Source organism: Brevundimonas sp. (assembly GCF_044336875.1).
Classification (GTDB): domain Bacteria; phylum Pseudomonadota; class Alphaproteobacteria; order Caulobacterales; family Caulobacteraceae; genus Brevundimonas.
On record NZ_JBIIOP010000002.1, the window covers coordinates 222128 to 277551 of the forward strand.

At 66.1% G+C, this 55424-nt stretch carries 54 protein-coding genes and 2 pseudogenes (2 of these 56 running past the window's edge); 22 read left to right on the forward strand and 34 right to left on the reverse strand.

Features of this window, described 5'->3' with window-relative positions; all coding sequences use genetic code 11:
• The 13 genes from virB10 to ACIQ1T_RS04500 form a co-directional block, all read right to left on the reverse strand.
• Positions 1-1020, reverse strand: the 5' portion of a protein-coding gene (gene virB10 / locus ACIQ1T_RS04440) for a type IV secretion system protein VirB10 (protein ID WP_395943324.1). 144 nt of this gene lie to the left of the window's left edge; the window shows 1020 of its 1164 coding nt (coding positions 1-1020); its start codon is at positions 1018-1020; the stop codon falls past the left edge of the window.
• Complete coding sequence (locus ACIQ1T_RS04445; protein ID WP_395943325.1) at positions 1017-1850, reverse strand: TrbG/VirB9 family P-type conjugative transfer protein; 834 nt, start codon at positions 1848-1850, stop codon at positions 1017-1019. Before ACIQ1T_RS04445 ends, virB10 begins: the two co-directional genes overlap by 4 nt.
• The gene (locus ACIQ1T_RS04450) at positions 1847-2530 is read right to left on the reverse strand and encodes a virB8 family protein (protein WP_395943326.1); all 684 of its coding nucleotides are present in this window, start codon (positions 2528-2530) and stop codon (positions 1847-1849) included. The genes ACIQ1T_RS04445 and ACIQ1T_RS04450 overlap by 4 nt, the downstream gene beginning before the upstream one ends.
• 241 nt (positions 2531-2771) lie before the next feature.
• The gene (locus ACIQ1T_RS04455; RefSeq protein WP_395943327.1) at positions 2772-3695 is read right to left on the reverse strand and encodes a type IV secretion system protein; all 924 of its coding nucleotides are present in this window, start codon (positions 3693-3695) and stop codon (positions 2772-2774) included.
• 9 nt (positions 3696-3704) lie between these two features.
• Positions 3705-3920 (reverse strand): hypothetical protein, encoded by a 216-nt coding sequence (locus ACIQ1T_RS04460; RefSeq protein WP_395943328.1) that lies wholly within the window; start codon positions 3918-3920, stop codon positions 3705-3707.
• Positions 3917-4621 (reverse strand): type IV secretion system protein, encoded by a 705-nt coding sequence (locus ACIQ1T_RS04465; protein ID WP_395943329.1) that lies wholly within the window; start codon positions 4619-4621, stop codon positions 3917-3919. Before ACIQ1T_RS04465 ends, ACIQ1T_RS04460 begins: the two co-directional genes overlap by 4 nt.
• On the reverse strand, positions 4618-6993 hold the full coding sequence (locus tag ACIQ1T_RS04470) for a VirB4 family type IV secretion/conjugal transfer ATPase (RefSeq protein WP_395943330.1): 2376 nt from the start codon (positions 6991-6993) through the stop codon (positions 4618-4620). Before ACIQ1T_RS04470 ends, ACIQ1T_RS04465 begins: the two co-directional genes overlap by 4 nt.
• Positions 6986-7321, reverse strand: a complete 336-nt coding sequence (locus tag ACIQ1T_RS04475; protein WP_395943331.1) for a type IV secretion system protein VirB3 — start codon at positions 7319-7321, stop codon at positions 6986-6988. Before ACIQ1T_RS04475 ends, ACIQ1T_RS04470 begins: the two co-directional genes overlap by 8 nt.
• Complete coding sequence (locus ACIQ1T_RS04480) at positions 7314-7493, reverse strand: hypothetical protein (RefSeq protein ID WP_395943332.1); 180 nt, start codon at positions 7491-7493, stop codon at positions 7314-7316. Before ACIQ1T_RS04480 ends, ACIQ1T_RS04475 begins: the two co-directional genes overlap by 8 nt.
• The gene (locus tag ACIQ1T_RS04485; RefSeq protein ID WP_395943333.1) at positions 7493-7792 is read right to left on the reverse strand and encodes a TrbC/VirB2 family protein; all 300 of its coding nucleotides are present in this window, start codon (positions 7790-7792) and stop codon (positions 7493-7495) included. The genes ACIQ1T_RS04480 and ACIQ1T_RS04485 overlap by 1 nt, the downstream gene beginning before the upstream one ends.
• Entirely contained in the window at positions 7789-8424 is a 636-nt protein-coding gene (locus tag ACIQ1T_RS04490; RefSeq protein WP_395943334.1) for a lytic transglycosylase domain-containing protein, read from the reverse strand. Before ACIQ1T_RS04490 ends, ACIQ1T_RS04485 begins: the two co-directional genes overlap by 4 nt.
• 79 nt (positions 8425-8503) lie before the next feature.
• Positions 8504-8773, reverse strand: a complete 270-nt coding sequence (locus ACIQ1T_RS04495; protein WP_395943335.1) for a LuxR C-terminal-related transcriptional regulator — start codon at positions 8771-8773, stop codon at positions 8504-8506.
• Positions 8774-8856: 83 nt separating this feature from the next.
• A complete protein-coding gene (locus tag ACIQ1T_RS04500; RefSeq protein WP_395943336.1) occupies positions 8857-9339 on the reverse strand; it encodes a helix-turn-helix domain-containing protein in 483 nt (160 codons plus the stop codon).
• 241 nt (positions 9340-9580) lie between these two features.
• Here ACIQ1T_RS04500 and ACIQ1T_RS04505 point away from each other — a divergent pair, with 241 nt between their 5' ends.
• The 5 genes from ACIQ1T_RS04505 (at position 9581) to ACIQ1T_RS04525 (ending at position 13183) form a co-directional block, all read left to right on the forward strand.
• On the forward strand, positions 9581-10201 hold the full coding sequence (locus ACIQ1T_RS04505) for a GntR family transcriptional regulator (protein WP_395943337.1): 621 nt from the start codon (positions 9581-9583) through the stop codon (positions 10199-10201).
• Between the two features lie 88 nt (positions 10202-10289).
• Positions 10290-10532, forward strand: coding sequence for a hypothetical protein (locus ACIQ1T_RS04510; protein ID WP_395943338.1), 243 nt, complete (start codon positions 10290-10292; stop codon positions 10530-10532).
• A 55-nt stretch (positions 10533-10587) separates the two neighbouring features.
• Positions 10588-10725, forward strand: coding sequence for a hypothetical protein (locus ACIQ1T_RS04515; RefSeq protein ID WP_395943339.1), 138 nt, complete (start codon positions 10588-10590; stop codon positions 10723-10725).
• A gap of 56 nt (positions 10726-10781) precedes the next feature.
• On the forward strand, positions 10782-11426 hold the full coding sequence (locus ACIQ1T_RS04520) for a lasso peptide biosynthesis B2 protein (protein ID WP_395943340.1): 645 nt from the start codon (positions 10782-10784) through the stop codon (positions 11424-11426).
• Positions 11423-13183 (forward strand): asparagine synthase-related protein, encoded by a 1761-nt coding sequence (locus ACIQ1T_RS04525; RefSeq protein ID WP_395943341.1) that lies wholly within the window; start codon positions 11423-11425, stop codon positions 13181-13183. The genes ACIQ1T_RS04520 and ACIQ1T_RS04525 overlap by 4 nt, the downstream gene beginning before the upstream one ends.
• 24 nt (positions 13184-13207) lie before the next feature.
• Here ACIQ1T_RS04525 and ACIQ1T_RS04530 read toward each other — a convergent pair.
• From ACIQ1T_RS04530 to ACIQ1T_RS04545, 4 genes and pseudogenes are all read right to left on the reverse strand, one after another.
• A pseudogene (locus tag ACIQ1T_RS04530) lies at positions 13208-15544 on the reverse strand (S9 family peptidase); the annotation flags it as partial.
• Positions 15544-18504: a TonB-dependent receptor gene (locus ACIQ1T_RS04535; RefSeq protein ID WP_395943342.1), complete on the reverse strand. Its 2961-nt coding sequence runs from the start codon at positions 18502-18504 to the stop codon at positions 15544-15546. The pseudogene ACIQ1T_RS04530 and the gene ACIQ1T_RS04535, both read right to left, overlap by 1 nt.
• A gap of 70 nt (positions 18505-18574) precedes the next feature.
• The gene (locus ACIQ1T_RS04540; protein WP_395943343.1) at positions 18575-19570 is read right to left on the reverse strand and encodes a FecR family protein; all 996 of its coding nucleotides are present in this window, start codon (positions 19568-19570) and stop codon (positions 18575-18577) included.
• Between the two features lie 10 nt (positions 19571-19580).
• Positions 19581-20159 (reverse strand): RNA polymerase sigma factor, encoded by a 579-nt coding sequence (locus ACIQ1T_RS04545; protein ID WP_395943457.1) that lies wholly within the window; start codon positions 20157-20159, stop codon positions 19581-19583.
• 422 nt (positions 20160-20581) lie between these two features.
• Here ACIQ1T_RS04545 and ACIQ1T_RS04550 point away from each other — a divergent pair, with 422 nt between their 5' ends.
• Both ACIQ1T_RS04550 and ACIQ1T_RS04555 read left to right on the forward strand, forming a co-directional pair.
• Positions 20582-20821 (forward strand): response regulator transcription factor, encoded by a 240-nt coding sequence (locus ACIQ1T_RS04550; RefSeq protein ID WP_395943344.1) that lies wholly within the window; start codon positions 20582-20584, stop codon positions 20819-20821.
• 70 nt (positions 20822-20891) lie between these two features.
• Entirely contained in the window at positions 20892-21299 is a 408-nt protein-coding gene (locus ACIQ1T_RS04555) for a nuclear transport factor 2 family protein (protein ID WP_395943345.1), read from the forward strand.
• Positions 21300-21487: 188 nt separating this feature from the next.
• Here ACIQ1T_RS04555 and ACIQ1T_RS04560 read toward each other — a convergent pair whose 3' ends face one another.
• From ACIQ1T_RS04560 to ACIQ1T_RS04575, 4 genes are all read right to left on the reverse strand, one after another.
• Positions 21488-21703 (reverse strand): DUF1289 domain-containing protein, encoded by a 216-nt coding sequence (locus ACIQ1T_RS04560; protein ID WP_395943346.1) that lies wholly within the window; start codon positions 21701-21703, stop codon positions 21488-21490.
• Complete coding sequence (locus ACIQ1T_RS04565) at positions 21703-22443, reverse strand: nickel/cobalt efflux transporter (RefSeq protein ID WP_395943347.1); 741 nt, start codon at positions 22441-22443, stop codon at positions 21703-21705. The genes ACIQ1T_RS04560 and ACIQ1T_RS04565 overlap by 1 nt, the downstream gene beginning before the upstream one ends.
• A gap of 159 nt (positions 22444-22602) precedes the next feature.
• A complete protein-coding gene (locus ACIQ1T_RS04570; RefSeq protein WP_395943348.1) occupies positions 22603-22848 on the reverse strand; it encodes a hypothetical protein in 246 nt (81 codons plus the stop codon).
• A 75-nt stretch (positions 22849-22923) separates the two neighbouring features.
• Positions 22924-23373: a response regulator gene (locus tag ACIQ1T_RS04575; RefSeq protein ID WP_395943349.1), complete on the reverse strand. Its 450-nt coding sequence runs from the start codon at positions 23371-23373 to the stop codon at positions 22924-22926.
• Between the two features lie 154 nt (positions 23374-23527).
• Here ACIQ1T_RS04575 and ACIQ1T_RS04580 point away from each other — a divergent pair, with 154 nt between their 5' ends.
• On the forward strand, positions 23528-24505 hold the full coding sequence (locus tag ACIQ1T_RS04580) for a PAS domain S-box protein (RefSeq protein ID WP_395943458.1): 978 nt from the start codon (positions 23528-23530) through the stop codon (positions 24503-24505).
• A gap of 353 nt (positions 24506-24858) precedes the next feature.
• Here ACIQ1T_RS04580 and ACIQ1T_RS04585 read toward each other — a convergent pair whose 3' ends face one another.
• Both ACIQ1T_RS04585 and ACIQ1T_RS04590 read right to left on the reverse strand, forming a co-directional pair.
• Entirely contained in the window at positions 24859-25041 is a 183-nt protein-coding gene (locus tag ACIQ1T_RS04585) for a hypothetical protein (protein WP_395943350.1), read from the reverse strand.
• A gap of 432 nt (positions 25042-25473) precedes the next feature.
• Positions 25474-26868: a serine hydrolase gene (locus ACIQ1T_RS04590; RefSeq protein ID WP_395943351.1), complete on the reverse strand. Its 1395-nt coding sequence runs from the start codon at positions 26866-26868 to the stop codon at positions 25474-25476.
• A 956-nt stretch (positions 26869-27824) separates the two neighbouring features.
• Between ACIQ1T_RS04590 and ACIQ1T_RS04595 the strand changes: the two are divergent.
• Positions 27825-28210, forward strand: a pseudogene (locus ACIQ1T_RS04595) (ATP-binding protein); the annotation flags it as partial.
• A gap of 176 nt (positions 28211-28386) precedes the next feature.
• On the opposite strand, the gene ACIQ1T_RS04600 reads toward ACIQ1T_RS04595, so the two are convergent.
• The 3 genes from ACIQ1T_RS04600 to ACIQ1T_RS04610 all read right to left on the reverse strand — a co-directional run bounded on the left by ACIQ1T_RS04600 (position 28387) and on the right by ACIQ1T_RS04610 (position 34733).
• Positions 28387-29967 carry a carboxylesterase/lipase family protein gene (locus ACIQ1T_RS04600; RefSeq protein WP_395943352.1) on the reverse strand — a complete coding sequence of 527 codons (1581 nt, stop codon included), beginning with the start codon at positions 29965-29967 and terminating at the stop codon, positions 28387-28389.
• A 378-nt stretch (positions 29968-30345) separates the two neighbouring features.
• Positions 30346-31548, reverse strand: a complete 1203-nt coding sequence (locus ACIQ1T_RS04605; RefSeq protein ID WP_395943353.1) for a DUF418 domain-containing protein — start codon at positions 31546-31548, stop codon at positions 30346-30348.
• Positions 31549-32912: 1364 nt separating this feature from the next.
• The gene (locus tag ACIQ1T_RS04610) at positions 32913-34733 is read right to left on the reverse strand and encodes an ATP-binding protein (protein WP_395943354.1); all 1821 of its coding nucleotides are present in this window, start codon (positions 34731-34733) and stop codon (positions 32913-32915) included.
• A 363-nt stretch (positions 34734-35096) separates the two neighbouring features.
• Between ACIQ1T_RS04610 and ACIQ1T_RS04615 the strand changes: the two genes are divergently transcribed.
• A complete protein-coding gene (locus tag ACIQ1T_RS04615) occupies positions 35097-35294 on the forward strand; it encodes a hypothetical protein (protein ID WP_395943355.1) in 198 nt (65 codons plus the stop codon).
• Between the two features lie 128 nt (positions 35295-35422).
• On the opposite strand, the gene ACIQ1T_RS04620 is transcribed toward ACIQ1T_RS04615, so the two are convergent.
• Entirely contained in the window at positions 35423-35953 is a 531-nt protein-coding gene (locus ACIQ1T_RS04620) for a hypothetical protein (protein ID WP_395943356.1), read from the reverse strand.
• A 290-nt stretch (positions 35954-36243) separates the two neighbouring features.
• On the opposite strand from ACIQ1T_RS04620, the gene ACIQ1T_RS04625 reads away from it, so the two are divergent.
• Positions 36244-37488, forward strand: coding sequence for a hypothetical protein (locus ACIQ1T_RS04625; protein ID WP_395943357.1), 1245 nt, complete (start codon positions 36244-36246; stop codon positions 37486-37488).
• A gap of 459 nt (positions 37489-37947) precedes the next feature.
• The gene (locus ACIQ1T_RS04630) at positions 37948-38364 is read left to right on the forward strand and encodes a hypothetical protein (protein WP_395943358.1); all 417 of its coding nucleotides are present in this window, start codon (positions 37948-37950) and stop codon (positions 38362-38364) included.
• 223 nt (positions 38365-38587) lie between these two features.
• Here the strand turns inward: ACIQ1T_RS04630 and ACIQ1T_RS04635 are convergent, their stop codons facing one another.
• A complete protein-coding gene (locus ACIQ1T_RS04635) occupies positions 38588-39682 on the reverse strand; it encodes a dipeptidase (protein ID WP_395943359.1) in 1095 nt (364 codons plus the stop codon).
• A gap of 325 nt (positions 39683-40007) precedes the next feature.
• On the opposite strand from ACIQ1T_RS04635, the gene ACIQ1T_RS04640 reads away from it, so the two are divergent.
• Both ACIQ1T_RS04640 and ACIQ1T_RS04645 read left to right on the forward strand, forming a co-directional pair.
• On the forward strand, positions 40008-40610 hold the full coding sequence (locus tag ACIQ1T_RS04640) for a hypothetical protein (protein WP_395943360.1): 603 nt from the start codon (positions 40008-40010) through the stop codon (positions 40608-40610).
• Positions 40611-41113: 503 nt separating this feature from the next.
• A complete protein-coding gene (locus ACIQ1T_RS04645; RefSeq protein ID WP_395943361.1) occupies positions 41114-42580 on the forward strand; it encodes an alpha/beta fold hydrolase in 1467 nt (488 codons plus the stop codon).
• A 367-nt stretch (positions 42581-42947) separates the two neighbouring features.
• Here the strand turns inward: ACIQ1T_RS04645 and ACIQ1T_RS04650 are convergent, their stop codons facing one another.
• Positions 42948-43709, reverse strand: coding sequence for an SDR family oxidoreductase (locus tag ACIQ1T_RS04650; RefSeq protein WP_395943362.1), 762 nt, complete (start codon positions 43707-43709; stop codon positions 42948-42950).
• 101 nt (positions 43710-43810) lie between these two features.
• Here ACIQ1T_RS04650 and ACIQ1T_RS04655 point away from each other — a divergent pair, with 101 nt between their 5' ends.
• A complete protein-coding gene (locus ACIQ1T_RS04655; RefSeq protein ID WP_395943363.1) occupies positions 43811-44707 on the forward strand; it encodes a LysR family transcriptional regulator in 897 nt (298 codons plus the stop codon).
• 134 nt (positions 44708-44841) lie between these two features.
• On the opposite strand, the gene ACIQ1T_RS04660 is transcribed toward ACIQ1T_RS04655, so the two are convergent.
• The gene (locus tag ACIQ1T_RS04660) at positions 44842-45891 is read right to left on the reverse strand and encodes an alpha/beta fold hydrolase (RefSeq protein ID WP_395943364.1); all 1050 of its coding nucleotides are present in this window, start codon (positions 45889-45891) and stop codon (positions 44842-44844) included.
• A 289-nt stretch (positions 45892-46180) separates the two neighbouring features.
• On the reverse strand, positions 46181-47239 hold the full coding sequence (locus ACIQ1T_RS04665) for an SDR family oxidoreductase (protein WP_395943365.1): 1059 nt from the start codon (positions 47237-47239) through the stop codon (positions 46181-46183).
• Between the two features lie 98 nt (positions 47240-47337).
• On the opposite strand from ACIQ1T_RS04665, the gene ACIQ1T_RS04670 reads away from it, so the two are divergent.
• Positions 47338-48288: a LysR family transcriptional regulator gene (locus tag ACIQ1T_RS04670; RefSeq protein WP_395943366.1), complete on the forward strand. Its 951-nt coding sequence runs from the start codon at positions 47338-47340 to the stop codon at positions 48286-48288.
• 28 nt (positions 48289-48316) lie between these two features.
• Here the strand turns inward: ACIQ1T_RS04670 and ACIQ1T_RS04675 are convergent, their stop codons facing one another.
• A complete protein-coding gene (locus ACIQ1T_RS04675) occupies positions 48317-49510 on the reverse strand; it encodes an MFS transporter (protein WP_395943367.1) in 1194 nt (397 codons plus the stop codon).
• Between the two features lie 162 nt (positions 49511-49672).
• Positions 49673-50686 carry a zinc-binding alcohol dehydrogenase family protein gene (locus ACIQ1T_RS04680; RefSeq protein ID WP_395943368.1) on the reverse strand — a complete coding sequence of 338 codons (1014 nt, stop codon included), beginning with the start codon at positions 50684-50686 and terminating at the stop codon, positions 49673-49675.
• A 175-nt stretch (positions 50687-50861) separates the two neighbouring features.
• Between ACIQ1T_RS04680 and ACIQ1T_RS04685 the strand changes: the two genes are divergently transcribed.
• The 6 genes from ACIQ1T_RS04685 to ACIQ1T_RS04710 all read left to right on the forward strand — a co-directional run bounded on the left by ACIQ1T_RS04685 (position 50862) and on the right by ACIQ1T_RS04710 (position 54615).
• Entirely contained in the window at positions 50862-51653 is a 792-nt protein-coding gene (locus tag ACIQ1T_RS04685; RefSeq protein WP_395943369.1) for a DODA-type extradiol aromatic ring-opening family dioxygenase, read from the forward strand.
• The gene (locus tag ACIQ1T_RS04690; RefSeq protein WP_395943370.1) at positions 51650-52264 is read left to right on the forward strand and encodes a hypothetical protein; all 615 of its coding nucleotides are present in this window, start codon (positions 51650-51652) and stop codon (positions 52262-52264) included. Before ACIQ1T_RS04685 ends, ACIQ1T_RS04690 begins: the two co-directional genes overlap by 4 nt.
• A gap of 5 nt (positions 52265-52269) precedes the next feature.
• Positions 52270-52677 (forward strand): DoxX family protein, encoded by a 408-nt coding sequence (locus tag ACIQ1T_RS04695; RefSeq protein ID WP_395943371.1) that lies wholly within the window; start codon positions 52270-52272, stop codon positions 52675-52677.
• A complete protein-coding gene (locus ACIQ1T_RS04700; protein ID WP_395943372.1) occupies positions 52677-53612 on the forward strand; it encodes a LysR family transcriptional regulator in 936 nt (311 codons plus the stop codon). Before ACIQ1T_RS04695 ends, ACIQ1T_RS04700 begins: the two co-directional genes overlap by 1 nt.
• Positions 53609-54175 (forward strand): NADPH-dependent FMN reductase, encoded by a 567-nt coding sequence (locus ACIQ1T_RS04705; protein WP_395943373.1) that lies wholly within the window; start codon positions 53609-53611, stop codon positions 54173-54175. The genes ACIQ1T_RS04700 and ACIQ1T_RS04705 overlap by 4 nt, the downstream gene beginning before the upstream one ends.
• An 86-nt stretch (positions 54176-54261) precedes the next feature.
• Positions 54262-54615, forward strand: a complete 354-nt coding sequence (locus tag ACIQ1T_RS04710; protein WP_395943374.1) for a hypothetical protein — start codon at positions 54262-54264, stop codon at positions 54613-54615.
• Positions 54616-54727: 112 nt separating this feature from the next.
• Here the strand turns inward: ACIQ1T_RS04710 and ACIQ1T_RS04715 are convergent, their stop codons facing one another.
• Positions 54728-55424, reverse strand: partial view of a putative bifunctional diguanylate cyclase/phosphodiesterase gene (locus ACIQ1T_RS04715; RefSeq protein ID WP_395943375.1) — the end only. 1457 nt of this gene lie beyond the right edge of the window; only the last 697 of its 2154 coding nucleotides appear in the window; its start codon lies beyond the right edge, outside the window; it ends in the stop codon at positions 54728-54730.

Below are 55424 nucleotides of genomic sequence, written 5' to 3' on the forward strand. Positions count from 1 at the left end.
CCGCGCGGTGTCCCGAACGGCGCTATCGCGTCCGACCGCCGCGTACAGGCCGTCGTCGACCAGCGACAACAGGAGCGCGCCTCCGAACCGGTCCCAGAAGTGCGTGTCGATCCGGCCGTCGAAACCGGCCCTGCCGAGAGCGTCGGCGGCGGGCGACGCGAGCCCGACTGTGACCCCGGCTGGCGTGACGGCCCGGGTCCACAGGACGAACAGCCGGCTTCGACCTTGCTGCAGGCCGCCCTGATATTCCCCGAGCACCCGGGTGCCGCGTTCCATCAGCACTACGGCGCCGTTCTCGGAATAGATGTCGCGTGGCAGGATGCAGCTGACGAAGCCCGGCGTCGCGCTGTCCATGGCGGTCTGCAGGATGCACGGGATCGACGCCCCGGCAGTCAGGAGGAGGTTGCGATCGCTGAGGACGCCGGCGCGGGCCTCGCCGATCACCGAGCCCTGTCGAAGGCTGTCCAGCGCCGTCACCCGGGCCTGCACAGGGGCGCTGACCACCTTCGGATCCGCTGTCGTCCGCAGAAGATCCGAGGATGCCTCGCCTCTGGCGCCCTGGCGGCTGTAAGCGAGCACCGGCGCGCGCCGCGCCTCATCCAGGAGCGCGCGGTGCCGCTCGGCCGCAGACGGGCCGCCCGTCGCCTCGGTCGAACGCGCTTCGATCGCCGGCACCCGTTCACCGGTCGAGGTCAGCGTCGGGGCGTCCGGGCTCTGGGAGGCGTCGGTGAGAGTCGGCGGAGCTGTGTCGCGGCGGGCGGGCTCGAACGGAACCAGCTGACGCGCAGGCTCGGTTCCATCCCGCGCGCCTTGATCGACGCCATCTCCGCGGTCCCAGGTGGCGAAGAGAAAGACGGCGCAGCCGAGACCGAGAGCGGCGAGGGTCACGACCTTGGATCCTCGGCCGCCGAAGCGCCCGGCGATCGGCGAGATGCCTCGATCGAGAGGCTGGGATTGCTCAGCACGTTCGGTCCGCGGTTCATCGACGGCGGAATCGCCGGGTTCCACAGAGTGGGTCATCGCGGGGCTCCTCCCACCACGGTTCGATCGACGGATGGCGAGGCCGTGCCCGTCCCCGTAGCGACGCCGCGTGGCTCATAGGCGTCGTTGAAGATGCAGAGGACGGCGCCGCCCCGGCGCAGGCGAAGCCCTGAACTGACCGCATGCACCACGACGAATTCGCCCCTGACGTCGAAGGGCACGAGGCTTTCGACGCCTTCAGACGAGACGGCGTAAATGGCCGGGATGGGCTGGTTCGCGGGAAAGCGCAGAACCGTGAAGCGGCCGTTGTCGGTCACTTCGCTGGGCTGGAGGTCCGGGGCGCCCTGGACGCTGTAGGCGAGATTGCGCGGACCCGCGAGCGCCGCTTGATCGAGGGTCAGATCGACGAGGCGCGCCTCGATCGCCCGGGTCGCCGCGTCCAGAGAGGCCACCGTCGCCGCCTGGACATCGGCGGGATAGCGAAAGCGGATTTGGTAGGCGATCGCCGCCCGGTCGCGAGAGTCCCGGGCGGCGAGCTCGAAGGCGTAGTGCCGGGTCGAGCCGGCGCGTTCCGTGACGACCAGCAGATTGGTGGCCTGCAGCCGTTCCCGGGGTTTGAGAAACAGGACGGAGCCTTCGGCGGCGACTTCCCAGCTGACGCTGTCGCCGATTGCGACGTGTCGGATGACCTCGTCGGGGCTGAAGACGATCTGGGTCGCGGTCCTGAAGGCGCCCGCGATCCGGTAGACCGCGCCCGGCGCGTAATCGACCTCGACCATTCTGGCGTCGCGAGTGCCATGGTCGGCCAGCGCCGGCGAAGCCGACAGGAAGACGAGGCCGGCGGCGAGGGTCATGAGGAGACGTCTCATCGCACGACCTCCGGATCGGCGCGGTAGGACATCACCTGAAAGCCGAGCGGATTGCGCAGGCGGTCAGGCTCCGACATCGGGGCGCGGGTGTAGGTAAAGGCTATGGTGGCGATCCAGTCGCTTTTGATGACCTGCTGCGCCTGGCGGACCGTCCGGTGAAACCGGACGTTGGCCACGCCGTCGTTGATGAAGCCGATCGCACGGATCGAGATGACCGCTTCGGCGCCGGGGCCGTAAAGGTTCTGGGGACTGTCGGGATTCGAGCCGCGATAGATGTCAGCCCAGCGCCGCTGTTCTGCGCTCCCGGACAGGATGGACACGAGGGCGAAGCTCTCTTCGGCGGCGGGGTCGAGATAACCTTCACGAGCGCGGACGTATTGGGCAAGGAAGTATTTGCTGATGGCCTCGTCATAGGTGGCCGGACCCTCGGCCGCGGACAGGCCCCGAACCACGTCGACGGCGCCGGTCGATTGATCGACCCGCACGACGAATGGCTCCGTCGTCTTCAGCGGGGTGAGCACCGCCACCGCCGTCACCGCAACGAGCGTCAAACCGGAGGCCGCCGCCGCTACGGTCCAGGCGAGGCGGCGCGACCGGATCGCCGCTCCGAGACGGTCCTGGTCCCACCGACGCGCCTCGGCGAAATAGGTCTTCAGATCGGAGGACGGGACGCCGGTCATGCGCAGCCTCCCATCGCTGAGGACTGCGGAGGAGTGATATCGGGCGCAGCTGGCAAGGGCGGAGACGCCTCGCCCACAGGCGTCGGCGCAGGAACCAGGATCGAGCCGTATGGGTTGGCGGGCCGGCGGTTCCGGCCGTCGCAGATCGGGGGTTCCCCGTCTGCAAGCGCCGCGCAACCTGCAACAGCCTGCAGCGCCAGCAGGGCCGATAGAAATTTCGATGCGGTTCGGAGTTTAGACATCAGCGCGCTCCTGAGGGACGAATGGACCCGCCGCCGCGCGGCGGTTGACGACTGGCTTCGAGCGGACCACGGGCCGCGCCGCTCGGGCTGGAACCCAGGGCGGCGGCGTTGGCGAAGTCGGCCAGGCCTGCGCTGGCGCCGCCCGCGATCCCGGCGGCGATGGCCGGGGTCTGGAGGAAGAAGATCGCGCCCAGCAGGCACAGGGCGATGAAGATCAGCCCGCCCACCATCGGGTCGCCGCCTTCGATCGCGCCCCATTGATCCCGCACCAGAGACAGGACCAGCTGGAAGATCGTGATGATGAGGGCGAACAGGACCAGGTAGTTCACGGCCTGGGACAGCCAGCCGAAGAAATACCGGCGCGTGGCGTCGAAGAGCGCGCAGGCGATGAAGATCGGACCGAGGGTGACCAGCAGGGCCAGGGCCAGCTTCGCGACGAGGACCACGCCGAACCCCAGCGCACACGCGAGCGCCCCGACGATGAAGACGACGGCCGAGACGATGTAGGGGGCGAGGTCGAACGCGGAGCCCTCGGAGCCGATCTTTTCGCCGAGATATCCGGCATAGGCGAGGAACTGGTCGAAGGCCGCGCCGACGTTCGGCGTCTCGGCGCCGCTGATCGCCTGCGCCAGGAAGTTCGGCAGATCCCGGAACAGCGGCTCGGTGACGAAGTCTGAATAGGCCGGGGTGGTCGCCAGGACGTAGATGAAGAGGAGTTTGATCCCCCGGATCGCGAAATCCATGATCGGCTCGCTGATCGCGCCCCGGAAGATCGCAAAGCCGTAGAGGACGACGTAAAGGACCAGCGCGATGCGCAGGGGGCCTTCCACTTGGGCGATGACGGAGCCCAGACGATCGCCGAGGAAGGCGTTCAGCCTTTCGTCGAGGAAGGTGTAGGCCGGTTCAAAGACCCGGAACGACATCGCGGCCTCCTAATGAGCCTGCCGATAGGCGGCCATGCGGTCGGCGCGCCGCGCCTGCGCGAGACGGGTCCGGGCGTCGTCGCACCGGGCGCGACGCGCGCCGCGATCGCAGGCCTCGACGACGGCTTCCAGCGCAGCGCGATCGGCGCCCGCTTCGACCCCGGTCCCGGTCTCTGGGGCGCAGGCCGCAATCAGGCTGGCGAGACCCAGAAGGGCGCGTCTCACCGGAAGGCCTGCCGATAGACATCCATGCGGGAGGCGCGTTCCGCCGCGATCCGTTCGCGGGCGCGTTGCTCCTCGAGGCGCCCCTCCGCCGCCTGGGTCAGCGCCAGCCCCTGGAGCCGCACCTGCTCGTTCTCGATCAGCGCCTGTTCGGCGGCGAGCCTGGCGTTCAGATCGAGAACGGCGCGGGCGTTGGGGGCGGTGTCGAGCGCGCGCCGAAGGGTCTCCAGACCTTCGAGCCGCGTCGTGGCCGCGCGATCAACCGTCTCCCCGATCGCCAGGTCCCGCGCCGCGAGGGCGCCGGATCTCTCCAGAGCGTCCGCTCCGGCGGACGAGGTTTCCGGGGTGTAGACGCGCGTTTCCCGCCGAATCTCATCGACGCGTTCTGCGAGGTCCCCCAGCGCCGTGAGGTCGCCGTCCGCAGCGGAACGCAGGGTGGCCACGTCCGGCAGGGGATTGCGGATTTCCGGCAGGCCCAGGCGCTCGGCGATTGCATTGACGTTGGACAGCTCGTTCAGACTGGCGAAGAGCTCCTGACCCTGCTGGACCTGCGCCTTGAGGCTGTCGAGCTGTTCCATAGCCGTGCGCGCGTCCTGAACCATCTGGGCCAGGGATCGGGGGTCGTGGACCAATTGCTGGGCCTGGGCGGGAGCGCAGGTCAGCGTGGCCAGGGCGACAGCGATCGAGAGGATTGAGCGTCTCATGTCAGTCTCCGTTGTGTGTGGAAGGGCTCCCGCCAGGTGGCGTAGTCGTCGCCTGTCTCGACCCTCAGGCGGTCCAGCAGGGCGACGGTCTCGGTTCGGCCGGAGAGGATTGCGAGCGGGTCGTCGAGACCGTTGAGATCCAGCTCGACCACGACGCTGTCGTGGCCCTGTTTGACCAGGAAGCGGTGCGACTCCGGCGTCAGCTCATCGCGGATCAGCCGGAATTCTTCCTGGCTCAGACCAAAGCCCTCGACGTAGTCCCGGGCCTGGGCGTGGGCGTTGGGCAGGAAGATCTTGGTGGCGCACTGCTCGAGGATGGTGTGGGCGATCGGCGAGCGCAGGGCGTCGGCGGGCGATTGGGTCCCGAACACCATCAGGGCGTTCTGCTTGCGCCACGTCTTCAGGCCGTCCTGGGCGAGGTCGGTGAAGGCGGGGTCGCCCAGCACCTTCCAGAACTCGTCGATGTCGAGCACCAGCCGACGCCCGTCCACCCGCTGCGCGATCCGATGAAAGAGGTAGAGCATCATCGGCGTGCGGACTTCGGGATGGTCCAGGACGTCCGTCATGTCGAAACCCGCGAACCGCGCCTCGAGCGAGAGGGCGTCGTCGTCGCCGTCCAGCGCCCATCCCAAGGGGCCGTTCTGGGTCCAGCGCTCGAGCCTGGCCCCAACCCCGCCGCTGTCGGATTGGCCCAGAAGGCTGCGAAGCGCCGTGAGGGAGCGGCGTTCCCGGGGCAGGACCTCGAGCGCGGCGACCGCCTCATCTATGGCGCGCGCCTGCGGCACGGAGAGGGTCTCGTCGGGGCGGCTGACCAGGGTTCGGACGAGGCGGCTGAGAAAGGCGCGGTTCGCCGGCGACGGCGCCAGCGCCTTGAACGGCGCGAAGCCGGTCGGCACGCCGTTGCGTAGCGCAAGGTAGGTGCCGCCGGACGCGCGCACGAAGATCTCGGCGCCGCGGTCCTTGTCGATGAAGAGCTGCTGGACGTCGAAACGCTCCAGCTGGGCCAGCATGAAGTTCTGAACCACCGTCTTCCCGGAGCCGGACGGGCCGCAGATGAAGGTGTGGCCCAGATCCCCGACATGGAAGTTGAAGTAGAAGGGCGAACCGGCTGTGGTCCGCAGCATGGCGACCGCCGGGCCCCAGTGGTTGCCCGTGGCCCTTCCCACCGGATAGGCGTGGAAGGGCGCAAGGGCGGCGAAGTTGCGGGAGGTGATCGCGGCCGGCCGCGTCCGTCTGGCGAACCCGCCGGGAAACTGGGCCCAGAACGCAGCTTCCAGACCCAGATCCTCGCGAGCCACGACCAGTCCGGAGTCCGCCAGATGCGCCCTGGTTTTCGCCAGGTGGTCGGCGAGCGTCTCCGGCGTTTCGCCATAGACCAGGACCGAGGCGTGGTGCTCGCCGAGCACGAACCGGTTGCTGACAAGGTCGTCCAGGGCGTCGGACAATCCTTCGATCTGGGACGCGGCCCGATCCCGCGCCGACACCATCTGGTTCTGTTTACGCTCCATCACCGAGCGGGCGGACGCCTTGGAGAGAAAGGCGAACGACTGCGTCATGACAAAGCCGAAAGGCGCGCTCAGAAGGCCGTTCCACAGGCCGGGGCGCGTGGCGGCCGGGTATTCCTTGATCGCCAGGATGCCCGCAAAGCGCGCTTGATGGATGTCGCGGATTTCCAGGCTCTCGCGCCCGAAGATGACCCTTACGGTGTAGACCGCCGACCCGAGGTGGCCATGAACGAGGGGCGCCCGTTCCGGGCGGCCCGTCAGAACGAGCCGAACCAGCTCCATGGGCTCCGAACACCAGACGTCGCCATGGGCATAGAGCCCGAGACGGCGCGGGGCGTAACGCGCCAGGTATTGCTCGAGCTCGCGCGCGGCGTCCTCAAGCTGCTTGATCTGTTCGGAAGAGACCTCGGTCTGCATGCGCCGGGCCGTCTTGAGCTTGCGCATCAGGGCGCCGGCGCGGTCGCCGGCATCACGACCGGGATGCAGCACCAGGGTGACGAAGAGCTCGTTGACGAACAGGCGCCGCCCGCCGATGCGGCTTTCGTAGCCCTCGGAGAGTTCGCGAGCGAAGACCGACCGGAAACCGCCGGAGGCGGCGGGGCTGACCTCGCGCCGCACGATGTGATGCCAGACCGCCAGACGGTCGTCGGCGAGATTGCGCCACGCCTGGTTCAGCTTGGTGTGCCAGTCGTTCAGGTCGCGGGGGTCCGCCGTTTCGAACGCCGCGCCCTGGAGTTGGAAGGCGATCATCAAGGCGCCGCTGTCCAGGACGACGACATGATCGCTGGCGTGCCTGGCATAGGGGAGGCCCGATAGCGCCTCGCTCTCCCTGCGCAAGCGCGCCGGCGTGAGGCGAACGTCACCCACGGGCCAGCTCCCTCGCGCGATACCGCCGGACGACGGGAAGCGGCGTCGGGGAGCTGCCACCCCACAAGGCGCCATTTCTCGATCGGCCCTTGGTGTCGATGAAGACAAGCAGAAGCCGGAAGGCGTTGTGATCGACGCGGCAGATCGCCCGGAACACCAGATGCAGGACCGGCGCGATCAGTAGGTAGAGCAGGCTGCCGCCGACAAGAAACGCCAGTCCGGAGACCATGACGTTGACGCCCATGGCCTCCATCGGCACGCCGAGGATCATCGCCGGCCGGGTGCAGGCGAGGAACAGCGGTTCCTCCATGAGCCGTTCCTCAGCCATGGTCCCCTCCGCTGATGACCATGACCGTCTTGACCAGGGCTAGGCCGAGCAGGCCGCCGCCCAAGGCCTGGGCGAACCGTTCTGCCGAGATGAGCCTCAGGCCGAGCATCAGGCTCAGGGCCAGCGCGCCGGCCGCTCCCGTTACGACCAGAAAATCTTCGGCGCGGCTCATCAGGCGCCGCCGGTGATGAGGCCGACGATCTCGGCGGCCCCGAAGACCACCACGATCCCTAGGATCACGATCGCGGCCCGCCGCAGATCGAACAGGCCGAACATCCACAGAATGCCGACGACGACGACCGCGAGGATCGCCAGCAGCCGGGCCGTGTTGCCCGTCAGCATGTCGACGACGTTCTGCAGCAGGCCCTCGACATTGGCGGAGGCGAACGCCGGTTGAACGGAGAGGAGGGTGGTCGCAATGGCGATCGCACCGATCGCGCCGCGACGGCGCAAGGTGGAGTTCAGGGTCAAGGGAGAACACTCCAAGTCTGGTTTTGCGGGTCGGGGGCGAAGCGGATGGTCGGGCTCCATCGGGCGCGCGCGAACACGTCCCATTCAGCGGGCGGAGGGGCGGCGTGGGCGGCGTCGGCCAAGGGCGCGTTGACGCGCACCGCCTGCGACGCTGACGACGCGGGACGCACAAGTCCGAGCTGCGCCGCCGAGGCCTCGACGCGGGCGACATAGCCGTTGCGGAAGCCGCGTTCGGGGTGGCCCGTGTTGTAACGCGAGAGCGCTACGCGCAGGGCCTGCTGGGGGTCGGCAGAGGCCCGGACCGGATCGAAGCCCGCGCGCAGCACGGTTTCGGCGGCCGCCAGATTGCGACAGGGGTCGAAGGCGTCCTCCACCGTGAGGCGCAGCCATCCGAGATTAGCCGAGTTGATCTGCGCCAGTCCGAGATCGATGTTTACGCCCGCTGAGATCAGGCGACGCGCGGTCCGCGCGGCCTCGTCGCGGGACCGCGGTTGGCGGACGGCCGCCGCGCGGTTGACGCCGATGGCGAGAGGATTGAAGCGACTCTCCGTGTGCGCAACGGCGGCCATCGTCTCGGGAGAGACGCCGGGCGCGCATTGCGCGGAAAGGGCCAGGACGAGGGCGAGATCCATCAAAACAGGGCTCCATCACGGGCCCTCAGCAGAGCGTATCAGGCGCGCCTGTTCGATCCGTCAGGGCGCCACCGGGAAGCTACGGGGTGAAGGTGCGGGGTTCGCTCGCCCGGCGGTCGTCGCCCGCCAGCCGCGCCACGGCTTGGACGCGAGTCCTGACGCCAAGCGCCCTGCAAGCGAGCAGGATGTGGTCATCGACAGTCCGGGCGGAGAGCCGCAAGCGACGACCGATCTCGCGCGACGGCATGCCCTGCGCGGCGAGACGCAGGCAGTCGGCTTGGCGTTCGGACAGGCGCTTGGCCATCGGCAAGCCGTCCTCGTCCTGCGATCGGATGAGCGATTGGGACATGGACTCAAGCCAGACCCGGATCGAAGTTTGCGGCAAGACCGCAAGGTCCACGCAGGGAATTTACGGTGTGAGGCGAGCGAACCTTAGCCGTCTTCCTCCGAGGACGGCGTGACGAGCCGACCGATACGGTCCGCCAGCCAGGCCTTCGCTTCGTCGTCCCGTCTCACCGCCTGCATCCCGAGGTCCTTCAAAGCCCGGGTGAAGGCATTGATGATCGAGCGTGTGTCCAACTCCATGATCGCGTCGCCCACCGCCTCATCGAACTCCTGGGCCGCGACCCTGAGCGCGAGCATCGCCTTGTTGTCCGCGCAGCGGACGGCGAACTCCGGCGACCCGAGCGCCATGCAGTCGATAATCGCGTAGGGATCGCTGTCTGTGGCCGCTGCGAAGCGGTGGATGCGGTCGAGATTGATCTTCCCTTTTCCCGCTTCGAAGTGTTCGTACGACCGCTTGGCCATGCCCATGGCCTCGGCGACCTCGGCCGGCCTCATGCGACGATGCAGGCGAACCAGCCGCAGCGCGGCGCCTAGGATTTCATTCTGAGAGCGGGGACGATCGCTTTCCATCAGCTCGGCTGCCTCGGGTTGTGGAGGTCAACGCGATTCACGACGCCGTACTCCCGGTGGTTGAAAAATGGGGCAGTTGAGCATCAAATGAAAGACGGGAAGCTCACGGTGTCCCAAGTCTTGCGGAAGGTGCGCAAAGAACATGCGGTACTTGAATGAAAACTAGTCAGCGCCGCCCAGCTACTCTCGCATCGCCTAACTCCGTCAATCGCGAGGCCGATGGCTCGCGCGCGACGCCGACATGGCGATCACCCGGCGGGGCGTGATGCGGGAGAGAGATCACTTCGCCGTCGCGCGAACCGCCCTGGCCGGCTACGCCGCCGCCGGGCGGTTCGGCTGGGGGCATCCCCTGGTCGCCACCAGTCTGGCAACGGAACTCGGCCTCAGTCCCACCCCGGTGCGCGAGGCGCTCGCCCATCTGGCCGGGGAGGGGATCATCGAGCACCGCCCCGGACGCGGCTATTTCGCACCGAGTCCGACCGCCGCTGATATTGTTGGACTTTACCAGCTTCATCGCCAGTTCCTCAGAGGGTCGGCTTCGGAGGTGGTCTTGCCCGACCTGTTCCCGGTGGACGCCGCTGAGGATGAAATCCAGCGCATCGAGAGCGTGTTCGATCGCCTGGCGCAGCAAGGCGGGAACAGCGCCGTGGTGGAAGCCTTTCGACGTGTGACGGCGCAGCTCAGACCCATCCGGCGGATCGAGGCGCTGCTTCAAGACACGGGTTGGGACCTGGTGATCGAGATCGATCGTCTCGATTCAGAGAGGGGCGCGGCCGAGGTCGTCAAAGCTGTGGACAAGTATCATCAAGGCCGCATTAACCTTGCGCAGTCGGTCGAGAAGGTGATGCGGCAGTCTGCGTGAAGTATATTGCAAATATAGTTTGAAAATATGATGCGCCCGCCGCCTTCTGTCATGACCGGCCATTCCGGTCGGATGAAGGAGGTAGGCTATGTTGAAAGCAACGATTTCGAGCCTGATCGCACTGGGCTCCGCGCGGCGTGAAACCCGTGCCGATAGCGATGGGACTCACATGGAGCTCATCGGCGGCCAGTTCTACACGAAGGCGGGTGTGGGATCCGAGGTCACGCGGCTGGGCTCCGCGCGCGACGAAACGCGGGCGGTCGAGGACGGCAAGCGGTCGGAGCTCGTCCCCGAGCTTCGCTACGCCACCGCGGAAATCCGCCTCAGCTGAGCGGCCGGCGGAGCCTTCGGGTCGCCGGGGGCTCCGTTCGCTACAGGAGATTGCCATGAAAGTTCGCGCCTCCACACTGATCGTCTGCGGCTCCGTTCGCCAAACAACCCGCGCCTGCGACTTTGGCGACCTGACCGAACTCATCCCGCCCTATTTCTACATTGCGCCGACATCGCTTCGGGCGCGGTCTTAGCGATGAGCCCGGACGGTCCCGGACGAGCGCCAGCCGCAGCGTGCGACGACATGGCTATGGGCCAGCAGGCGAGCGTGGTGCTGGGAGACGATGTGCATGGAGTCGTGGTGGGCGAGGACCTCGCCCTGATCGACCTCGGCGCTGACGCTTATCTTTGCCTTCCGAATGGGGCGTGTGGTGTCGAGCCCGGGGGCCTCTCCGTGCGACGCCTGCACGGGCCGACCGCAGCCGCAATCGAGGCGGCGGGGCTTGGAGGCGGTAATGGTTCTGCGCCGTTCCGACCGCCGCCGGCCTTGCCGATGCGGACCGTAATTCACGACGCGCCTTCGCGGGTCTCACCGCGTCAGGTGCTGCGAGGGCTGTGCGCCGTGAGCGATGTTCGTCGCGCCCTGCGCGGGACAGGCCTGCGTCCGATTCTCGCGGTGGCGCCGGGGCCCGGCGGCGCCGTGAGCCCCGAGAGGGTCACCCGCGAGGCGAGGGCGTTCTGGCGACTTTCGCCATGGCTGCCGATCGAGGGCGAATGCCTCGTCCGCTCGGCGGTCCTGATGAGCTACTTGAGACGCGCCGGCTTGTCGGCGGACTGGGTCTTCGGAGTTCGCCTCTGGCCCTTTTCCGCGCACTGCTGGGTCCAGGTCGGTGACGTCTGTCTGAACGACGACATCGAGCGGCTCGCCGCCTATACGCCGATCTATTGCCGATGACGCTCGCGACGCCAGATCTTCGCGGCTACGTGGTCATCGACCAGGCTGATCGTGGACGCGTGCGACCGGATGTCGTCCGCGCCATTCGTGGACTGGAAGGCGGGGGTTGGCGCAAGGCGCTCGAGATCGACGGACTGAGCGTCTATCTCGGACCGGAATCCCCGCTGAAGGTCACTCAGGTCCAGCGTCGCCACATCCTGATTGGAGACTGGCTTGGAGACGGGGAATTCCTGTCCACCCTAGTCGCGCTTCATCGATCGGCCGAAGCACTGGCAAGTGCCGTGGTGTCTCAGGGCTGGGGCCGATACGTCTTCGTCTGGCGGGATGATGACGGTGATCTGCGCCTTCTTCGAGACCCGAGCGGGGCGCTGGACTGTGTTTGCTGGCGTTATGGTTCTGCAGGGCTCGCGACAAGCCAGCCCCCAGACGCGTTGGACCCCCTCATGCCGGATGATCTGGCGATCGACTGGGACGTTCTTGGGGAAATCGTCGGCGCGGTGAACCTGGCGTCCGACGCGCTTGCCCTTACCGGTCTGGAGGCCGTCATGCCGGGCGGTTTGGCGCGGATCGGCCGTACCGTCACCCAGGGCGCGGTGTGGACGCCGGCCCGCTTCGCGGCCGCCGCCCGTCATTGGGATGACCGTCCCGGCGCCATGGTCGATGTCGTGGATCGCGCTGTCGCGGCTTCGGTCGATGGACACGCTCGGATCGTTACCGAAATCTCCGGCGGTCTGGATTCCGCGATCATCGCGGCCAGCCTCGTAGAAACGGGCGGCGCACGGCGGTCGCGGTTCGTGAACTACTTCGATGATCAGCCCGAAGGCGATGAGCGGACGTTCGCGAGAGCGGCCGCCGCGACCCTGGGCGTGAGCCTGGAAGAGATCCACAAGCCGATCGCCCCTTTGAGCCGTCGACAGTTTGATCCGCTCGGCCAAAGCGTGCGCCCGGCGCTGCACGGCGTCGACATGGTTTACGACGCCGACATGGCCGGTCGGGCCCGCAAGGTTCGCGCGACAGGTTTGCTGACCGGGCAGGGCGGCGACGCGGTGTTTTTCCAGTCGCCCGACCCCTTGGTGTTCGCTGATCGGATCCGACGTGAAGGGCTCTGGGGGCTTGAGCCAAGCCATTTGGCGGCCGTCGCGCGCTGGACGCGGCATTCGGTCTGGACCATCGCCCGACACAGCCTGTTTCCTAAACCCCGACCGCTGGCGCCGGGGAGACGGCACAGGTGGCTCGAGGGAGCGGGATCGCTCGCCCCGGGCAAGGCGCGCCAGGTCCAGCAACTGGCCAACTGCCAGACGTACTGGAGCGACTGCCTGCGCGCCCGTTCAGCGACCCTTCTCCATCCGCTGCTCACTCAGCCCGTCATGGAGCACTGCCTTGCCATTCCCACCGACCGTCTCACCCTTGGTGCCCGCGATCGCGGCCTGGCGCGAGCAGCGTTCGCGGACAGACTGCCGTCGCCGATCGTGGAGAGGAGGGACAAGGGGGACCTCAGTCGCTTCTACGCACTGGTCGTGAGACAGAGCGCGGCGGTGTTCAAGGAGCTTCTCGTGGATGGTCGGTTGGCGGACCAGGGCCTGATCGACACCGACGGGTTCGATCAGGCTCTGTCCGACGCCAGCCTAATCTGGGACCCCGCCACCAACCGCTTTCTCATTCTCAGCGCGCTGGAGGTCTGGGCGAGGACCTGGGAGGCTCGCATCGCGCGGGTCAGACGGGCCAAGATAGCGGTCCAGCCAGGCGAGAATGCGTAGGTGCAGGTCGCGGATGTTGGCCGGGCTGACGAACTCGTGGCTTTCTCCGAAGTAGGTGACCAGTTCCGCCTCGCGGTTGAGGCGATACAGAGCCCCGAAGATCGAGTCGAAGCGGGAGCCGTCGAAGTCGCTCTGGATGAGCAGGGTCGGCGTATGGATACGATCGACAGCATACAGCGGACTGCGATCGATGTAGCGACGCGGATTCGTTCCCAAAGGGACGCCGAGACCGCCTTGCCCGCCTTCGAGCCAGCCGCTCTGGATCGAGACGCCGGCCTCACCGCTCAGGCTGGAGTACAGCCGCGGTTCATAAGCCTCGCTAAGGTCGCCGTAGCCGTTCGAAGCAATAATGGCCCTGAAGGCGTCGGTCTGGGTCGCTGCCCGAAGGACGCCGTAGCCGCCGAAGCTGTGCCCTATCAGGGCGGCTCGCTCGGCATCACACCGGGACGCGGCGCAGGCGGCCTGGACGATCGCGGCGAGCTCAGGACCGAGGTCACCCAGATCAGATGAGGGCGACGCCCGCTCCGGCAGGCTGGGCATAAGCACGGCATAGCCCGCAGCGGAAAGGATGGCCGGGTTGATGTGCAGCTGCAGAGAACCCGGCAGCAACCGTGGAGGCGGAGCCGGATACACTCGGCCCGGGTAGGCGATCACCGCAACGGGGGGAGGCGCCGAGGTAGGGGCGGCCGGCAAGAGCAACCAGCTTCGAACGAGCCGACCCTCCGGTCCCCTCGTTTCGACAGGGACGACGTCGCCCCACGCGCGTTGATCGAGCTCGGCGTTTAAAGTCGCCAGTTCAAAACTATCCGATGGGGTTCGAAGTCGAACCTGCGTCGCGCCGCCTAGGGACCGGCGTAAGCTCACGATGAACGCAGCGTCTGGACTGGCGGCCGTGATCGTCTCGTCAGCGGGGAGCGGCCCGAAGCAGTGGGCCAAACCATTGGAAGGCCGCAAACACCCTTCCGGGTCGAGAAATACAGACTGACCGAGGCGTTCCGCCGTCGGGTTTTGTGTGTCCCGCGCCCCAAGATCGGTCGATGTCCCGGCGTCGACGAGGCGGCCCGGAACACGGGCGCGCGGGCGGCCGTCTTGAAAGGCCGTCAGGCCATCGCTGCGGCGAATGTAGGTCGCGCCGTCGAAACGGACGACGGCTTCCCCATCCTCCACCTGGGCCACGGTCTGTCGGCGTCCGTCCGGGTCCGTCGTCATCCACGCCTTCTCGCCCTCGGCCGTTTGAACCTGGAAGATCGGGCGGTCACCGTCCCAGGTGGCGCGCGCGATGGGTATGGTCTGGCTGTCGCCGTCGATCGCGGGCGTGGCGTCGCCCAGATCGACCGGGCTCGCGACCCCGGCTTGGTCAATGAGCCAGAACCGTCCGGTTTCGAAGCGGCCGCCAAGGGCGCGTGCGAAGGCGATCAGCCGATCGGACCGCGGCGACCAGCTCATCAGATGCGATGTGAAATCCTGGTTGGGCAGGGGCTCGACGGTCGCGCCCGTCTCGAGATCGGTGAGCAGAATACGGCGCACGCGTTTAGGCGTGCCGGTGAACATCACGGTGTCGAGACCGTATTGAATGTCATCACCGTCGAGCAGCGTAGCGGCTGAGCGGCCGTCAGGCGACAGCGCAACATCGATGATCGCACCTTCAAGGAGGAGCGTTTCGCGGCCGGTCGTGAGATCAACCAGGAGAAGCTGTTGAGGCGTCCCCTTGTCCCGGCTATCGCGCGCTGCGCCGCTGGACGTCGCGATCGAAGACGGAGAATGTCCGCCCTGCGCCCGTCGCCAGAGCTCGGTCTGTCTCACGACCGATTGTTCATAGACGCCGATGATATACGGCAAGGCGCCGTTGCGCCGGGCCACGACCAGGAGTTCCGTCTCCGAGCGCCAGGCGACCGTTTCGCCAAAACGCGCGGGCTCGGGTGACAGGTCGAGCCAGCGAACCGCGCCCGTAGCCAATACCATGACGCCCATACGCCATCCCGTGTCGGATAGGCGGTAGACGACCATATGCCCGCCGCTCGGGGAGAACGGCCCGGAGGTGAACCCGGCAGAGTGGCCCGGATCCTCGAGAGCGTGGCTGAGTGTCCCGTCAATGGCGGAAAAGACGAGCAGGCGGCTCAGCAATGCCTCTGTGTAGTAGTCGTATTTGTATGTCGCCGCCGTGTTCCAGGGAGCCTCACGTTCGAGGACGATCCAGCGGCTGTCCGGGGAGATGCGGACATTGCCGAGGTCTTCGTGACTGAGGAGGTCGTCGATCGTGAAGGGACGGAGGGCGTCGGTCCGGGGCGGCGCCTGGCACACCGCCGCGCTCGCGGCGACCAGAACGGTCGCCGCAGCCGCAAGGCCAAGAAGGGACTTCATCACCAGCGCCGGGTCAGCTGGATAGAGATGAAGCGGCCGAGAACATTGGTGTTGGCGGCATCATAGGCCACACCTTCCGGCGCATCGTAGAAGGGCGGGTCCGCGTCCAGAAGATTCTGGACGTTGAGTGTGACGGACGTACCGCCGAGCCAGCCCTGCTCAGGTGAATAGCGAAGCTGGATATCGGCTGTCGTCCAGGAGCCGATCCGACGCCCCGTGACCTCAGGATAGCCGTCCACGTAGTTGATGGCCATGGATGCGCCCCAGTCCTGGTAGCTCCAGCTCGCCGAAGCGCGTCCGCGCAGATCCACGGGGAGATTGGGACTGTTCATGCCAGACTGGACGGGCGCGCTCGGGGTCGCGTGGGTGTCGAACCGCCCGAGATAGGTGACGTTGGCGTCGACCTCGAAGGCGTGGTCGCCGACGTCGAATGCGTAACCGAGGTTGGCGTCGACGCCTTCCAGCAGAACACTGGACGTGTTGACAAACCGCGCGTCGACGATGGCCCCGTAGGCCTCCGCCGGAAACAGGTCGGCCAGCGCCGTCGTCGGCAGATCCAGCAACGCCTGCATGTCTGCGCGATCCTGCGCGTTATTGATCGGATCGATGATGCGGACAAAGGCCGCCAGAGCCGGGTTGGTGAGGGCGGTGGTCAAGGCGGTGAAGGCCGGCTGGCCGATCTGGTTGTCGAAATCGATCCGGAACAGATTAAGGCCGACGTGGACGCCGGGAACCGACGACGGCCGATAGTCTCCACCGACCGTCCAGCTCTTGGCCTGTTCGGGCTCGAGATCGGGATTTCCGCCGTAGAGGATCTCGGCCAGCACCTGCTGGGATCCGCGCGGCAGGAAAGTGGGGCTCTGGTCCGCCGATTCATGCAGTTCGCGCAGCGCCGGCGCGCGGAAGGACTCGCCGTAGTTGGCGCGGAGCACAAGATCGGAATGGGGCTGCCACAGGAGACCGATTTTCGGGCTCGTCGTCTGCCCGGCATCGGAATAGTCCTCGAAACGGCCTGCAATCGAAAGCTCCAGCCGTTCGAACCCTGCTCGGCGGTTGTCAGCGCGGAAGAGCGGGATGCGAAGCTCCGCGAAGGCGGACGCCACCTCGCGGTCAAACGCGACGGGCGCGCCGATCGTCGGCGTCACGCCCGAGGTGAAGCTCGAATCCTGCCTGTCGAAGGTCTCGCGGCGAAAGGCGACACCCGCGGCGAGCTTCACCTCACCCCCGGGCAGGGTGAAGAGGGTCCCGTCCGCCAAGGCGTTGACGGACGAGACGGTCGTCTCCCCCTCGCCGCGAGCCCAGCCCGAGCCGATGAAGGCGAGCGCGCCAGGCGAACTGTTCGAGCCGTCCGCGAAGGGATTGAAGTAGCCGTCGCGTGGCGCGCTGTAGGCGGTCGCCGGATTGTCGGCGATTGCGCCCAGCGCTTCGCGCAGGAAGGTCGAGTTCAACTGGTTCGTGCTCGCGTTCTCGCCGTACTCGCGCGCGTAGGCGACATAGGCGTCGAGCCGCCAGCTTCCCGCCAAGTCGATCTTCGCGCCGACCGATGTCCCGAGACTTTCGGCGCGACCGCTGATCCTCGGGTTCCCGAGGTCACGACCGAAATTGTAGGCGATGATGTGCGACGTCGCTCCCGTCGGCGAGACGAAATACGGATTGGCGGAGGTCACGGTGAAGGTTGTTGGAAACCCCTGAGACACCGCCTCGAAATCGCGCAGCCCGTAGCGCAGGTCCGCATTGAGAGAGATTCGGTCGCCGAGGTCCTGATTGAGCGCCAGGTAGGCGCTGTGTCGCGTTTGCTGCGGCAACACGTTCAGGCCTTCGCGGTGATTGTAGAGGTTGCTCTGGCCGGCGATGAAGTCGCCCGGCTGCAAACCAACCCCGTTTCGACCCGAGGGAATTGCGTAGGTCGTCACATAGCCGCCGGCGGCGGCGTCGAAGACAACGATATTACCGGGATTGCTGAAATTGCGGCGTCGGTCTGACCCGCCGAAGCGCCGCAAGTCTGCATCGTTCGCCCGGTCGCGCTCGGAAGCGGCCAACCGGCTGCGCTCGTTGAACTCGTAGGTGCCCAGGATCGACCCAGAGGACCAACGGCGGCCGAAGGTCTGACCCATCTGAAACTCATCGCTCGCGCCGTCTCCGGTCGCGCCATAGCGGACGCGCGTTTCGGCGCCGTCATAGTCCTCGCGCAGAATGATGTTGACCACGCCGCCGATCGCGTCCGCGCCATACAATGCCGATGCGCCGTCCAGCAGGACGTCGATCCGGGCGACGGCGCTCGTCGGGATCGTGGAGACGTCGGCGAAATCTCCCTTGTTTCCCGTTCCGGCCATGCGACGGCCGTTCACCAGGACAAGCGTTGCATCGCTGCCGAGCCCGCGCAGATTGACCCCGGATGCGTAGAAGCTGTTCGTTCCGGTCCGGTCGCCACCGTTGCTCATCGCGGCGTCGTTGCCGGTGCCGCCGAAATTCTGGGGCAGGGCGGCCAGCGCTTGCGCGACCGTGCCGTGCCCCTGCCGATCGATGTCGTCCCGAGTTACCGTGACGACGGGCGAGGGGCCGTCAGCGACACCGCGGATGAGGCTGCCCGTGACGACGACATCTTCGATCTCGACGGCGTCGTCCGTCATCTCCGCCCGGGCTCCGGGATCGTAAACCACCAGGGTGTTCGGGCTCGTCCGCCGCGCGCGCAGACCCGTGCCTTGCAGGAGCGCCGCCAGCGCCTGGTCCGTGCTCAGAGCGCCGCTGACGCCAGGCGTCTGGCGCCCGATCACCAGATCGGTGGAATACAGAATCTGCTCGCCGCTTTGCTGGGCGAACAGCGGCAGAGCGGTCTGGAGCGGGCCGGCCGGGACGCGGAACTGGACCGCTGGAGACTGAGCTTGAGCCACGACCGGCGTGGCCGCGGCAAGGACAAGAGCGAGCGCGCCGAGCGCGGAGGAAGAGGAACCGAAACGCATTAAAACCCCCGAGGTGAGTATCCGCAGTGATGCGGGTCGGGGAAGAGACGAAGGGGCGCGGCAAAACCCCTCAGCGCACCGCCGCATTTTTTGCGGCCGCGTCACGAATGACGATCTGGCCTGTCGCGTTCCGCTCGGCCACGACGGGGTAGAGGCCGGTCAGGGCGGAGACAAAGCCATCGAGGTCGCCGGTATTGAAGGCGCCGCTCACGGCGATGCCGGCGATCGTCGGCGACTCCAGGACGATCTTGGTCGCGGTGTAACGGTTGACCTCGGCGACCGCCGACTCGACCGTGTCGCCGTCGAAAACCAGGCGACCGGCAGTCCAGCTTGTCTCGGATACGACATCCACCTGTCGCACCGCCGGGCGCCGCGACGCAGTGACGATCTGCTGGCCAGGCGCGAGAGACCACGGCGACGAGGGCGTCGCGCGGTCCCGGACATCGACCTTCCCCTCCAGCAAGGTGACCTGTGCGCCGTCGCCGGCCCGCCGGACGTCGAATCGCGTTCCAACGGCTGTGATGTCGGTGCCGCCGGCGCTCACCACGAACGGCCGGCTGCGATCACCCTGAACCTCGAAGAAGGCCTGGCCGCTGGCCAGCTCGACCGCGCGTCGGCCTCGGTACAGCTTGACGCTGATGCGGGAGTCCGTGTCGAGCGTCACGCGCGAGCCGTCGGCGAGGACGACCAGACGGCGCTCACCCAGCCCGGTCTCATAGGCCTGGCTTCGGCCTGACCAGACCAAGAGGGTGAGTGAGACGGCCGCGATGGCCGCCACCGCGCCAATAGGGACCAGCACGCCGGACAGCCGCGCGCGGGCCCTTCTGGACGCGTCCGCGCGCGCGCGTGCGCCCTGCGTGAGGGCAGCGACATCCGCGTCGCCTTTCAGGGTCTCCGCAGCGTCCCACATCGCTTCGACGCGGGCATAGGCCGCAGCATTCTCGGGGGTCCGCCGCCATTGGCTGAAAGCGGTGATGTCTGATGCTGACACGCGCTTCTGGTTCAGAAGGGCGAACCAGGAGGCCGCCTCGCGTCGTCTCACGTCCAGGTCGGTATCGGCAGTCATCGTGCGTGCCTTAGACGTCCAGTTGCGCCATGCAGTGCTCAACAGCCCTGGCCATCCGACGTTCTACCGTAGCCAAGCTGATCCCTTGAGCCAGAGCGATCTCCGAATATGTCATACCGTCAAACCGGCTCAAGACGAAGACGTCCCGGTAGAGCGGCGGCATCGTCAGCAAGATCTGCTTGAGAAGCAGGCGGTCGACCGGGCTGTCGGAAAAAGACGGAGCCAGCGGCGCAGCGGCTCCGAGCGCCCGATCCCTCAGACTTAGCCGTCGCCGTTCGTCCCGCACGAGATTGAGGGCGACCCTCAGAAGAAGAGCCTTGGGGTGCCGGATTTCGTCAAGCAGGTAGGGCGCGATGCGCAGATAGGTTTCCTGCACGACATCGGCGGCCTCATCGACGCCCACGCGTCCACGCAGGCGCTGGCCGAGCCATCCCGAATAGCGGCGATAGAGCCCGTTGAGACTCGCCGCGGCGCCCGAATTCAACTCCTTTGCATCGCTCAAGGCGACCTCCAGCCGGTGTTCAGGCGGCAGGAATCCAGGAGCGCGCCCGCAGGACGCCACGCGCACGAACAGGTGCGCCGCGATCACCAAGCGGACGGACGCCGCGCCTCAGTCGCACGGTCGTAAAGGTTGAGCTTCGCACAGGGGATTCCCGGCCCCTATCGACGCAAGCGCCGACGCCGAAGCATGAATCAAACCGAGTCCCGGTGCAAGGCGGAGGGGTCGGGCGAGGAATCCTCTGCGAAGAGGCCCGCTACTTCAGGATGAAACGCCGCCTCCGCCATGGGCGGACCCCGGCTCCCGCTCCGTCCCTATATGACGGCGCCCGACGGGGCCCCGTGTAGGCGCCCGGGACGGGCGGAGCAAGTCACCGGGGCGTTCAGCGCGGCCGATCAGCGCCGGTGCATGCCCGACCAACTGCGCAACTTTTTTGCGGAGATTGCGCAAGGTCTTGGCGTTGCTGGCGACGAAACCGCAGATAGGGTTCAGCGTCGAACGTGAGTAAAATCATGACGTCCGCCTCTCAATCGAACCTATCGCCGCAAAGCCATGCATTGAGCCCGCGTGAACTGGAGTGCGTCGTCTGGGTCAGCCGAGGCAAGAGTTCGGGGGATATCGGAGCCATCCTCGGCCTCTCCCCAAGGACGGTCGACAGCTATCTGGAGAAGGTGTGCGCCAAGCTGCGCGTCCGGACACGGATCGAGGCTGTCGCTGTGGCGGTTCGATCCGGCATCATCGACCCCGACTGAACCGCGGCTCACACGCGGAGCGTGATATTTCGTCGAGAATCGGAGCACGATCATCGCCTGAACGGTGATCATGTCGCTTATGCCCGGAGACGTCGTCCAAGCTTTTGCCGGGGAGATCGCCTCTCGCGATGCGCGCCGCCTGGAATCCTACCTCGCCGAACACGTCGCCGCCCAGTTCGACATCGCCGGCGAACTCAGAGGTCGCGCCGCGCTGCTGGGCTTCTGGCGTCGTCTGTTTCAAACCTATGCGCTCTTCGAGCTTCACATCCTGAAGGCGGTCGTCGACGAGGGTCTGGTCATCGCTGAGAGCGTCTATCTGTTGGGAGCGCGCCGTGGCGGCCTGATGAGCGTCCGGGCGATCAATCTATTTGAGGTCGAGGGCGGCGTGATCACGCGTTGGCGCGACCACGCCGATCTCGCTGACGTGCCGCGCGCAGAGCTCGACCGCTGGCGCCGGCTCAGCGCCGCCCGGTGGTGACGACAGAGTAGGGGGCGGGCCGGGAACTTCTGTGCGAAGCTCGGCCTCTTCATCCGCGATCGCCGCCGACGCAGAGCGTCCCCTGGCTCAAGATCGAGGGCTATACAGCCGAGGCCCGCCGAAGCCATCGTATCAACCTTCGGACGGATTCCAAGGTCGAGCGATGGATGTGGAGGGTCAACAGGGCGCTAATCGATTTCCTCGCCTTCGACGTCGGGCGCACTCCCAGGCCCTGTGCTGGCGATCTTTGCAAGGCGACGTGGCAGCTCGCGTTCGATCACGCGCCGCTGATAGGGGCTGAGCTTGCGCCACCCGGCGATCTCGGGCCGCGTCCGACCACAGCCTTCGCACTGACCAGAGCGGCCATCGAAGGTGCACACGTCGATGCAGGGCGTCTCCGCCATCAGGACGTTAACGCCACGACGGCCTGCCAGGTCAGGACAAGACCGACGACGGCGATCAGGCCGCCGGACGCAAAGGGGGCCTTACGAGCGAAGGCCGCGAAGCCGCCCGACCAGCGCTTCTCGGCATGCCGCATCCCGATGGCAGCCGCCACCCCGACCGTGACCATGGTCGCGGCCAGCCCGATCGAGAAGCAGAGCACCAGAGTGGCCCCGAGCGCGACCTGTTTGAGCTGCAAACAGAGCAGCAGCACGGTGATCGAAGCCGGGCAGGGAATCAGGCCGCCAGTCAGGCCGAAAAGCATGATCTGCCAGGTTGTGACCTTGCGGTTGGCGAACCGCCTCTTGATTTCGTTGGCATGGGCGCGCTCGTGCGCATCCTGATAGCCGGGGTCGGAAACATCCAGGCCGCCGTGATCGTGGCCCTGATCGTGGTTATGCGCGGCGAACTCGACCTCGAAGTCATGGCTGGGATGACCATGGTTCAGGCTGAGGCGCGCTGTGGAGCGTGGGGTTCCGGGATCTCGTCGGTCGATTCCAGAAGGCCGTCCCGGGCTTCGAAGGCGAAGGTCTGCACCGCGCCGTCGGGTGGGCTGGTCGTCACGGTAATCGACTGGGCGCTCGGAACCCGCCCGTGTTGGGGAGCGACGCGGAATCGCGGTGGAACGCCATCCTCGAACACGCTCAGACCGACAGCGCCGTGGCCCCTGTCTATCCAGCGGACATCGTTGGATCGTACTCATGGTCGTGATGGTGGTCGTGCTCGTTATGAACGGCGTTCTGCTCTCGCCGTGTCGCAAACATCATCCACGCGGCAACCCTGAGAATGATTACCGCAGAGGCCAGCTGGAACCAGCCCTCCGAGGCCTCGACGTCGAAGTAGCGACCGAAGTAGAGGCCGGTCAGGGCGATCGCCGATGGCCGTATGGGGTCGCGGAAAGGCCGAGCAGGATCGCCTGCCAGAGGGGCCCGCGAACCGCGACGATAAAGGCCGCCATCATGGTCTTGGAGTGGCCCGGCTCGAGCCATGCAAAGCCCCCAGCAACAGGGCGGAGGGGATGAACAGCCACACGGGGGGCCGAGCCCTGCGACAGCAGGTCTGCAAAGGGGGCATCGGCGTCTCTCAGGTATTCCATCTGATCAGCCAAGGCTTCATCGTGCCTCCGCCAACAGGGGCATTGGAAGAGACGGCGCTCCAGATTGAGGGCGAGCCAAACCGGAATTCAGGTTTCGGCTGACAAGGACGCCGGCCTCTGATCTCCGGGCAGGACCCGCCGGAGATGTTCTAGCACGACGTCGGCGGTGAAGGGTTTGGACAGGAAGGTCGCTGAGGCGGGAAGGTCGCCCGGGCCTGGCGCCACGCGGCCGCTGGCGACGACGATGGTGATGTTCGGCCAATCCTGGGAAACTTGGCGAGCAAGGTCAAAGCCGTTCCCGCTCCCCGGCATCTCCACGTCCGTGAACAACAGGCTGACCAATGCGCCGTTCTGGCGCAGAACGCCCAGCGCTTCTTCCACATCGCCGGCCTCGAAAAACCGATAACCGGCCTCTTCCAGGATCGTGCACGACACGAGGAGGACCAGCGGATCATCATCCACAACAAGGGCGTAAGCGGCCGTCTCTGAAGGCATGACTGCGAAAGCGCTGGGAGGCGTTATGGTTTCCAGCCGCAAGATGTTTTGCTTGGTCGATGTGCTTTTCCTGTCGGCGATAAACGCCTAGGTTTCGCGTTCGTAGCGCTCGGCAGAGGACGGGTCCCCGCCAGGCAAGGAGTTCATCGCCATCTCGTCTTCGCCCCTCTCGTTCTCGGCGGAACCAGCCGCCTGGCTGGCCGCCGTCGTCGAAAACTCTCACGACGCCATATTGAGCAAAACTCTCGACGGCGTCATCCAGAGCTGGAACCCTGCCGCGGAACGGCTTTTCGGATATCGGGCCGAGGAGATTGTGGGCCGCTCCGTGCTCACCCTCATCCCAGAGGAGCGGCAAGGAGAAGAGGACGATATCCTTGCTCGATTGCGGCGGGGCGAGCGGATCGAACACATTGAAACCGTGCGTCGACGCAAGGACGGCGAATTGATCGAGGTCGCTCTTACGGTCTCACCCGTCCGCGACAGCTCAGGTGCGGTCATCGGCGCGTCCAAGATCGCGCGCGACATATCCCACACGCGGCGGAGCGCCGAACGGCAGTCCTTGCTGCTCCGGGAGATGCACCATCGCATCAAGAACCTCTTTGCAATGGTCGCCGGGCTGGTCGTGGCCAGCGCGCGAGACGCCGTGGACGTCAGCGGACTGGTTCGGGACCTCAACGGCAGGATCGCCGCCCTGTCGCGAGCGCACGCCCTGACCCTGCCGGACCTTACCACCGCCGAGACGGACATGCAGCCGACGCCGCTCAAGGGGCTCCTGGCCGCCTTGGTCGCGCCTCACGAAGGGGTGGCGGCCTCGATCGCGATCGAGGGGGATGATCATGATGTGTCGTCAAAGGCCCTGCCGATGCTCGCTCTGCTGCTGCACGAACTGGCGACCAATGCGGCCAAGTATGGCGCGCTATCGCATCCGGCCGGCCACCTGAAGGTGGCGATCCGTCGGATGGCCGGAGACGGAGCCGTCGAGATCGAATGGTCCGAAACCGGGGGCGCCCAGCGGGCTGATGTTGGTGCTGGAGCCGAGGGATTTGGGAGCCTGCTGGAACGCACCTGCCTGAAGGGTCTGGGCGGCACGCTCGATCGAACCTGGACGGCGCAAGGCCTTGTCATCGTCCTGCGCGCGCCCATCGAGAGATTGTCTCAATCCGTGTCAGCCTAGGCCAAGGTGGCCGTGATCGTAACGGCCAGATGCTGTGCTTCGCCGTTTGAGCAAACAAAACGCCCTGCCTGCCTGTCTCCGCGCTAGCGGAGCGGAAGGGAGGGACCGGAAACCTGAACGGGCATGGGCGGGCTCTGTCGCGCGAGCCTCGGTTGCTGCGGTGGCGAGGCGCAGGGCGTGGTAGCGGCCTACAGGCTGGCGGCGGAGTATCCGCCGTGACCGGCTCAGTGGAGGCGAGGCGTCGATGTGGCGCAAGACGACTGGTCCGTGGTGAGGGTGTCGATCATGGCGTCGATTTCCACGATCAGGTCCGCCAGGTCTTCCATGCAGAACCGTTCGGCGGCGGCCTCCCGTCAGGCCGCGCGCAGGAACTCTCGCGCGGCCTCCGCAGCGAGATCGTCCAGGTAGGCGACACCGCCTTCGGACAGGATCCGTTTGGCGATGACGCCGGCCCGTGTCGCCAAGGCGATGTAGATCACCTCTTCCTCGGGCGAAAGATCATTGTCCATCGCATCCTCGTATAGGAGGCGGGCCATGAACTTCTGCGATGAAGCCCGGCATTTCACCGCGGGTCGCCGGCGACGTCAGCGACGCCCCGCCGGCTCCGGACCGGCCACTATCATGCCGGAGCCCGCCAATGAGCGACCTGATGTGTTCGGTAAGGCCGAAGGCCCGTCCCCAGGCGACGATCGCGAGCCCGTAGCCGTGAAGGCGCGAACGTTTGAACAGATCTGTCGGCATTATCCCTTGACCGGCGCGAGGGCGACGGATCGCCTCACTTCCAGAGCCCGGGGCCATGTCCAGAGGCGAGGTGATGCGGCGCGGGTTCGGGGGAGAGAGGACGCCGGGGCTCGCGGCTGGAGCCCCGGCGTGGCGGTCGCGCCGCCCGCTCGGCGCGGGCTTGTCCGGGTCTTGGCCGATCGCATCCGGGGATGCCAAACCGACCGATGCGGAAGCGACCGCCCGCGTCAAGACCCAGGTCGGCGGCGGGCGGGCATGTCGCGCCCGCCCTGGTGAAGGACGGCTCCGTCGACGGCCCCCTCGGCGTTTCGGGTGAAGGTGATCCGGGCGTCGACAACCGTCAGATAGAACGCATCCTCGCCCTCCGCCGACAGGGCGGCGGGGGCTTGGTTGGTCGCCTGAACCATGAGGTGGCCGTCCTGAAGGAATACGGTCAGGGCGAAGGTCGGCGCCAGCTCGAAGACCCCTTCGTACTGGCGCAGTGTTTCGGGGGCGAGGGCGATGGCCCGGCGCTCGCTCGGCAGGGTCACCGATCCGCCGACCGACAGGGTCGCCAGATCGTTGCCGAGCTTGTCGACCACATCGCCCTCCTGATTGCCGAGGACGATGACGGCGGTCCGGGCGGCAGGGTCATACGCCATGTAGGACCGAAACCCGTCGACCGCGCCATTGTGCCAGACCAGCGTCCGTCCGTCGGCCTGCGTCGCCAGCAGGCCCAAGGCGTAGCCGCCGCGGACCGGCGTAGTCAGCAGCGCGAGGGACTCCGGCCTCAGCAGCCGACCGCCGAACAGCCCCTCTTCCCATTTGAGGAGGTCGTGGGTTGTCGAATAGAGGCCCCCGGCGCCAGCGGGCACGCTCATGTCGATGAAACCGGCGTTCACCGGGCCGTCGGCGCCGACGGCGTAGCCGGCCGCCCGGCGCGGCAGGATGGCTTCGGCGCGATCATAGCCGCTGTCGGCCATGGCGAGCGGTCCAAACAGATTGGCTTCGACAAAGTCGGCATAAGGCTGGCCGCTCGCCGCCTCGATGATCGCAGTCAGCACCACATAGTTGGAGTTTGAATAGGCGAATTTCTCGCCGGGCGTAAACGCCAGCGGAAGGTCGCGGAACCGGGCCAAGAGCTCGCCGGTCGTTGTCGGGGCGGTTTTGCGCGCCTCATACTCCTCGAGCCGAGTGAAATCCGGAATTCCGGCGGTGTGCGACAGCAACTGGCGCACGGTGACGGCGTCCCAGGCGGAAGGCGCGTCTGGCAGCCAGGTTTTCACCGGACCTTCAAGGTCGAGCTGACCCCGCTCCCGAAGCAGGAGCACCGCCACGGCGGTGAACTGTTTGGTCAGTGAGCCGAGCCGGAACTTGGTGTCTCCGTCATTTCGGACCCCCCATTCGAGATTGGCGAAGCCCTCGGCCTGCTGCAGCAGCACCTCGCCGTTCCGCGCCACGAGGACGGACCCGGAGAAGCCGTCTTCGCTGGCGCGTGCGCTTACGACCTGGGCCATGCGCGCCCCGTCTTGCGCAAGGGCGGGCGTGGCCGCCGCGCCGAGCGTCAGAACGGCGACGACGACAAGGCCGCTCCCGGCGGCGCGCTGTGGCCGTGCGGATCGGAATAGAGTCTTTGTGATCATCGAATGTCCCCTGTCATACCGTTGGCGTTGAGATGATGAGAGGCGCCGACGGTCGCCAACGGATGCAGGGCGGGCATGACGTGTTTGTAATGACTCAACCCGGCTTATACGAACTGCCCGTCGCCCGTCATCTCCGCGCGTCTTCGCGGGTGGGTGTCTCCCCAGCCGGCTCGGATGTGAGGATGGATAAGGGCTCCGGCGTCGCGGGAGAGGCAGAACCGGCTAGGTCGCCGAATCGGCCGGTCTCCCCGAGCCTCAGCGCCGGCGTCCGTGGGCAGATCTGCGATGATCGAGAGGCTTGGTTTTGCCGGAAGACTTTGCTTCCTCGGAGAAGATCTATCGCCGGATAGATGTCGCATTTTAACGTGCAGGCGGTCTGCATTGAGCGGAGGACGACCGCTGCCTCAACGCGGCGATATGCTCTCGCCACATCTGGATTGTGCCTATGATTTACAGCTTCTTATCGGGGCCAGTCTCGTGTTCGCAGAGGCGCAAGATCCGCTTGATCGAGGGCGGGACATTGGCGCTTGGAGTTTCGCACTCCACGTTTGCAGCCTTGCGGGCTACAGCGTTCACACCGAGCCGGCGGAAGACGCGCTCGCGGATTTCGAGAACGGGCTGGTCGCCCAAGGCCGTTCGCGTGGCGATGGCGCTCGCGCTTTCGATGAGGGTAGGGATCTCGAAATCAAGGCGTTGGGCGTTGCGGGATCGACGGTGCCCGGGGAGGATGGTCCGCAAGTGATCAAAGCAGCCGCGTCTCGGATCAAGGAGAGATGCAGCCTGGTGGCAGAAGCCTTGCCTGGATCGATTGTCGAAACGGAAAACGCTGAAACTCGGGTCGAGGCGATCGTGACGACTTGGTATGCAGCTGCGCACGAGTCGCCCGCGCGGATAGGACTTTTGCCGGCTTTAGGAGATGGTCTACTGCTGTCCTGCTGTCCTTCACTCCTGCTCGCCTGGCCACCGCCATCATCGCCAACGTCGTGCGCGCCGGCGCCCGGGGCCGGTACTTCAACACCGTCGACCTGGTGAACCGCCTCAAGGAGGAGACCGCCTGGGCAAGGCCGGTGCGCTGGCGGCCCACCTCTGCGGCTCGACGTCGTGGTCCTCGACGAGCTCGGCTACCTCCTGTTCGCCCGCTCGGCGGCCAGCTCCTGTTCCACCTGGTCAGCAAGCTCTGCGAGCGGACCTCGGTGATCGTCACGACCAACCTCGCCTTCGGCGAATGGCCCCCCGTGTTCGGCGATCCCAAGATGATGACGCCCTGCTTGATCGGATCACCCACCACTGCGACATCGTCGAGACCGGCGACGACAGCCGGCGCTTCAAATACCGCATCTGACCCACCAGGAAGAACGCCAGGCGAGGGTTGAGCCTCCGGTCGGGCTACGCCCTCCCTACGCCCAACCCGGACGCCGTCAGGGTCCGCAGAGTCACGGGGCGTTCGCGCTTGTGGCGCGGCGTCTTATCCTCTGTAGAGCGAAATCCGAAGGATGGGACTGAACGTCGCCTCCCACGTCAGTATTCGAAACGCGCCCAGAAATCGCACCGGTGTCGGGCCGCGAAATCGAGGGCAGGGCCGGTCCGCGACGGCGACAGGACCTGCGGAACGCGTCCGTCGAAGACCGGCCATGGGGGCAGGGACGCGATGTTGGGGTCGCGGCTCCGGGCGAAGGCGGCCCAATGGGTCTGGATCCGGTCTGACAACGCCCACTGGGATCTGTCGAAACGCCTGGGATTAGCCAACGCCCAGGGGCGCTGAAACAGGTAGGCGATCTCCGAGGCATGATAAGACCCCAGAGGCTCGGCGAAGGGTATCCTCGGCACGGATGACGGCGCATTCGGATCATCGAACTCATAGGCGTAAAACGGCGCCCGGGCGCCCAGCAGGCGGTGGAGCGTCAGCACGGGACAGGCGAAATGAGAGTCCGTCACGATGGCGGAGAAGGCCGCGTCGTAGGACCGGTTCGACAACGCTCGATATTCCTCGAGCGCGGCCTGAACCACAGGGTCGGGCAGGGCTCCCGCCACCGCCTTCTCGAACCCCCCTCGCGTGGACATTGTCTGGCCGAGGGTCAGGATGTTGGAGAAGAGCCTGCCTTCGTCGCGAGTGCTGCCCATGATCACGGGCACGCGCGCTCCGTCGCCGGAAGCGAAGACGACCGCAGGCGGCTCCGGCAGGAGGTCTCCTCCCGTCATGGGCGCCCAACCGTTTCGGCCGATGTTTCCGCGCCGCCCGCTTTTCTCTCCCATCAGCCGCCGCGCGGGCAGCGCCCGCAGACAGGCCAGCGCGGTCGCCGGATTTCGGCATCCGAGCCCGGCCGCGAACGCGACGCCGCTGGCTTCCGCCTCTTCCATGGAGACCGAGGTGTCCGGCGCAGCGCAGGTTCCACTCTGGATTATTGCTCCCTGGAAGTAGCGATACGATCCGGGGATCGCGAGATGGGCGCAAACGCTGAGAGCGCCGGCGGACTGGCCGAACAGGGTGACCCGCCCGGGGTCGCCGCCGAAAGCCTCGATATTGCGGTTCACCCATGCCAGGGCCGCCTGCTGATCCAGCAGTCCGTAGCCGCCTTCGCCTTTGCCGTGCAGGGCGGGATGGGCGAAAAATCCGAGCACCCCGACGCGATAGTTGGGCGCCACGACAATCAGCTTTTGACGCTCTGCGATAACGGTAGGATCGTACTGGGTGTTCTGGCCCAGGGCGAGCGCGCCGCCGTAGATCCACACCATCACGGGCAGCCGATCGCCGGGCCGCGCGTCATGGGGCGCATAGACGTTCAGAGTGAGGCAGTCTTCCGCGCCGCCCGCGCCGAGGCTCTGCGGACAGGCCGGTCCAGCCTGGCTCGCATCCCGGATGTCCGTCCAGGGCGCCACAAGCGCGGGCGGCGCAAAGCGAAGCCTTCCCACGGGCGGCGCCGCAAACGGAATTCCCAGGAAGACCTTTCCCTGCGAGGAGGCCACGCCCCGCACGACGCCCTCCGCAGTTCTGATGCGTTCGGGCGCTGCGTCCGAAGCGCGGACGATTTCCCGAGCCCTCCCCGGGTTCACACTGCAGGCGTTCGTTACGCCGACGAGCAGGGCGACCAGTATGCCCAAGCTGATCCGCAGTCTCCGAGCCGCCATCGAAATCCCCGCGTTGGGCGCACCTGAAGCGTCATGAGCCAGGTCCATCCCTCCATGATATCAGGAGTTCGCTCGCAATGTTGCTTCCCGACCTTGCGCAACTGGCCAATGCTTCCGAACGTGGCGTTGCGAGGCCCGCAGGGCAGGTGACTGTACGGTCAGCCCGGACAGCTTCGGCTCCGTGCCCTTCCGACTATCTCGAGCGATGGATGAAGAAAGCTCGCGCCCGGACAGAGAGGAGGGCCCGCGAATGCCGCAAATGCGAGCGCGCGAGGGCGACAGAAGGTCAGGTCCGTGGACGCGGCGACGCCGCGCCGACGCCCGCCGATCGCGTTGGCTTCAAGGCGGGTGTCACTTCCGTCGCAGAAGCGGTTGCCAGCGCGCATAGCTCAGGCAGCGCCATAGCCATTCGACCGGACCGAAGCGGAATACCGAGAGCCAGACGGCGCTGAACACGCACAGGCTCCCGAAGACGGCCAGGGCGAACAGGTTCATGCCCGTTACATTGGTTCGGCCCATGAGGCCGAGACCCCAGCCGTACCAGACGAAGCTTCCGATGGCGTTGGAGGCGAGATATCCGCTGAGCGCCATTCGGCCCATGGGCGACAGCAGCGGCTGCAGGAACCGGCCGCCCCGGGTGAGGAGCAGGGCGAGGATCGCGACATAACCGAAGGCCATGATCGGGAGGCCGACATAGGCGGCGCTCACCAGAGCATAGGCGGCGCCCTCCACGTCGATCCCCATCCGCCGGCTGGCGTGAAGGGCGCTGAGGACCAGCCCCACTGGCAGGCATATCCAGGCGACCCGACGGAGAAAGGGCCGCCAGGCCTCCACCCCGGCGAGCACGCCCGTCCGCGCGGTCCACAGGCCCAGCAGGAACAGGCCGAGGACTCCGAGCTCATAAACGAAGGCATAGGCCGTGTCGGTCAGATGGTGATCGACATAATAGGCCAGGTTGGCGCGCACATAGGCCAGCCCGTCTCCGGCACGATAGATCGGCGCGCTGGCGCTCATGACGCCCTCGGCCTGCTCCGGCGTGAGCCCGGCGAGGTTCGGCGCCGGCGCGCCCGTGGCCGCCTCGAACAGCCCGAGCGCCAGCGGCGGGCCGATCACCAGGATCAGGCCGGCCGCCAGAATGGCGCGGTTGCTCCATCCCCTGAAGAGCAGCAAGACCATGCCGAGCAAGGCATAGAGGATCAGGATGTCGCCCCAGAACAGCACAGCCAGATTGATCAGTCCGAACAACAGCAGGGCCGACATCCGCCTTAGATAGAAGCCGGTGAAGGCCTGTCCGCGCTGAGCGGCTCGGACCATCAGCATGCCGAAACCGACCCCGAACAGCAGGGCGAAGGTCGAGCGCGCCTTGCCTTGGAGCAGCACCAGGTCGAAGGTCGCGAAGACGTAGTCGATCGGCCCGGCCTTGGGAACGATCTCGGCGCCGATCAGCCCCATCACCATGGCCATCAGGTTCATGGTGATGACGCCATAGAGCGCCAGCGCCCTGAGGGTGTCGATCACCTGCACCCGTGCCGCCGGCGTGGTCGCCTCGCTCATGATCCGCCCCCTTGCCCAACGGTGTTGTGTCAGAGGAGGCGACGGTCGTCCATCCTGCGGGGCTGGTTTGCGCCGGTGGAGAGGCGGCCGTTCGGCGCGACGTTCGCGCATGACCTGGAGGAGCCGCGCCGGCACGCGGATGCGTGTGGAGGGGCGCGGGTCCGGAACTCACCGAAGACCCGGAGCGGCTCGAGGACCGTCGCGCGCCGATGGGGCCTGTGGGAGGACCTGCGCAGGGTATCTCGCCAACCTTGGCGCCTGCTCCGAGTGACAGCCTCTCTCGCGGGAGGCCGACCGAAAAAGACCGCGCTCATCCGGCGCGGTCATAAGTTGATAGGGAGGAAACGCCCAGGAAGGGCCTTCAGACGCTATGCTGCGGCGCAAAATCGCGCAAGCTTAATGTTGAACGGCGTTCGCAACGCGCGTCCTCATCGAGACCGAGGCATGGGCGTAACCTGTCGGGTGGAGACAAGCGCGTCGAAGGCCTCGCGCGGGAAGCCGCCGTCCGCGTCGCGCTCGGCGGCGCCGAGAGCCGCCCGCCCTGGTCAATGTCCGGGACGACACGTCCGGCGTAAGTCAGGCGGCGTCAACATAGACGGCCTCTCCGAGCAGGGCTTCAAGAGCGAGGATCGCACCTCAACGGGCGTGTCGCTGGGCGTATCGAGATCGTCAGGGGCCCCCAGTTCCACCCGCGCCTCGGGCGACCAAGGGCCGCCGGGCGCCAGGCACCTCGAGCAGCGATGGGCCGCGCCGGCCCGCCTTTAACGAGTTCTGATTGTCGCTGATCGGCACGCCGTGATTGGCCGTCGGCCACGCGGAAAGGCTCGGCCACACAGGCGACCGCCGCCTCTGCGAGGGTTACGGACCCGTAAAGCGGCCGGCGGGCCCGGGCTCGGGCGGCGTATGGACAGGGGCGGGGGCCGGGACGGACGACAAGCGGATTCTGCCGGGGCGCGTCCAGGATCCCTCCCTGCATGGGCGGCAGGCGCAATCGATTCGTCCCGCGACGTCGGCCCGCGAGCCTCTCCAGGCCGTGGCGCGGCGCGGGATGACGAATAATTTTGAGCCTTGTGAACAGGCTGCTGAGGATGAAGGGATGCGTGACTTGCATCGCCCGGAGCGCAGACGTTCTCGAAAAGCGGGGCGATCCCTTTCGCAAGCTGAGCGAACTGGCCTCCTGTTTGACACCCCTGCGGCGATCATCTCCCTGCTCACGCAAGAAGACGCCATCGCGCGAAGGCTGGCCAAGCAACATTAAAGCGATCGCGACGCTCACGCGCGGCACCTTAAGGTTGCGGTCAGGTAGGAATGTCAGACATCTGACCGTAATGTCAGTTCGTGGCACGATGGCAGAGGCCGCACTTCTAGGCCGCGTTGACAGGGGCGCGCCGTCGCTCGTGCAGGGCCATGCGGCCGAATGGCGCAGTCTCCAGGACACCGGCCAGAGCGGCGAAATCCACGGGCTTGTCGACGTAGACGTCGGCGCCGGCCGCATAGCCCAGGAGGTGGTCTTCGGGCCTCGCGGACGCAGACAGCACCGCTATGGGTGTCTCCTGGTTCGGGCCCGGTCGCGCTCGGAGTTCCCGGGTGGCGACCAGACCGTCCATAACCGGCATGTTCACATCCATGATGATGAGATCGAATCGTTCGATCCCGGCGCAGTCGAGCGCGATCTGGCCGTTTTCCGCCACCGTGCAATCGTGTCCCACAGCGCCAAGCCAGGTCTGGAGCACCATGCGATTGACCGGATGATCCTCGACCACAAGGACGCGCAGCGCCTGCCCGCCTCCCTCTGACCGCTCATCGATGGCCATGGCTGATTGCGCTTCGTCGTCCGTCAACCCGTCCGCCGCCCAGGCGACCACCTCCGCCTCGAACTCGAAGGCGAAGGTTGATCCGTGCCCGAGGCGGGAGGTGACGGTGATCTCACCGTCCATGAGATGCGCCAACTGGCGACAGATGCTCAATCCGAGACCGGTCCCGCCGAAGCGCCGCGTCGACGAGGCGTCGACCTGGGTGAAGGGCTGAAACAGCTGGCCCAGATCCTCGTCGGAAATCCCGATGCCGGTGTCGCTGACGTGGATTCCGATTTGGACGCGGTCCGTCGAGATCGGTTTTTGGACAACGCTCAGGATGATCTCGCCGCTCTCCGTGAATTTCACCGCATTGCCCAGGAGATTGTGGGCGATCTGCGCCACTCGCAACTCGTCGAGGCGGACGACGGCCGGAAGCGGTCCGGACTGCTCCACGCGAAAGCCGAGGCCCTTGGCCTCGGCCTGGGCCCGAAACGGTCCAACGATCCGTTTGACCAGCGTCTCGCCCACAACCTCCGCGAGGTTGATCGCCATGTGGCCAGCCTCGATTTTGGTCAGATCAAGGATGTCGTTCAGCTGAACCAGCAAACCTTCGCCGGATTGGCGGATGATAGAAACGTAGCTCTGTTGCGCGTCGGCCAAAGGCGTGTTCTCCAGCAACTGGGCGGCGCCGAGTACGCCATTCATCGGCGTGCGCAGTTCGTGGGACACAACGGCGAGGAAATTTGTTTTTGCCTCGCTGGCGGCGTCGGCACGATCACGCGCCGCCGCAAGGTCCACGATCAGGGCTGCCTGGCCCGCGTTGACGGCTGCGAGGTCACTGTCCTTGATCTGGGTGATGACGATCTTCACGAGCAACGACAGCCCCAGCATCGGGATCAGAGACAGAATGGTCCAAGCGCCGTCCTGGCCCGGAACCGCGAAAGCCAGAATGACGACGACGACCGAGTAGGGGGTGGACACGATCAGGGCCTCGCGCAGCGCCGCCCGCATTTGTGTGAAGACCAGAGTGTATCCCGCCATGAGAAGCGCAACGGCGATTGTCAGCCCATGATTACCGCCGGCGAAGTAGGCGATCAGCGGCGCGAAGGCCCAGGCGACACAGGAGAGGGTCGCGGTCAACAGCGTCAAACTCGCCTCGCCAGGCGCAGAGTCGGGCCGCCGCTCGATGACCGTCCGAACGAGGCCGAGGGTTGCAGTGACGACGAACCACAGCACAGCGAGACGCCAGTGGGCGGTCGTGGACAAGACAAGCGCCCAGCTGAGGATAATCCAGTAGCGAAGCTGTCCTGCGCGGACCAGCCGATGCAGTAACGGCGGGCGAACCGGTGAGCTTTGGCTGGCGGTTATCGACGACGTCTCATGGGTCATGGCGCACTCCGGAGCCCACGATCCACGTCTGAGACTAAGATATTCTAAAACCTGGTGGATTTACCCCGCCGGGGGTACGGAGCCGTACAGTCGGGCGCGTCTTGCACGCCTCGAGACGCTGCGGGGCGGCACCCTGCCGGCGGCCGACGAGACTGACCTGAACGCTGAAGTTCCGGACGCCGGCGGCCAAGCGGTGAAACGTGCTGTGGCGCTCGGCGCCAGACCGTAGCGTGTCCAACTCAATGCGTCTGCCCCTGTCGGCACCGCGTCGATCAGGCCGGATATGAAAGAATACGGAAGGGGGCGCGGGCTGCACAGCGAGCCGTCGACCTTTTCGAAGGGGTGCAAGGGCGTTGGGACAGGTTGATCGACGCGCAGCTCCGGGTCGACGAGATCGCCGCGGCTGCGGTCCTGAGCACTTCATCGCTGCACGCGCGGTTTAAGGCGATCATCCGGATGACACCGCTCGAATATCAGAGGCCGCTGCGGTCGCAGGAGGCGCGGCGGCTGATGCTCGCCGAAGGGGCGCCGGCCGGGCCGGCGAGCGTCGCGGTCGGCTAGAACAGACAGTCGCAGTTCAGCCGCGAATCTCGCCGGTTGTTCGGCGCCCCGTCGTGGCAATCACAGTATGGGAGCGGCGCGCTGGCCGATCACCTCCCAGCGCGGCTGCGCTCGGGGCGGAAAGGTATTCACTCGATAAAACGGGCCCTTCCGGCCAGCACAGCGAACACAGTCACGAGCAGGCTCGCGGCGACCATCAGCAGCATCGGCGCCGTCCAGGCGCGGGTCAGATCGTGCAGTACGCCGATCAGAAGCGGGCCGGCGGCCGCACCGACATAGCCGATGAATTGGGCCATGCCGGACAAGGCGGCGGCCTGGTGATGGTTGTGAGTGCGCAGCGCGAAGAGCGACAGGCTGGTGACCATCGCAATCCCCGCGCCGAGCCCCGCCGCGATCATCCACAGCCAGGAGAGGTGCGGCAGCAGCAGCAGTCCGACCGAACCGATCACCAGGAGCACGCCGCACAGCAGATGATGCTGCGGCCCGCGTCCCTGCGGCAGCCAGACGATCAGCGCGCCTAATGCGAGCAGCGCCCAGACGCCCAGCGACCAGCGCCAGTCCGAGCCCGGCATGGCCGCGATCGGTACGGCCAGCCCGGCGGCGAGGCCGGCCCTATGAGGCACCTTGCTATTGGGATCGTCAGCCAAAGATTTCAGCATTTAGATGCACCCCGGACCGATTGTCCGAGCACAGATCAACCCCAACCCGACTGTTAGACAGTAAGAGTTCGAATCGTTCCGGGGGCACCGACACTGTCTGCCGCTAGAGTGCTTTAGGAGGGGTTCGCGCGAACGATCTGGCGCTCTCAAAACGGACTGTCGGTAATTCTGCGAGGAGCGGCTATCCTCAGCGAATGGTGCAGGCGTGGGGCTCCAGGAGCTTTTAGACCATGTCCAGCCGCACAAGCGTCACAATAACCAGCGGTGATGTGCGCAGGAGGAGTTTGCTCATGCGTATGCTCGTGCTTGCCAGCTTCGCGAGCTGCATCGCTTATTCGGCTCAGGCGCAGACGCCAACGGAAGTGTTCGCCGAGGCGCACGCGGTCTGTCAAGCCGATGGTGGCGGCTTGTGGGGTGTGGACCTTTGTACGCCGGTGCTGCTGGTCGATCCACAGACGCGCACCGTTCACGCCGACCGGAAGGGAGCGAGCAATGCGCTGCGGCCGGATGGCGACTTGTTCACCGGCGTCCTGCCGGGCGAGGTCAACATCGCCAACACCGCGATGGAATGGGACGGGGTGCGCTGGGCCATGCTGATGCAGCCGCTGCCCCGCGATCCGGTGAGGAGAAGGGCGCTGCTGGTCCACGAAAGCTGGCACGGAGTTCAGGAGGCGCTGGGGTTGCCGGCCCGGTCACCGACACCGGCCCATCTGGATAGTGAAGACGGGCGCGTCCTCATGAGGCTGGAATGGAGGGCGCTGGCCGCCGCACTGGACGCGGGCGATGACGCGATGCGAGGTCAGGCGGTAGCCGACGCGCTGACGTTCCGGGCCGCCCGGCGAGCGATCGCGGGCGACGGGGCAGCTGATGAACAGGCGCTGGAGATGAACGAGGGCCTGGCGGAATACAGCGGACTGCGCCTTTCAGGCGGGGACGCGCGGGCGTTGGCCGGCGCGGCGTTGGCCGAAGCCGAGCGCGGGACGTCGTTCGTACGCAGCTTCGCCTATGCGTCCGGCCCCGCCTACGGCCTGCTGCTGGACGAGGCGGTGCCAGACTGGCGACAAGAGCTAAAGGCGACCGACGACCTGGGCGACCTGCTGGCGGCGGGGCTGGGCTTACGAGCTGCGGATGCCGCTTCGGCCGAGGCGCGGTACGGCGGCGACGCGATCCGCAGCGAGGAAGCCCGGCGCGCGGAACAGACGCGGGGAATCGCGGCGGCATGGACGGCGAAGTTGGTGGACGGACCCGGGCTGCGGCTGCCATTCCAGTCAATGCAGATCGCCTTTGATCCTGGCAAGATCATTGCACTGCCGCCGCATGGATCAATCTACCCGACGTTGCGAGTGGTGGATGCTTGGGGCGTGCTGGAAGTCAGCGACGGAGCACTGATCGACGACAACTGGAGCGGGGTGACGGTCGTTGCGCCGCCGTCAGCGGAGGCCGTAAATGGACCGGGCTGGACACTGGCGCTGAACCCCGGATGGGGGCTGGAAGAGGGCAAGCGCGTGGGAGACTACAGGCTGGTCCGTCGATGAATGATTGGCGTTTAGAGAGGCCGTCGGCGTCACGCGGCAGCCCCCCATAGAGGTCGAACAGGGCCAGTGTCCCCAAGCTTGAAAACGCGCGGCGCATTTCCAACCTACGCGGCCCATCCGACGGTAGCTGAATAGTCTCAGGATCGTCCACGGCGGCGCACCGACCCGCCAGCGTCTCCGGCACCTCCACCCACGATCATGGGCACCAGGCATGGCCCGAGACCGGACGTTCTGAACTTCCGTTGAGGGTGGAAATACGGCGCTGACCGGGCCATACCACCAAGGCGAAGCTTCGGTCGTCGAAGCTGTCTTCGGAGGTCGAACATGAAGTCTCTTGTCGTCGCTGTTTGCCTCTTCGCTGGGATGTCCACCTTCGCAATGGCACAGGAGCCTGGCTCCGCTCCCGTGCCCAGGCAAGTCTCGGCGCTTAACGGATGCTGGCAAGGCGCTGGATCGGTAATGGACAAGCCCGTCGTGATCTCTCTCAAGGCCAAGGCGATCACCGAAGGTGCGCTGTTTCTAGTCGAGGCGGAAAGTCACGCGTTATCCGATCCCGCAGACCGCTATGCTGCGCATTTGATCTTCGGCGGCAAGGCGACACTGTTTGATGATGACGCTGTAGGCGTCTCGGGCTTTTTCGCTGACAGCTTTGGCGGCGATTTCACAGCTGTGGGGTCAGGCTCCGCTTACGCGAACAGCTTCGAAGTCGCCTATGATTACCCGGACGCCAAGTTCGTGAACCAATGGGTGGTGACGCCCACCTCGGCCTTATGGACGATCGTAGCGAAGGATGCGACCGGAGTAGAGGAGCCGTTCGCCAGCTATGCTCTCACTCGCGTTGAGTGTGCCGAGAGCGGACGTCTCCAACGTCCCTGATGGGTCGGTTTGCAACCATGGCTTCCGGCCTGAATTCGGACATTCGGCCCGATCAGGCTGCCCAGCGTATCAAGGTCGTATAGTTCTCGGCTTCATCCAAGGCGGCGCTCCTGCGCCAGAGCCCGCCGCGACACTCTAGGGCGCGATCCCGCTACCCACTTCGCGTCCTAAAGCCGTACTTTCGCAAGGTCTGCGAGGGGGACGCGGACGATTGCGAACCCGACTAAGCGTTAGTGGTGGCATTACTGAAAATTCTCACAAAGTTTCCGCCCACAATCTTGTCGATGTCGGAAGCGAGGTAGCCCCTCCGGTCCAGAGCCTGGGCGAGCACCGTCATCCGATCCGGACCATCCATGTCCGCGCAGGTTACGTGGCCGTGGAGGGGTTCGGCTCCGGGCCGGCCCAGGTTCCTAGCCTGATAATCCGCCAGCCGGGCAACCTTGCTCGCTTGAGCGCTGTTATCGCCCATTGCCGGTTGATCGCTGCCGAAGCCTGCAACTTCGACGCCGCCGATCTTCACCACGTGATCGATGTGATCGACGACATCTTCAACCGAGGACGTATCGCGGTCCGTGAGCCAGCGGCTCATCATGAAGACGCCGAAGAAGCCTCCCTTGTCCGCGAGCGCCCGGATCGCTTCGTCGGTTTTGTTGCGCAAACTGGAATTTAGAGTGCGGCAACCTGCATGGGTGATGGCGATCGGCCCGTTGCAAACGCCAATAGCCTCGATGGTCGTTCTGTCACTGCAGTGGGATAGGTCGATCAGCCCGCCCAGACGACTCATCTCCTCCACGACCCGGGCGCCGAGCAATGACAAGCCGCCGTCGTGAGGCTCTATGAAACCGTCGCCCGCAGCGGTTCTCTCGTTGTGCGTCAACTGGAGGATTCTAAGCCCTGAAGCATGCATCGTCCTCAAATTTTCGAGGTTCTGGTCGGAATAGGAGATCACCGATGGACCCAGGATCGATGCGTCTTGGCAGGCAATCACAATGCCTAGCTTGTTGTCAGCACGAGCCTTTTGAAAGTCCCGGCCGTTGCGAATTATGTGCAGAGCCGTGCCCGCCTCGCCCACGCGAGTAGTCCACGCCGACAGAGCCTCTGTGGCTTGGGGCAGCGCGCGGGGGAAAATTGTCAGATCCAGAACGAGAGCATCCATCCCGGCGGCCAGGACTTCAGGACCATCCACCGATCCTGCCCCTCCAATCGCCAAGGCATCCACGACATACCGTGCTGAGGGCAAGGGCTGCGCAATAGCAGTGCCGAAGCTGACCATCGCCGCGCCTCCAACAAGAGAGCCCATCATTTCACGTCGGTTCATGCGAGACACCCTCCAAAGCCGAAGCTTTCAGGTGGTTGTCCATGGAACACGAGTTAATTTGCTGTAACGCGGACCGTTTCAGACACCCTTGATTGCACGCCGCTACCGGCGTGACCTCGATGATGAGGTAGCGAGGGGCGAGAAATCTTTCGAAGAAGCTGGGCATGATTGGCGCGGCGGCGATTGGGACCAGAAGGCGGACGCATGTGACGAGTTCGAGCGACCTTAGCCCGTTCAGTTCGGGAGTTCAGGAGACCTGTCTTCGAATTCATTTGAGCGTTCACGGGCCGTTCGGCAGGGTTGATCGTTGCTGGAGACCTAACCCATGCCCCGACTGCCGCTTGCCGCGATGTTTTTTCTCTCGCTCATGTCGAGCGCCCCCGCTTGGGGGGAAACTGCGGAGCCGGGGCGCGACAATGCCCGCATGACGCAAATCTTCGCCGACGATCAAGCGATCCGGGCCGGCGTCTCAGCCGGCCAGAGGCCAGACCGCGCCTTCGTCGAGCGCATGCATGCCGAGGACGCTGCCCGACGGGCGGAGGTTCGGACCTTGCTCGACGAGGGCGCGCTCCAAACCGCCGAGGATTTCCGCAAGGCCGCATTTGTTTTTCAACATGGCGCCCAGCCTGATGACTATCTGCTGGCCCATAGCTTGGCCGTCGTTTCGGCGTCGAAAGGTTCGTCGGAGGCTGCCTGGATCGCGGCGGCTAGTCTGGACCGCTATCTCCAGATGAAGGGGGAGCCTCAAATATACGGCACCCAGACCTTTGCGCGCCAAGGCGAGGTGCCGACTGCTGATCCGTTCAATCGCGAGCTAATCCCGGATAGCCTTCGCAACGCCATGGGAGTTCCGACTCTGGCTGAACAGCAAACGAAACTTGACGCGGTGCGAGCGGCCGTCGAGGCGGCGCGGGCCGCGCCGCGTTGAGCTGCATTCGCTACTGCGCAAGTGTCTCCACCTGACGCATTCCAACATCAGCATTGAAGCGCGATGCGCGTGAAATGGTTCGCGATAACATCGACGACGGCGCACCTGATCGACTGGTACCCGCAGTATCTTGGAGCGCCATAGGCGCTGATTTGCGTCCTGACAGCGGACAATCCCAGACTCCGTTAGGATCGAAGTGGGCTTTAGCCTCAAGCCGAGATGCGGCGCCTCAAGATGCCCAGCCGATCACGGCTGAATAGTTCTCAGGATCATCCACGGCGGCGCACCCTTAGCTGGAGTTCGCCAGGACATCTCAGGGCGCTCGAACGCCGCCGGATGTCCGCTTAGTGCCGAGAAGTTAAAGGCCGAATTCGACCCGGAACAGACGTTCGGCGTGCTCGAAATCCAACTGTAGCAACCCGAGTTTCGACCGGGTTACCGATGTTTAAGTTGCGCCACGGGGTCCGGATCGCAACGGTCTACCAAACACGGGGACGGTCTCTTTGAAAACGCTCATACTGTGGTTGTCACTTGCGTCGGCTATTCCGGGTGTGTCGCTGGCGCAAGCTGGGCCATCGCGCTCGTCCTTCGAGGCCGGAGTGTGCGCCGTCGAGGTTGCTGCCGATGAAAAGATCGATTGCGGCACGCTGAGTGTTCCGGAGAACAGGACCGTGGCCGACAGCCGGATGATCCGGCTCCCCGTTATCATTTTTCGCAGTCGCGCTGCCCAAGCATTGCCGGATCCGGTTATGTTTCTGACCGGCGGCCCCGGTAACAGCGCCCTGACCGGCCAGAGCTCGGGGCGGAGCAATCCGTTTCTCGATGCGCGCGATCAGATCTTGCTAGAGCCGCGCGGCGCGCGCCTATCCCAGCCGGCTCTTGAATGCCCGGAGATCAACGCTGCGAAAGGCGAGATCGGCGCAGGTAGAATGAGAGCGGAAGCAGCGCAGACCGGTCTGGCTGCGGCCGCCGTGACTTGTCGAACCCGCTTGATCGATTCAGGCGTAGATCTGAACGGCTATACCTCCGCCGAGGCCGCCGACGACATCGAGGATCTCCGCAAGGCTTTGGGCTACCCGCAGCTCAACCTCTATGCGCTGTCCTACGGGACGCGGTTGGCCCTGACCGTCGCCAGACGGCATCCCGCGTCGGTGCGCGCCATGGTTCTCGACTCCGCCCTGCCGCCGGAAGTCAGCTATGACGAGACTGCGAGCGCCAACACATGGCGCGCCTTGAACGCAGTGTTCGACGGATGTGCAGTGGATCCAATCTGCGCTGCGGCGTGGCCCGAGCCGAGGGCGGACTTTGAGGCTCTCGTGGCGCGCGCGGACAGCGCGCGCCTACCGTTTGAACTCACGGATCCCTCGATTGACGCCAGAGGTGCCGAGGTGGTGCAGGGTGTCGGCGGAGCGTTGCAAGATCCGCGTCGTATTGCCCTTATTCCTCGTGCGGTGGGCGAGGCCCAGGCGGGCCGCTATGAGGAACTGGGGCGCTGGATCTCACAGGCGCAAGGACCATCCCCTTTCACATGGGGGTTGAGGTTGTCGGTGTGGTGCGGCGAGGAACGGCCCTTCGAAGATGCGGACCGTGTTCGGGCGCAAACATCCCCTGACCTTGGCCTTGGCGGCATGGACGCCCGAGCGGCCTCCCCGGAGATATGCGCCGCCTGGAACGTCGCGACGGCGGCGAGTGCCGCAAATGAACCCGTCACGACTGATATCCCGACCCTGATTTTCGCCGGCGAGTTCGACCCGTCTACGCCGCCGCAATGGGGCCGACGCTTGCTCGCGAATATGCCCCGAGCGCATTTCGTTCTGATGCCCGGCCTCAGTCACGGCGCGAGCTTCAACCCCTGCGGCGGTCGGAAGGCATTCGACTTCATCACCGATCCGGCCACGCCTCCGGTGCTGACGTGTGTGGCGAAGCTTCAGGGGGCGGATTTTGCCGCCAGCGCGGCGACCGCCGATTAGGAGGTGGTTCATCACCAAAACTCAAGCCGTCCAATCCGACGGCCAAGCTCCGTTATAGTAGTAAAACTGCGAAATATATTCGTTATGTTTATCCGCGCTGGCGCGCCAAATACGCCGTCTGCCGCCGCTCCCCACCTAGCATCGCCTCCGCTACGCTGGCGTAGTAATCCGGGCGGCGGGGGGCGGAATAACCGTTCGAATCATCTCATGCGGTGGCGGCTTCACTTCCGAAGTCTCGCCGCTCCCCTACTCACGGCCGCTTCTTGAAAGCCGCCGCTGGCTCATGTCCTCGCGGCGGATCAGTTCGACTCGCGCAGCGCGCCAACTTGACCGGCTTCGTATCAGGCTCGCCTGCTGGGCGGACGGCTCAGATCGCCTGCCCGCCGGACACCTCGATCCGCTGCGCGTTCACCCAGCGATTGTCCTCCGAAAGCAGCGAGGCGATCATCGGGCCGATGTCGTCGGGCAGCCCTGCGCGGCCAAGCGCGGTCGCTTCGGCGATGTGACGCGCGATCTCCGGGTTGTCGCGCACCGCGCCGCCGCTGAAGTCGGTCTGGATCGCGCCCGGTGCGACGGTGTTGACCGCGATGCGGCGTGGGCCCAACTCCTTGGCCATGTAGCGGGTCATCACCTCGACCGCGCCCTTCATCGCCCCATAGGCGATGCGGCCGGGGGAGATGATGCGGGTGAGCCCCGACGAGATGTTCACGATGCGGCCGCCGTCGGCGATCAGCGGCAACAGCGTCTGGGTCAGGAAAAACACGCCCTTGACGTGGACGCGGTAGGCGGCGTCGAAATCCTCCTCGGTGACGCTGCCGAACGCGCCCATGTGCGAAGTGCCGGCCATGTTGACGAGGAAGTCGAACCGCTCGGCGCCCCAGTCGCCGAGCACGCGCCGGACCTCGCCGGCGAAGGCCGGGAAGGCAGCGGTGTCGCCGGTGTCGAGCTGGAGAGCCGCGGCACGCGCACCCGCCTGTTCGATCGCCGCGACGACCTCGTCCGCAGCGGCGCGGTTGCTGTTGTAGGTGAGGATCGACGAGATGCCGCGCCGGGCGAGCGCCTCGACCGTCGAGCGGCCGAGGCCGCGGCTGCCGCCGGTGACGAGCGCAATGGGGGACTGTTCAGGCATGACGAGCTCCGTTCGGTTGATCGCTTCCAAGTAAGGGAACGCCGATCTTTCGATAAGATCGCCATTGCAGACAGCATTGTTCTGGTGGACGAAATGATCGCATGGACAGGCTGACCACCCTCGACCTTTTCGTCCGCATCGTCGACCGCGGCAGCTTCAGCGCCGCCGCCGCCGATCTCGGCATCTCTCGCCCGGTGGCCACCGCCGCGATCAAGGCGCTCGAGCAGCGGCTCGGCACACGGCTTCTCCAGCGCACGACGCGCCACGTCCAGCCGACGGTCGAGGGCCAGGCCTATTACAGCCGCTGCGTGGCGATCCTCGCCGACCTGGAGGACGCGGACCGCAGCGCCGGCGGCACGGTCGCCGGGCTGCTGCGGATCGATGTCGTCGGCAACCTCGCGCGCACCGTCCTGCTGCCGGCGTTGCCCGAGTTCCTCGCCCGGCATCCCGCGCTCACCGTCCATCTCGGAGAGGGCGAGCGCTTCGTTGATCTCGTCAGGGAAGGCGTCGATTGCGCGGTGCGCGCGGGCGAGCTGGCGGACAGCGACATGGTGGTGCGCAGGCTTGGGGTCATGGAGGATGTCACCGTCGCGAGTCCCGCCTATCTGGCCGCGCACGGGACGCCGACGTCGCCGGACAGCCTCGACGGCCATGTCATGGTCGGCTTCGTCTCCTCGCGCACCGGCCAGCCGCTGCCGCTGGAATTTACGCGCGATGGCAAGGTGATCGAGGTCGTGCTCCCGGCGCGCGTGCTGGTCGGCGGCGCCGACACGAGTGCCGAGGCGGCGCGGCTGGGCCTGGGGCTCGTCCAGGCGCCGCGCTACCGCTTTGCCGACGATCTCGCCTCGAGCAGGCTGGTCGAGGTGTTGGCCGACTTTCCGCCGACGCCGACGCCGGTCTCGGTCCTCTACCCCAGCAGCCGCCAGCTCTCGCCGCGGGTCCGGGTGTTCATCGACTGGCTGGTCGAGACCGTCGGTCCGCAATTCGCACCTTCTTAGCCTCGGCTCAACGTATTGATCAGCGCATGGAGTGCAGATGCGATCTGCGGGCGGATGCTCACATTGGACCTGACCGAACGGCGCGTTTCGGGCAACGGCGAGAACAGACCAAGCATCTGGGATTGGGGAGGCCCTCACATCCCCAGGAAAATGCCGTTCGCCGCCTTGATGAACGCTTCGGGCTTGTCGAGGTTGACGACATGGCTTGCGTCGACCCTGAGGTATTTGCCGTCCTTCAGAAGCGACATGGCCCGTTCGGCCTCTTCCTTGCTCATCGCACCGTTCAACGTGCCGTCGGGCATCGTCGAATAGTTCGCCTGGATCAGCAGAACCGGACAGCTGATCTGTCTCAGCGCTTCGGCATGGTCGAAGCCCTTGTTCCAGCTGCCGTCGTAAAAGGCGGCGCCGAAGCGGGGATCATATTGGTCGAGCCCGCGCAGCAACATCCGCACCGTGTCGTTCTTGATCAGGCCAAGTTCGGGGGGCTTGCCTGGATTGCTCCTCCGATAGGCCTTGACCGCCTGCGTGAGGATGAACGGCGTGCCGGGGCCGACGTTCTTGCGGAAGAAAGGCGCATTGCCATGGATCCAGTATAGCAGGAAATCGTCGGGATGATCCTTGGTGGCCGCCGTGTAGCTCGTCTTGAAGGCGCGGTCGGCGACGGTCTGCTTTATCCGGGGATACTCCGCCGAGAAGAGGGGCGGATCCTCGAGCAGCATCGCCTTGATCAGCTTTGGCCGGTTGGCCGCCAGCCAGACCGCGAGCAGGCCGCCCGAGGAGTTGCCCGTCACATAGACCGGCTTGCCGATCTCCTTCGCGATGAAATCCCCCAGGTCGGCGCCGATCTGGTTCGCGGTCATCGGATAATCCACCGGCGTCCGCGTCTGGCCATGGCCCGGATAGTCGATGTCATAGACATGGTAGGACTTGGCGAGCTCCGACAGCACGCGGCTGTAGCTGAACCAGTCGAGCAGCTGAGCGTGCAGCAGCACGAGCGGCGGCCCGTTGTCCGGTCCCTCGACATAGCTCAGCGTCATCCGATTGACGCGGGCGGTCTTCTGCACATAGCCTGCTGCCTGCACCTTCGCGTGATACGGATCGACGTAAGACCCTATCCCGAAAAGCCCGGCGGTCGCTGCCGATACGGTGACGGCGGTTAGGCCGAGCGCCAAGGCGGATTGCACCGACCTCTTCCCCCATCTGGATCCGCTCCGCTTTGACTCTCGCGGTAGCTCGCTGGGGTCGGTCATCAACTTCGCCTCGGACAATCAGGTGCAATGCAGCCCGGTTTGCGCCGGCGGCTGTCGAGGCTAATATATTGAGCATCGACGGCATGCGCATGGACACGCCGCTCCGCGCGTCGGCATCGGCGTGCTGTAGGCAAATCCTCGCCACGCTGAATGGTTGCGGGGCCGGCGTCTGTCTCGTCCTGCAGGGCGACAAGGAGATGATTTGCCGTCTATGTTCCCCTGCTCACGCCGGGATGACCTTGCGTGCGCGCAGGTCGGCGAAGAAGGCGTCGAACATGTTTTCGCTGTCGATGCACGCGCCGAAGCCGGCCTTGCGCGCCTTGATCGTGCTGGCGACGTTGTCGAAGCCGCTGTTGAAGATGAAGTCGGCGAAGTTCCAGGAGACGAGGCTGTCGTAGGGGGTGTCCTGCAACCCGTATTTCGCGACGATCGCGCTCCACAGGCCGGCCTTGTCGGCCATGTAGGACGCCAGCGGCATCGGCACCGGATCGGCGGTCTCCATGTCGAACATGCGGGCGATGCGCGGCCACATATGCTGCCAGCGGAACTGGTCGCCGTTGGTGATGTTGAAGATGTCGTTCCGGGCCGCCGGCGTCACCCCGGCCCAGACGGTGGCTTGCGCGAGGATGTCGGCGGAGCTCACCTGGTAGAGCGCGCGATAGGCCTCGGGCGAGCCCGGAAAGCGCAGCGGAAGGCCGAGCTCCTTCGAGATCGTGGCATAGACCGCTATGGCGACACCCAGGTTCATCGGGTTGCCGGTGGCATAGCCGATCACCCCCTCGGGACGGAGCGCCGTCCAGCGCCATGGCTTGCCCGCCTGTGCCCGGCGCAGGAAGTCCTCCTGATCGTAGTAGAAGTTCGGCGACATCAGCCGCGGATCGTCCTCGCGCGCCGGCGTCTTGAACGGCCCCAGGTCCGAGCCATAGGCCTTGCCCCCCTGGTAGAAGGTGACGTGTCGCAGCGCTGGCGACGCCTTCTCGACGACCTCGACCAGATTTTTCAGGATCGCCACGTTGACCTGGGAGCGCTCGGCGGCGCAGGGCTTCTCGATATAGGCGGCGAACACAATGTGGGTGACGTCGGCGAGTCCGGAGAGCTTGCGCTCCACATCGTCGCGATCGAGCAGGTCGAGGGTGATCCCTTCGACGCCCTGGGGCAGCTCCGCCTCGCGGCGCGAAAGGCCATACACCTTGGTGTCCGGCACCTTGCTCCACGCTATCGCCGCGGCCTTGCCCGACAAGCCATGAACCCCGGCCACCAGGACGATATTGTTGCCTCTCATGCGTAAACTCCGGTGAACTGTCCTCACCAGTGTAGAGTTGTTTGCAAGGGGGATAATCCCGTTTGTGCGGGACGCATCCTTGCGATATGCGCAACTATATGGCCGACCCACTCCTGGATTTCGCGACCTTTCTGCGGATCGCCGAGACCGGCAGCCTGACCCGCGCCGCGAGCGAACTCCACCAGTCTCTCACGGCGGTGTCGCGGCGTCTTGCGCGCCTCGAGGAGCGGCTGGGCGTCCGGCTGGTGAACCGCACCACGCGGCGGCTGTCGCTGACCGACGAAGGGGCCATCTTCCACGAACGCGCGTCCCGCATCCTCGACGACATTTTGGATGCCGAATCGGAGGTGTCGCAGGCGCAGGACGCCGCGGTCGGTTCCATTCGGCTAACGACCAGCTTCGGCTTCGGGCGGCGGCATCTTGCGCGCCTGGTCCATGCCTTCGAGCGCGAGCATCCGAGGGTGCGTATCCATCTCGATGTCAGCGACCGGGTCGTCGATCTCGTGGACGCCGGGTTCGACCTGGCGGTCCGGCTCGGCGGACTGGCGGATTCAAGCCTTATCGCCAGGTCGCTCGTGGCGAACGACTATGTCCTGTGCGCGGCGCCCTCCTATCTGGAGCGCCGGGGCCGGCTCGCCTCGGTGAGCGATCTGACGTCGCACGACGTGATCGTGTACGGGACGCCGGCGCGCAACGTCTGGACGTTTGCGGGCGGAGAAAAGGTCGAGGTCGGCGGCGACCTGTCGACCAATGACGGCGACCTTGCCCACGCCTGGGCGCTGGAGGGCGCAGGGATCGTCCACAAAACGATCTGGGAAGTAGCCGACGACATTCGCCAAGGGAAACTGGAGATCGTCCTTCCGGACCGGCGGCTTCCCGGCGCGCCCATCCACGCCGTCCTGCCGCATAGCCGGCTGACCCCTGCGCGGGTGCGGCTGTTGCTCGACTTCCTGTCGAAGCGGCTGCGCGAGACGTGGCAACGGGAGATCGCGCCGATCCTTCCCGCCCATGCGCGGCCGCCGACGAACGGCGGCCGCAGATCGGGATAGGCTCCAGTCGCTATCCTTCGCTCGCCCCTCATTCGATGAAGCGGGCCCGGCCGGCGAGCGTCGCAAAAACGGTCACGAGCAGGCTCGCCGCGACCATCAGCAGCATCGGCGCCGTCCAGGCATGGGTCAGGTCGTGCAGTACGCCGATCAGAAGCGGGCCAGCGGCCGCGCCGACATAGCCGATGAACTGCGCCATGCCGGACAGGGCGGCCGCCTGATGATGATCATGCGTCCGCAGTGCGAACAGCGACAGGCTGGTGACCATCGCGATCCCGGCGCCGAGGCCGGCGCTGATCAGCCACAGCCAGGAGAGGTGCGGCAGCAGCAGAAGTCCACCCGAACCGATCACCAGCAGCACGCCGCACAGCAGGCCGAGCATGGTCTGGTCGCGCAGACGACGGATTAGGGGCCCGCCGGCGAGGTTGGTGGCGACGGCGACGACCTGGTAGATGAGGAGATAGAAGCCGGCCGCCGCGAGCGTGATCCCGGACGATGCGGCGTACGAGGCGAACCAGTCGACGATGCCGTAGAAGACGAGCGAGTGGCAGGCGAAGAATAGCGACACCTGCCAGCCGATCGCGTGCCGCCAGGGGGACAGGCGCGGCCCGACGTCGGAGACCGCGGGGAGATGATGCTGCCGCCCGCGCCATTGCGGCAGCCAGACGATCAGCGCGCCGAACGCGAGCAGCGCCCAGACGCCAAGCGACCAGCGCCAGTCCAGGCCAGGAACGGCCGCGATCGGCACCGCCAGCCCGGCGGCGAGGCCGGCCGTGGCCGCCATCGCGGCGGCATAGCAGCCGATCAATCCTGAGGCGCTCGTCGGAAAGTCGCGCTTGACCAGCCCCGGCAGGAGGACGTTGCCGAAGGCGATGCCGACGCTGAGCAGGACGGCGCCGATCCAGATCGCGCCGGGCAGCGCCAGCGATCGCACCAGGGTGCCGGCCGCGATCGCGGCCAGCGCGGCGCCCAGGACGCGTTCCAGCCCATGACGACGGCCGACCTGCGGTGCGACCAGCGACAGAACGGCGAAGATCAGTAACGGCAGGGCGTTCAGCCAGCCCGCGCCGATGCCATTCAGCCCGAGCTGGGTCTGGATGTCGGGAAGGACCGGCCCGACGCTGGTGATCGGGGCGCGCAGATTGGCGCCGATCAGGATGATGCCGATGAAAAGACCCGCGCGACGCAGATCGCCGGCGGCGGGATTCGGTTTGGTGGGAGGCATTGGTCAACCTTGCACAGCGCCCGTCCCGTTCCTGGGAGCAGGCGAGGGGTGCGTTGGTTGACGTTAACGCTTACGCGAGGCGCGTTGCGCGCCTCGTCTAGAGCGGGAGGTAGGAGCGCGGCACGCCCAAGTCAACGCCGCAGCGCGCCTTAGAGCCAGCCCTCAAAACCCTTCAAGGACGATCTTGCCGATGGCGGTTCCGCTCTCGATCCGCTGGTGCACCTTCGCCAGGTTGGCGGCGGAGATCGGCGACACCGTCTCCGTCAGGGTGGTCCGCAGCACGCCAGAATCGATCAGGTGCGAGACCTCCTCGAGCAGCTTGTGCTGCTCGATCATGTCAGGTGTCCCGTACATCGAGCGCGCGAACATCACCTCCCAGGAGATCGTCGCCGCCTTCCACTTGAGCGGCACGATGTCGAAGGTGTCGGGATCGTCGATCAGCGCGATATGCCCCTGTGGCGCGACGATCCTGGGGAAGACGTCCGCATAGCCCTCGCTGCCGCCCAGGCCGGCGATGAACTCGACCTGGGGAATGCCGATGCGCTCAAGTTCGGCATCCAGCGGCTGGCGGTGATCGATAACATGGTGCGCGCCCATCTTGCCCACCCAGTCGATGGTTTCCGGGCGGGAGGCGGTCGCGATCACGGTCAGCCCGGTCAGGCGCCGGGCCAGTTGGATCAGGATCGAGCCGACTCCGCCCGCGCCGTTGACGACGAGCAGCGTGCCGGTCTGCGTGGTCCGGCCGTAGGGGACGCGCAGTCGGTCGAACAGCAGTTCCCAAGCGGTGATCGCCGTCAGCGGTAGCGCCGCCGCCTCGGCCCAGCTTAGCGTCTTCGGCTTGTGCCCGACGATGCGCTCGTCGACGACGTGATATTCGGCATTGGCCCCCGGTCGGTTGATGTCGCCGGCATAGAAGACCTCGTCACCTGGGGCGAACAGGGTCACTTCGTCGCCTACCGCCTCGACCACGCCCGCGGCGTCCCAGCCAAGGATCTTCGGTTCGGACGTGGCGGGCGACGCCTTGGCGCGGACCTTGGTGTCGACCGGGTTCACCGAGACGGCGTGGATGCGGACCAGCAGGTCGCGCGGGCCCGGCACCGGCTTCGCCGCCTCGATGTCGATCAGGGCGTCGGCGCGGTCGATCGCGCCGGGAACATGGTAACCGATAGCCTTCATTGCGGGTCTCCGGAGATGCAGTTGGAGAAGCGAAGATCGGTGCGGACCCCGCCCACCGCAACCACAACCCCCACGCGCCTCCTCTGCGAAAACGCAGACCGGGTTCCCGCTTATGGCATATCGCTAAGTTATTTTGCAGGCGCTAGCTTGGCGATCACAGCCACGAGGTACTTCAATGCTTCCCGCCCTTTTTGTCTCGCACGGCGCGCCGACCTTCCCGCTGACCGACGCGCCGGCGCGTGCGTTCCTCGAGCAGCTTTCGAACGGACTTGCGGAGCGGCCGCGCGCCATCCTCATGATCTCCGCGCATTGGGAAACGGCTCACCCTTCGGTGACCACGAGCGCGGTCAACGCGACCATTCACGATTTCGATGGTTTCCCGAAGGCGTTGTACGAGATCCGCTATCCTGCCCCTGGCTCGGCCTGGCTGGCGGATCGGGTCGCCTCCCTGATCGAGGCCGGCGGCGGCATGGTGATGCGCGACCCCGCGCGAGGACTGGATCATGGCGCCTGGGTGCCGCTCAGTCTTATCTATCCGAATGCCGACGTGCCCGTGGTCCAGCTCTCGGTGCAGCCGGGCCAGGGGCCCGACTATCATCACAGGTTGGGCCAGATGCTCGCACCGCTGCGCGAAGAGAACGTGCTGATCGTCGGCTCAGGCAGCTTCACCCACGACCTGTCGAGCTTCCGTCAATATTATAGCGCGCTGCATGCCCCCGCGCCCGATTGGGTCGATGCCTTCGCCGACTGGATGTGCGTCGCGATCGAGGAGGGACGCATCGACGACCTGCTGGCCTATCGCCAGCGGGCGCCGCACGCCGTGCGCAACCATCCGACCGAGGAGCATCTCCTGCCGTTGTTCGTCGCGCTCGGCGCTGGCGCGGGGGGCGAGTCCGAGCATCTTCACCAGAGCACGACGCACGGCATCCTTCGGATGGACGCCTTCGCGTTCGGAGGCGAGGCATGAGCCGGCCGCTGCTCGTGGCGCTGCACGGCGTCGGCTCTTCCGCGCGCGACATGGCCGCGGCGCTCGCGCCGCTGGAGCGCATCACGGATGTCGTCGCGCTCGATGGCTGCGAACCGTTTGAGGGTGGCGGACGCGGACGGCAATGGTTCTCCGTCTCCGGGATCACCGAGACCGACCGGCCCATGCGGGTGGCCGCAGCCATGTCGCGTCTGCTCGACCGACTGAACCGGATCGCGCAGGATCACGGCGTGGCCCTCGAGGCGTTGGTGCCTATCGGGTTCAGCCAGGGCACCATCATGACGCTGGCGATGGTGGCGCAGGGCCACCACATCGGCCGCGCCGTGGCGATCGCCGGACGGCTCGCCGCGCCGGTCGTTCCGGCGGCGGGGCAGCCGTCCTCGCTCATCCTCATCCACGATTCCGCAGACCGGGTGATGCCGCCACGCCTGTCCGAAGAGGCAGCAGCAAGCCTCACCACCGCTGGCCATCACGTCCACCTGACCCGTACCGACGGCATCGGTCACGGCATCGGACCCGCCACCATTGCCGCCATCGCGGACTGGCTCGCCGCGACCGCCGCTTCCCCAGCCACCACATCGATCGAAGGATAAATGTCATGACCACTAACGCAGCAACATCCACCGCCGACGCCTGGGCGCCACGCCTGCTCTCGGTGTTCCGCATCATCATGGCCCTGCTGTTCCTTGCGCACGGGCTTGTGAAGCTGTTCGGCTTCCCGGCAGGCGCGCAGCCGGGACAGGTTCCGCTTATGAGTCTGTTGGGGCTCGCCGCCGTGCTCGAGCTGGTCGGAGGAGCCGCCGTCCTGCTGGGTCTCTTCACCCGTCCCGTCGCCTTCATCCTCTCGGGCCAGATGGCGGTCGCCTATTTCATGGTCCACGCGCCGCAGGGCTTCCACCCGGTGCTCAACGGGGGCGAACTGGCGATCCTCTACTGCTTCGGCTTCCTGTATCTAGCCGCCGCCGGCGCCGGCCCGTGGAGCCTCGACGCCAGGCGCCCCCGCTGATGCTCGACTGGGATGACCTCAAGACCTTCCTCGCGATCGCGCGCCACGGCACCCTCTCGGCTGCGGCGCGCGCGCTGAAGGTCAGCCAGACGACGATGGGCCGCCGGCTCGATCATCTCCATGATCGGGCCGGCGCCACCCTGCTCGAGCGCACGCCGTCCGGCTTCCGTCTGACCGCGACCGGCAGCGCGATCCTCGGGCAGGTCGAGCGGATGGAGGAGGCGGCCTTGTCGCTCGAACGCACCATCGCCGGCGACGATTGCCGGCTGGAGGGCCTGGTGCGGGTGACGACGGTGGATGCGCTCGCCGCGCACGTCCTGACGCCCGGCCTCTGCTCGTTGCAGGCCGCCCATCCGGGGATCGTCATCGAGTTCATCACCGACAGCCGGGCGTTGAGCCTCGCGCGGCGCGAGGCGGACATCGCAGTGCGGCTGGGCCGCTTCGACGCGCACGAGACGGTAGTGCGCAAGATCGGCGAGATGGCGTTCGGAGTCTATGCCGCGCCGGACTATCTGAAGCGCCAGGGCGCGCCAGACTGGTCGGCGGGCGCGCCCGGCCAACGCGTCGTGCGCGTGCAGGACGATCTGCTCGATACGCCCGATGGGCGCTGGTTCGTCGAGCGCACTACAAAGGCGGATCCCGCGCTGCTCGCGAACAGCCGCGAGGTCCAGTTGCACGGCGTAGCGGCCGGGCTCGGCCTCGGGCATCTGCCCTGCTACCTTGCCGCCACCGAGCCGGATCTCGTCCGGCTCGACACCGGGTCGGCGATCGTCCGCGAAATCTGGATGGGCGTCCACCGAGACACCCGCCATGCCCCCCGTATCGTCGCCGTGCAGGACGCGCTCGTCTCCGCAGTCGCCCACAACCGGGCACTGCTGTTGCCCGAACAAGGCGTCAAGGCGCCGCTCACCGAATTTCCAAGGAACAAGACATGACCCAGCTTCCCAAGATCGGCCTCCTGATCGGCAGCCTCGCCGCAAACGGGCTCAGCCGGAAGGTCGCCGAAGGAATCCGCACCATCGGCGCCGACCGGCTGGCGTTCGAGATCGTCGAGATCGGCGACCTGCCGCTTTACAATCCCGAGCGCGACACCGGCGACGTGCCCGAATGGCACGCGTTCCGGGCAGCGGTGGCGCCGCTCGACGGTATCCTGTTCGTGACGCCCGAGTATAACCGCTCGGTTCCGGCCGCGCTCAAGAACGCGATCGACGTCGGCTCACGCCCTTATGGGCAGAGCGCGTGGTCGGGCAAGCCCGCCGCCATCGTCTCGCAGTCGCCAGGCGCGATCGGCGGCTTCGGCGCCAACCACCACCTGCGCCAGAGCCTCGTCTTCCTCGACATGCCGGCGATGCAGCAGCCCGAGGCCTATATCGGCAACTCGGCCGCGCTGTTCGGCGAGGACGGCGCGCTCGCCGAGGGTTCGGGCAAGGCGTTCCTCGATTCGTTCGTAACGGCCTTCGCATCCTGGGTCGCACAGCACGCGCCGCCGCGGCCGTGACCGGTCCGGCGCCTTCGATCCAGCAGACGCTCTGTCCCCGCACCTGACTTCCGACGGCATTTTGCCGCTTCACCAAAGGACCTGACATGCAAGACGAAATCTATTCGATCTATCACCTGTCGATCGACCCGGCTGACTTCGACGCCTTCAAGACACTGGTTGAGACCATCGTGGAGACGTCCGCCAGGGAGGACGATACGACCATCTACGAATATGTCGTCAATGCCGACCACACGGTCGTTCACATCGTCGAGCGCTATCGCACGCGAGGCGTGCTGCCGCACGTCGAGCAGACCTTCGCTCCGTTCGCCGAGCGCTTCCTGGCGCTGGCCAGGATCGACAAGCTGTATGTCTACGGCGAGCCGACAGCGGAGATCCGCGCCAAGCTCGATGGCTTCGGCGCCGAATACCTCACGCCTTTCGCCGGCTTCTCGCGCTAGCGCTCTGCGATCCGCGCCTGGATCCAGCGTGACTCGCGGCGAGGGCCGTCGACACGTAAACCATCCGGGTGCGGGTCGACGGCGGTGGAGCGCGCCGCAGGATCGCGCTCGTTTAGCTTACGAGCGCGAAGGCATTCGCCGGGACGGGCCGCCCAAAAAGATAGCCCTGGGCTTCCAGGCACCCGTTTTCCGCCAGAAACGCGAGCTGATCTTCGCTCTCGACGCCTTCGGCGATCACGTCCAGGCCGAAGTTCCGGCCCAGGTAGATGACCGCCCGCACGATGGCCGCATCTTCCCGGTTGGCGGTAACGGTCCTGATGAAGGACTGGTCGATTTTGAGACGCGTCACGGGATAGCGCTTCAGAAGGCTCAGAGAGGCGTAGCCCGTACCGTAATCATCGAACGCAAGGCCGACGCCAAGATCGCGCAGGTGGGTCAGGTGGTCCAGAGTGGTCGGATCATTCTGCAAGAGAATGTTTTCGACAATCTCGAGCTCCAGGGCTTGCGGCGGTAGGGAAAAGGATTCCATCGCTTCCTCGACCGTCTGGCGAAGACGGCCCGAGCGGAACTGCGCCTCGAACAGATTTACGCCCATGCGAAAGTTTGGCAGAGTCTGTCGCCAGGCCGCCGCCTGCCGGCACGCCGTCTTCAGCACCCACTCTCCGACCTCACCCGCAATCGGCTTTTGCGCCAGGACGTCGATGAAGGAGGCCGGCGACAACACTCCCCGCTCAGGATGATTCCACCGCAACAGCGCCTCCGCCCCGGTCACTGCGCCATCATGGGTGCTTACCTGCGGCTGGTAGTAG

Excerpts from the sequence above, each read along its gene's own strand:
- ACIQ1T_RS04505 (WP_395943337.1), top strand. The coding sequence starts at position 9,581 with ATGGCGATCACCCGGCGGGGCGTGATGCGGGAGAGAGATCACTTCGCC.
- ACIQ1T_RS04695 (WP_395943371.1), top strand. The coding sequence starts at position 52,270 with ATGACCACTAACGCAGCAACATCCACCGCCGACGCCTGGGCGCCACGC.
- ACIQ1T_RS04630 (WP_395943358.1), top strand. The coding sequence starts at position 37,948 with ATGGACAAGCCCGTCGTGATCTCTCTCAAGGCCAAGGCGATCACCGAA.
- ACIQ1T_RS04550 (WP_395943344.1), top strand. The coding sequence starts at position 20,582 with ATGACGTCCGCCTCTCAATCGAACCTATCGCCGCAAAGCCATGCATTG.
- ACIQ1T_RS04640 (WP_395943360.1), top strand. The coding sequence starts at position 40,008 with ATGCCCCGACTGCCGCTTGCCGCGATGTTTTTTCTCTCGCTCATGTCG.
- ACIQ1T_RS04535 (WP_395943342.1), bottom strand. The coding sequence starts at position 18,504 with ATGCGTTTCGGTTCCTCTTCCTCCGCGCTCGGCGCGCTCGCTCTTGTC.
- ACIQ1T_RS04635 (WP_395943359.1), bottom strand. The coding sequence starts at position 39,682 with ATGAACCGACGTGAAATGATGGGCTCTCTTGTTGGAGGCGCGGCGATG.
- ACIQ1T_RS04585 (WP_395943350.1), bottom strand. The coding sequence starts at position 25,041 with ATGGCCCGCCTCCTATACGAGGATGCGATGGACAATGATCTTTCGCCC.
- ACIQ1T_RS04565 (WP_395943347.1), bottom strand. The coding sequence starts at position 22,443 with ATGAGTACGATCCAACGATGTCCGCTGGATAGACAGGGGCCACGGCGC.
- ACIQ1T_RS04675 (WP_395943367.1), bottom strand. The coding sequence starts at position 49,510 with ATGCCTCCCACCAAACCGAATCCCGCCGCCGGCGATCTGCGTCGCGCG.
- ACIQ1T_RS04650 (WP_395943362.1), bottom strand. The coding sequence starts at position 43,709 with ATGCCTGAACAGTCCCCCATTGCGCTCGTCACCGGCGGCAGCCGCGGC.
- ACIQ1T_RS04455 (WP_395943327.1), bottom strand. The coding sequence starts at position 3,695 with ATGTCGTTCCGGGTCTTTGAACCGGCCTACACCTTCCTCGACGAAAGG.
- ACIQ1T_RS04445 (WP_395943325.1), bottom strand. The coding sequence starts at position 1,850 with ATGAGACGTCTCCTCATGACCCTCGCCGCCGGCCTCGTCTTCCTGTCG.
- ACIQ1T_RS04590 (WP_395943351.1), bottom strand. The coding sequence starts at position 26,868 with ATGATCACAAAGACTCTATTCCGATCCGCACGGCCACAGCGCGCCGCC.
- ACIQ1T_RS04665 (WP_395943365.1), bottom strand. The coding sequence starts at position 47,239 with ATGAGAGGCAACAATATCGTCCTGGTGGCCGGGGTTCATGGCTTGTCG.
- ACIQ1T_RS04525 (WP_395943341.1), top strand. The coding sequence starts at position 11,423 with ATGACGCTCGCGACGCCAGATCTTCGCGGCTACGTGGTCATCGACCAG.
- ACIQ1T_RS04685 (WP_395943369.1), top strand. The coding sequence starts at position 50,862 with ATGCTTCCCGCCCTTTTTGTCTCGCACGGCGCGCCGACCTTCCCGCTG.
- ACIQ1T_RS04540 (WP_395943343.1), bottom strand. The coding sequence starts at position 19,570 with ATGACTGCCGATACCGACCTGGACGTGAGACGACGCGAGGCGGCCTCC.
- ACIQ1T_RS04555 (WP_395943345.1), top strand. The coding sequence starts at position 20,892 with ATGTCGCTTATGCCCGGAGACGTCGTCCAAGCTTTTGCCGGGGAGATC.
- ACIQ1T_RS04500 (WP_395943336.1), bottom strand. The coding sequence starts at position 9,339 with ATGGAAAGCGATCGTCCCCGCTCTCAGAATGAAATCCTAGGCGCCGCG.
- ACIQ1T_RS04465 (WP_395943329.1), bottom strand. The coding sequence starts at position 4,621 with ATGAGACGCTCAATCCTCTCGATCGCTGTCGCCCTGGCCACGCTGACC.
- ACIQ1T_RS04450 (WP_395943326.1), bottom strand. The coding sequence starts at position 2,530 with ATGACCGGCGTCCCGTCCTCCGATCTGAAGACCTATTTCGCCGAGGCG.
- ACIQ1T_RS04680 (WP_395943368.1), bottom strand. The coding sequence starts at position 50,686 with ATGAAGGCTATCGGTTACCATGTTCCCGGCGCGATCGACCGCGCCGAC.
- ACIQ1T_RS04490 (WP_395943334.1), bottom strand. The coding sequence starts at position 8,424 with ATGGATCTCGCCCTCGTCCTGGCCCTTTCCGCGCAATGCGCGCCCGGC.
- ACIQ1T_RS04480 (WP_395943332.1), bottom strand. The coding sequence starts at position 7,493 with ATGAGCCGCGCCGAAGATTTTCTGGTCGTAACGGGAGCGGCCGGCGCG.
- ACIQ1T_RS04605 (WP_395943353.1), bottom strand. The coding sequence starts at position 31,548 with ATGAGCGAGGCGACCACGCCGGCGGCACGGGTGCAGGTGATCGACACC.
- ACIQ1T_RS04670 (WP_395943366.1), top strand. The coding sequence starts at position 47,338 with ATGGCCGACCCACTCCTGGATTTCGCGACCTTTCTGCGGATCGCCGAG.
- ACIQ1T_RS04510 (WP_395943338.1), top strand. The coding sequence starts at position 10,290 with ATGTTGAAAGCAACGATTTCGAGCCTGATCGCACTGGGCTCCGCGCGG.
- ACIQ1T_RS04620 (WP_395943356.1), bottom strand. The coding sequence starts at position 35,953 with ATGCTGAAATCTTTGGCTGACGATCCCAATAGCAAGGTGCCTCATAGG.
- ACIQ1T_RS04690 (WP_395943370.1), top strand. The coding sequence starts at position 51,650 with ATGAGCCGGCCGCTGCTCGTGGCGCTGCACGGCGTCGGCTCTTCCGCG.
- ACIQ1T_RS04475 (WP_395943331.1), bottom strand. The coding sequence starts at position 7,321 with ATGGCTGAGGAACGGCTCATGGAGGAACCGCTGTTCCTCGCCTGCACC.
- ACIQ1T_RS04710 (WP_395943374.1), top strand. The coding sequence starts at position 54,262 with ATGCAAGACGAAATCTATTCGATCTATCACCTGTCGATCGACCCGGCT.
- ACIQ1T_RS04655 (WP_395943363.1), top strand. The coding sequence starts at position 43,811 with ATGGACAGGCTGACCACCCTCGACCTTTTCGTCCGCATCGTCGACCGC.
- ACIQ1T_RS04700 (WP_395943372.1), top strand. The coding sequence starts at position 52,677 with ATGCTCGACTGGGATGACCTCAAGACCTTCCTCGCGATCGCGCGCCAC.
- ACIQ1T_RS04560 (WP_395943346.1), bottom strand. The coding sequence starts at position 21,703 with ATGGCGGAGACGCCCTGCATCGACGTGTGCACCTTCGATGGCCGCTCT.
- ACIQ1T_RS04520 (WP_395943340.1), top strand. The coding sequence starts at position 10,782 with ATGGGCCAGCAGGCGAGCGTGGTGCTGGGAGACGATGTGCATGGAGTC.
- ACIQ1T_RS04705 (WP_395943373.1), top strand. The coding sequence starts at position 53,609 with ATGACCCAGCTTCCCAAGATCGGCCTCCTGATCGGCAGCCTCGCCGCA.
- ACIQ1T_RS04625 (WP_395943357.1), top strand. The coding sequence starts at position 36,244 with ATGCGTATGCTCGTGCTTGCCAGCTTCGCGAGCTGCATCGCTTATTCG.
- ACIQ1T_RS04495 (WP_395943335.1), bottom strand. The coding sequence starts at position 8,773 with ATGTCCCAATCGCTCATCCGATCGCAGGACGAGGACGGCTTGCCGATG.
- ACIQ1T_RS04515 (WP_395943339.1), top strand. The coding sequence starts at position 10,588 with ATGAAAGTTCGCGCCTCCACACTGATCGTCTGCGGCTCCGTTCGCCAA.
- ACIQ1T_RS04610 (WP_395943354.1), bottom strand. The coding sequence starts at position 34,733 with ATGACCCATGAGACGTCGTCGATAACCGCCAGCCAAAGCTCACCGGTT.